Source organism: Streptomyces sp. NPDC002845 (genome assembly GCF_053591955.1).
The window spans coordinates 1-53,111 of sequence record NZ_JBSFUU010000071.1 but is presented as its reverse complement, the minus strand read 5'-3'; the positions used below and the strand labels follow the sequence as shown (position 1 = coordinate 53,111).

Sequence of the window (53,111 nt, the reverse complement as noted above, 5' to 3'; positions counted from 1 at the left end):
GACCGGTGAGCGAGTTGTGCCGGTTCATCCATGCGGAGAAGGCGAACTACCCGATCGTTCTGTTGTGCCGGGTGCTGCACGTTGCCCGCTCCTCCAACGAGTGTCCAAGATCACGGGGAAACTTCAACGTCGAGGTCGGTGGCGCCGAGGGCCCGCAGCCGGGCCACCTCCGCTGCTTTGTCGTCACCGGGGTCCGGCACCAGGTCAAGATGGACGCGGTCCGGCACAGTCTTTACGTCGGGCGAGCGGAGGAACTCAAGGTACGGGCCGACACCCTTGGCCGAGCGCCACACCGCATGGTCGTCGGTCACCTCGTGCAGGGTCCAGTCCATCGCCTCGTCCCAGAACCGGGCCATGGCCCGCGGATCCGCGCAGTCGACCACCACCGCGGCGATCGGCCCGGTGTCCCGGTACATCTCCCGAGGCTCCAGCACGCAGAACTCATTGCCCTCCGGGTCGGCGAGGACCGTCCACGGCACGTCGCCCTGGCCCACGTGGGCGGGCGTCGCACCGAGAGCTTCAAGGCGCGCGACCAACTCCGCCTGATGGGCCGCAGAGGTGGTGGCGAGATCGACGTGCACACGATTCTTTGTTGCCGTCTTGGGTTCCGGGACGGCAATGACGTCGATGCATACGCCGACCGGGTCCAGCCAATCGAAGCCGACGGGTTTGGCGGCGGCCGCGCCCGAACCCTCGCCGGTGACACTCCAGCCGAGCGCCTCCGCCCAGAACCGGCCGACCGCCGAGTCAGCAAGAGCCTTTATGTTCACCAGGACAGGTCGCAGCGTCATGCCGGCGATCCTATGCACCCGCTCTGCAGCGACATCTGCAGATACCGTCGCCAAACAGAGATCAACTCGCTCACCAGCCGTAATGCTCAGCTCGCCAATCAGAGAGCTCAGCCCCGCCAGGCCAACTGCTCACTCGCCAAGTTGGCTTTGTTCACGAGAACCGACAGCACCAGTACACGAGATTGGGAGGCGTCGGCGGCGCGTCGTGTTCGATGTTCATGAGAAACGACAGCGCCCCCAGCGCGCCCCGCCGTCGCAGGGCCTCGCCTCGGGAAGCCGCGATGAGGCCCCAAGTAGCTCTGCGTAGTGTTCCGACTCCTTGGCATCCGGCCACGGAGCCCGCGCAAAAACCGATTGGCGGACCACGGCGGCCGCTGCTACTTTCGCGGAGGCCGTGCGAGAGAACGAGGAGGTGGTACCCGTGAACACAGTATCGACATGGGTGCTCTCCTCCGGGGTCACGGTCGGACGATAGGTCGTCCGGGAGCGCCGTTCAAGCGCACTCCCGAAAGGCACGACCATGGCCCTTCACTTCGCTTCCGAACAGCGCCTCGACGACGGCGTCCTCGAACGCGAATTCACCCTCGGCGAGGTCCCCGGCATCCTGTGGACGCCCGCATCCGCATCCGCACCGGCGCCGCTGATCCTGCTCGGCCACCCCCCGCTCGGACTGCACAAGATGTACCCCCGACTGGTGGCGCGGGCCCGGCACGCCGCGGCGGATGGCTTCGCCGCGGCCACCATCGAGCTTCCCGGGAGCGGTGACCGGCCCCGTTGGGCCGCCGCCGAGCAGGCCCGCGCCGACCTGCGCCGGGCTATGGAAGCCGGCGATCCGGTCAGCGACGAGATCATCGCCGCCCTCATCCTCCCGCTCGTCGACAAGGCGGTCCCGGAATGGCAGGCCGCCCTTGACGCCCTCCTGCCGCTGCCCGAGATCGGCGGCCCGGTCGGGTACTCGGGGGGAGTGATCTCCATCGGCGTTCGCCTTGCGGTGGTCGAGCCGCGCATCGTGGCCGCCGGTTTCTTCGCCGGGAGTTTCGTGCCTCGCGCCATGTTCGAGGAGGCCCGCCAGGTCACCATTCCGCTGCACGTCCTGCTGCAGTGGGACGACGAAGGGAACGACCGGCAGGCGGCCCTGGACCTGTTCGACGCCTTCGGCTCCAAGGAGAAGTCCCTGCACGCCAATATGGGCGGGCACACCGGCGTCCCGCAGTTCGCGGGGGACGCCGCGGCCCAGTTCTTCACCCGGCACCTGAAGTGAGGCCGGTCCGCCAGGCCATCAGCAGACGGTAAGCCATGTTGGCCAGGATGCTGCTCGTCGAGGGCAGGTCCCGGCGCTCCTCTGCTGTTTATGCCGCGGGCCCCTGCCAACTCGGCAGGGGCCCGCGCTGCCCGAAGCCATGGACTGTCTCGTGTCCAGGTGCTGTCGGCTCTCGTGGACAAAGCCACCAAGTGAAGCGCGTAAGTCACAGCAGTGACAACAAGCGCTGAAATGTGACAGCTAACGCTGGAAGTCACATCAACGGCCCACAAGTGGCGTGGCACACTTTTGCAAGCGGCTGCTTGCAATAGTTAGCAGGGGTGCGGCAAGGTGGAGGCATGGCATCGCTCAACGTCGGCAATCTCGGTGAGTACCTGCGCGAACAGCGGCGGAACGCGCAGCTGTCGTTGCGGCAGCTCGCCGATGCCGCCGGGGTGTCCAATCCGTATCTGAGTCAGATCGAGCGCGGGCTGCGCAAGCCGAGCGCGGAGGTGTTGCAGCAGGTCGCGAAGGCGCTGCGGATCTCCGCCGAGACGTTGTACGTCCGCGCCGGGATCCTCGATGCGGAGCGGGATCGTGAGGAGGTGGAGACACGCGCCGTCATCCTCGCCGACCCCACGCTCAACGAGCGGCAGAAACAGGTTCTGCTCCAGATCTACGAGTCCTTCCGCAAGGAGAACGGGACCGAGATCGCCCAGATGGGCGAGGGGCAGGACCCGCAGGACGCTCAGAGCGTGGCGGATACCCAGAACGCCCAGAAAACCGCCGGCCCCGGCCCCCGCACGGCCGACGGCAGCGATGCAGGTTCGCAGCAGACGGCCAGTTGACCGGCAGACGGTAAGCAGGCGGTAGGCGCAGTGGACAGCGCAATAGACATAGCGGACAGGGCTTACGCTCTGTGGGCGGACCACTACAAAACCCTCAGCTGAAAGCAAATCCGGAGGACCATCGCCATGGCCATCACCGAAGACCTGCGTAAGACCCTCAGTGACCCGACCCCCCTCTACTTCGCGGCCGGCACCGCCGACCTCGCCCTCCAGCAGGCCAAGAAGGTGCCCACCCTGGTCGAGCAGCTGCGCGCCGAGGCCCCGGCCCGCATCGACGCCGTACGCCACACCGACCCGAAGGCCGTCCAGGAGAAGGCGACCGCTCGGGTGAAGGAGACCCAGGAGAAGGCCTCCGCCCGCGTCAAGGAGACGCAGGAGACCTTCCAGACCAAGGTCACCGAGTTCATCGGCACCCTCGACACCGACCTGAAGAGGCTCGGCGAGACCGCCCAGGACATCGCCCTGCGCAGTGTCGGCGTCGCCGCCGAGTACGCCGTGAAGGCCCGTGAGACCTACGAGAAGGTCGCCGAGCACGGTGAGCAGACCGTGAAGACCTGGCGCGGCGAGGCCGCCGAGGAGATCGAGGAGCTCGCGGTCGCCGTCGAGCCGAAGTCGGAGCCCGTCGAGGTCAAGGAGGAGAAGGCGGAGGAGAAGCCGGCCCAGGCACAGGCCGAGCCCGCCCCCGCCAAGAAGACCGCGGCGAAGAAGGCCCCGGCCAGGAAGACCACCGCGAAGAAGACGACGCCTCCGGCGAAGTAAGTCCCGGACGGCGAGCAGTACGCCGCAGTACGGCAACGGGTCGGGCACCTTTGGGGTGCCCGACCCGTTCTCCGGGTACGGTGGCCGTAAGACGAATCGACGCGGGTGGTGGGCATTGTGCTGTTGACGGCATTCAGCGGCTTCATGTCGTTGATCTTTCTCGCCATGCTGGTGTTCGCCGTGGTGGCGCTGGTCATGGCCGCGATGGCGCGCGAAGACGCGTATCGCGCCGCCGACAAGCAGAGCAAGATGTTCTGGCTGATCATCCTGGGCGTCACGGTCGCCGTGAACCTGTTCGTGCCGTTCCTCTTCCTGCAGATCGCGGGCCTCATCGCCACGATCGTCTTCTTCGTGGACGTCCGGCCCGCCATCCGGCAGATCTCGGGCGGGGGCGGTGGCGGCCGCCGCGGTTCGAGCAGCGACGGGCCGTACGGGCCGTACAACGGCGGTCGGTGACCGAGGCCCTGACCTTCGAGCCGTGACCTTCGAGTACGAGTACTAGTGCGACGACGGTCGTGCGCGGCTTGTGCGGCTCCTTTCACGGCTATGAGTACGGCGGCCGCGCGTACGCGTGCCGCCGGTGACCGCTAACCCTCGTAACCCTCGCGGTCCGAGCGGTCCAGCAGGAGCACCGCCACGTCGTCCGTCAGTTCGCCGCCGTTGAGGTCGCGGACCTCGTTCACCGCCGCCCGCAGGAGTTCCTCGCCGCTCAGGCCCTGGGCGAGCTGGCGGCGGATCATGTCGACCATGCCGTCCTGGCCGAGGCGTTCGCCGTCCTCGCCGACGCGGCCCTCAATGAGGCCGTCGGTGTAGAGCATCAGGCTCCAGGCGGCACCCAGCTCGATCTGGGTGCGGGGCCAGCGGGCGTGGGGGAGCAGACCGAGGGCGGGGCCGTTGTTGTCGTACGGCAGGAGCTGGGCCGGGCGGCCCGGGCGGGCGATCAGCGGGGACGGATGGCCGGCCAGGCACAGGCCCGCGCTGCGGCCGTCCGGCGCGATGTCGACCGTGCAGAGGGTCGCGAAGATCTCGTCGTTCTCGCGCTCGTGCTCCAGGACGCGCTGGAGGGTGGAGAGCAGTTCGTCGCCGCACAGCCCCGCGAACGTCAGCGCCCTCCAGGCGATCCGGAGCTCCACGCCGAGCGCCGCCTCGTCGGGGCCGTGCCCGCAGACGTCGCCGATCATGGCGTGCACGGTGCCGTCGGGGGTGCGGACGGTGTCGTAGAAGTCGCCGCCGAGCAGGGCGCGGGAACGGCCCGGGCGGTAGCGGGCGGCGAAGCGGAGCGTGGAGCCCTCCAGGAGGGGCGTGGGCAGGAGGCCGCGCTCCAGGCGGGCGTTCTCCTGGGCCCGCAGTTTGGACTCGGTGAGCCGTCGCTCGGCCCTGTCGGAACGCTTCCGCTCCACCGCGTACCGGATCGCCCGGCTCAGCAGCCGCCCGTCCAGCTCGTCCCGGAACAGATAGTCCTGCGCGCCCACGCGCACCGCCTCCGCGCCCCGCTCGGCGTCGCCGGACGCGGTGAGCGCGAGTACGGCGTGCCGGGGCGCGAGCTTCAGTACGTGCTTGAGCACGGCCAGTTCGTCGGCCACCACTCCGTCGGCGCCGTCAGCCCTGTCGGATCTATCGGCTTTGTCGGCCCTGTCGGCTCTGTCTCCCGCGCGGCCCGGGGCCGGCAGTGCGAGGTCGAGCAGGATGCAGTTGACGTCGTCGGTGAGCAGTCGCCCGGCCTCGGTGAGGTTGCGGGCGGTGCGTACGCGGATCGGCTTGCCCGCGGAGTCGAGCAGTTCGGGCACGCTGAGGGAACCCGCCGGGTCGTCCTCGATCAGCAGGACGGTGAGGTTGGTGTTGCTGTCGGCAGGGGTGGCGGTGGGCATGGCGCTCCGGTCCGCCTCCTCCCGGGACGGGCCCTGGGACGGGCCCCGGGGCGGGCCCTGCGGTGGGCCGCTGGGTGCGGACACGGTGTGCGCCCGACCACTCTCCACGGCCGGGATCGCTCTCTGCCGCGGTACGGGTACGGGCATCGGCTTGGGTTCCTTCCCTCCCCCCGAGGGCACGGTGGGACGAGGCCTCGAACCACCGACCGGGACCATAGCGGTCGTCGGCGCCGCAATGGAATGCTCCGCCGCGCGCCGTCCGGCCAAGGGCCCCCGTCATATGCCGCATCCGGTAACGCACTTGGACATGGCGTGGCCCTCCACGGGAATGACGAATCTCACGTGCGCGGGGTTGCTCGGCGCGGCGAACGTGCGGTGGGTCACGTGGGGTGAGTCACGTGACGTGCGGCCGAGGGCACCCTTGGGTGGTTGACGCGGTTTTGCCGCCTTTGGGTCGGCTTGGCGCGTGTGGGGGATGCCCCGTTGGCCGGGGATCACGCGTCCGGTCGTACGACCCCCAGGATCGGCATCGAACCCGCGCCCGCGATCGTCACCGTGCGCCCCGGGCGGGGGGCGTGGACCATCGCGCCGTCCCCTATGTACATCGCGACGTGGCTGGCGTCCGGGTTGTAGATGATGAGGTCGCCGGGGCGCATGTCCTTGATGTCGATGTGCTTGAGCTGCCTCCACTGCTCCTGGGAGGTGCGGGGGATGTTCGTGCCGGCCGCGATCCAGGCCTGAGAGGTGAGACCCGAGCAGTCGTACGTCCCGGGGCCTTCGGCGCCCCACTCGTACGGCTTGCCGATCTGGTCGGTCGCGAACTGCACGGCCGTCTTGCCCGGCGTGGAGGACTTGCCGTCGATGTCGTCGAGGACGCCGGAGCTCAGCCAGGTGGACTGCGCCTCGTAGGCGGCCTCCTCCTCCAGCTCGGCCAGCCGCTCGCGCTCCTCCTGCTCCAGCTCGGACTCCATCTTCTCCGCGGCGGCGATCTGCTTCTCGATCTTCTTCTGGGCCTTGGCCTTCGCCTTCCGGTTCTCCTCCAGCTTCTTCCACTGGTCGGAGGCGTCCCGCGCGTACTGCTCCAAGTCCTCCTGGGTGCGCTTCATTTCGGCGAGCAGGCCCTGGGACGCCTGCTGCCCCTGGTGCACTCGGCCGGCGCTGTCGAGGAACTCCTGCGGGTTGTTGCTCAGCCAGAGCCGGACCTCGGGCGGGAGGCCGCCACCGCGGTACTGGGCGCGGGCCGCGGCGCCCATCAGGTCCTTCAACTTGTCCAGCTTCTCCCGGCCCTTGACGATCTCGCGGGCCAGCTCGACGATCTCGGCGGACTGCTTTTCGGCCTTCTCCTCCGCCGCGTTGTACACGTCCGTGGCGACCGCCGCGTCGTGGTAGAGCTTGTCCAGCTTCTCGCGGACGACTTCAAGCTCCTCGTTGCTCACGGGGGCCGGGCTCGCTGAGGGGGCCGGGCTCGCCGAGGGGGCCGTCGGGCTCGGTGCGGGGTCCGGTTCCGCGGCGCTCGCGTAGGCCATGCCGGGTGCCCCCAGCGCGGTCACCGCGCAGACCAGGGCCACCGCCGCCATGGTCAGGCTCCGCTTGCCGGTCGTCATACCCCTACCCCCAACCTGATTAACCGTCGGTAACTTCTGGACGCCTGGGGGATCGTGCCACGTCATCGCGCAATGCGACAGAGGCGGACGGAAACTCTCTTCCCCATTCCATCCCCCCACATGACGATCTCCTCGCATGTGTGACGAACGATTCATGGTGATCGTTCCCGTTCGTCATGAGGTGATCGCCTGGGAGATCGTTTATGAGGTGATCGTCATGGGGGGGGGATCGTTCCCGTCCGCATGAGAGGACGGCGACGCGTCACCCCCGAGGCGCCAACGCCTCCCAGGCCACCGTGATCTCGCCCTGGCGCCACCGGGACATCCCGTCCCACACCGGCCAGTCGGCGGCCACGTCGCGGACCGTGCGTATCCAGCGTTGGCGGGCGCCGTAGGAGGCGTAGGGGGCCGCGGCGGCCCAGGCCTGGTCGAGGTCGCGGAGGAAGGCGTGGACCGGTTCGCCGGGGACATTGCGGTGGATGAGTGCCTTCGGGAGGCGTTCGGCGAGGTCGGACGGGCGGTCGAGGGAACCGAGGCGGGTGGCGAAGGTGACCGTGCGGGGGCCCTCCGGGCCGAGGGCGACCCAGACGTGGCGGCGGCCGATCTCGTCGCAGGTGCCCTCGACGAGCAGCCCGCCCCGGGAGCCGTCTGTCGCCGGTGCCAGCCGGGCGCACAGCCGGTCCCAGACGGCGGCCACTTCGGCCTCGTCGTACTGGCGCAGCACGTTCGCCGCCCGGATCAGCGCCGGGCGCCCCTCCACCGGAACCTCGAAGCCCCCGTGCCGGAAGGCCAGGCCCTCCCGCTCGTACGGCCGCGCGGCCGCGACCCGGGCCGGGTCGATCTCGACGCCGACCACGCGCGTGCGTGGCGCGACCGTACGCAGCCGCTGGAGCAGTTCGACCGCGGTCCACGGCGCGGCCCCGTACCCGAGGTCGACCGCCACCGAGTCCGTGGCACGGCGGAACTCGGCGCCATGCGTGGCCGCGATCCAGCGGTCCATACGACGCAGACGGTTCGGATTCGTGGTCCCGCGCGTCACCGTACCCACGGGGCGGGACGCTGCGCGGGCTGTCATGCGTACGAGAGTATGCGGGCCGGTTGGAGCCGTGTGCAGCCTGTGGATAACTCCCGCCGGCCTGTGCCGGGCGTTGATGGTGCCCGCGGCGCCAGTACTCGATGACACTCATGTGACCCGGCCACCCGGCCACAGCTCACCGCCCCCTCGCCGTACGCGCCACGCACTCTTCGCTCGAACGGTTGAGCGATCACGCGTAATGATTCGGCAAAGTGGAAATGGAACGACCTCGTCCGGTGTTCTTCCTGACCGGAGGGTGTCACGTGTCGTCCTCCGTCCGGCATGTCCGCAGCAGGGAGGAACGCCTCGTGAGCCAGTACGTGAGCAGGCTCGGGCGTCGCTCCCCAGCCTCGTCCGCACGGCTTCGACTGCACCACCGCAAGCCGCGCCGGGTCGCCATGCTCTCCGTGCACACCTCACCGCTGCACCAGCCCGGCACAGGGGACGCCGGCGGCATGAACGTCTACATCGTGGAGCTCGCCCAGCGCCTCGCCGCGATCAACATCGAGGTTGAGATCTTCACGCGCGCGACCACCGCCGCCCTCCAGCCGAGCGTCGAACTCGCCCCCGGTGTCCTCGTCCGGCACGTCGACGCGGGCCCGTACGAGGGCCTCGCCAAGGAGGACCTCCCGGCCCAGCTCTGTGCCTTCACGCACGGGGTGATGCAGGCCTGGGCGGGCCACCGCCCCGGCTACTACGACCTCGTCCACTCGCACTACTGGCTCTCCGGCCACGTCGGCTGGCTCGCCGCCGAACGCTGGGGCGCCCCCCTGGTGCACGCCATGCACACCATGGCCAAGGTCAAGAACGCGGCGCTCGCCGAGGGCGACACCCCCGAACCCACCGCCCGCGTCATCGGCGAGACCCAGATAGTCCGCGCCGCCGACCGCCTGATCGCCAACACGGCCGAGGAAGCCGACGAACTCGTACGCCACTACGAGGCCGACCCCGGCAAGGTCGCCGTCGTCCACCCGGGCGTCAACCTCGACCGCTTCCGCCCCGCGGACGGCCGCGCCGCCGCCCGCGCCCGCCTCGGCCTCCCGCAGGACGCGCTCATCCCGCTCTTCGCGGGCCGTATACAGCCCCTGAAGGCTCCGGACGTGCTCCTGCGCGCGGTGGCCGTCCTCCTCGACGAGCGCCCGGAACTCCGTTCGAAGATCGTCGTCCCCGTGGTGGGCGGCCCCAGCGGCAGCGGCCTCGCCAAGCCCGAGGGCCTGCAGAAGCTCGCCGCGCGCCTGGGCATCGCCGATGTCGTGTGCTTCCGGCCGCCCGTCGGGCAGGAACAGCTCGCGGACTGGTTCCGGGCCGCGTCCGTGCTGGTCATGCCCTCGTACAGCGAGTCCTTCGGGCTCGTCGCCATCGAGGCGCAGGCGGCCGGTACGCCGGTGCTCGCGGCCGCGGTCGGTGGGCTCCCCGTCGCCGTACGCCACCAGGAGACCGGATTCCTCGTCCAGGGGCACGATCCCGTCGCCTACGCGCGCGTGCTCCACGATTTCGCCGACCGCCCGGAGCTGCCGTCCCGCATGGGCGCGGCCGCCGCCCTCCACGCCGAGTCCTTCGGCTGGGACACGGCGGCCGCGGCGACGGCGGACGTGTACACGGAGGCCGTGCAGGCCCACCGCCGCAGGGGACGCGTCCACTACGCCTGAAGTGCACCGGGCGGGACCACTACAGGTGGTCAACTACAGGTGGTCCACTACGCCTGACGTACACCGACTGACATGCACCACCTGACGTGCACCACCTGACGTGCACCGCTTGGAGAGCCCGCCGTCGCCCGTCGCGTACGCTCGCACCATGGCTGACGCAGCGTCGATCATCGAGCAGGTGTTCACCGAGGCCGAGCTCGAATGGGAGAGCCCCGAGGCGGGCTCGTACGTAGTGAAGCTCCCCGGCACCCGCAAGCTCTCCACGACCGTCTCGCTCATCGTCGGCAAGCACTCGCTCTCCCTGAACGCCTTCGTGATCCGCCACCCCGACGAGAACCAAGAGGGCGTCCACCGCTGGCTCCTGGAACGCAACCTCAAGCTGTACGGAGTGAGTTACGCCGTCGACCCGCTCGGTGACGTGTACCTGGTCGGCAAACTGCCGTTGGCCGCCGTCACCCCGGAGGAGGTGGACCGACTACTTGGCTCGGTCCTGGAAGCCGCCGACGGCGCTTTCAACACCCTCCTGGAACTCGGTTTCGCGTCCGCGATCCGCAGGGAGTACGCCTGGCGGGTGTCACGCGGCGAATCGACCCGCAACCTGGAGGCGTTCAGCCACTTGACGGAGCGGCCCGTCGAGTGAGCGGAGCGGCGCGGGCGTAGCGACCCGGCGGCACACCCACCAACCGCTTGAAGTGGCGGGAGAGATGAGCCTGGTCGTAGAACCCGGTGGCGGTGGCCACCTCGACCGGCCGGCCCCCCTCCAGGAGCATCCTTCGCGCCCGCTCGACCCGTCGCGACATGAGGTACTGGTGGGGCGCGATACCGAAGGCGCCGCTGAACGCCCGTACGAGGTGGGTGGGATGGGCATGCACGAGCGCGGCGGCCTCGTCCAGACTCACGCCCTGCGTGACCCGCTCGTCCAGCAGCTCGCGGAGGCGGCGGGCGAGAAGGCGGTTGCCCGAGCACGGGCCCCGTACGGCATCGCCCCGGGGCCACAGATGCCCCCGCAACCGCTCCCCGATCAGCGCCAGCCTGCTCTCCGCCTCCAACTCGTCCCCCGGACGTGCGAGGACGGTGTGCAACTGCCCGACGCGCCGCCGCAGAACGGGATCGCGCAAGTCGGGCCCGTCGACGGCCGCCCCGATGAGACTCTTGTCCAACGTGCTCAGATCCAGATAGAGCACCCGCTTGCGAAAACCGTCCTCCGTGACCGGCGAACCGTTGTGCGGCACGTACGGCGGCAACAACGACACCGTGTCGTGCGGTGTGCCGTGCTCATGCCGATCGAGGTCGTACCGCACGGCCCCGTCGTCCACGATGAGCAACGTCCACGCCTCGTGTACGTGCATCGGGTACGCGTATTCCGTGTAGTGCGCGTGGAACACCTCCACCACCCCCCGGACGCGGGGGCGCCAGGCGGAAACCTCTCGTTGAGGGCGCATGCAAGGAACGTACAAGACGTCGCTGTTCGGTGGTCGGCAGTGTGGGGGACATGACCACTGACCACGCCACTGAGCACGTTCCGGCGGGCGTTCCGCCCCTCACCCGCTTCGACACCAAGATCGCCGTCCTCCTGAGGGACGACCTGGAGACCTGGCAGCGCCTCAATGTGACCGCCTTCCTGGTCAGTGGCCTGGGCACGCAGATCCCGGAGGTCATCGGCGAACCGTACGAGGACGCGGACGGCGTCCGGTACCTGCCGATGTTCCGCCAGCCCGTCCTGATCTTCGAGGGCTCGAAGGAGACCCTGACCGCGACCCACGCACGCGCCCTGTCCCGCGCCCTCCCCCGCTCCCTGTTCACCTCCGACCTCTTCTCCACGGGCAACGACCACGACAACCGCACCGCCGTACGCGCCGTCCCAACCCGAGAACTCGACCTGGCCGGCCTCGCGGTGTACGGCCCGCGCAACGCCGTGGACAAGACACTGAAGGGGGCACGGATGCACCCGTGAGGTCCGTCAGGGGTTCGAGCCCAGTACCCGCCCGCATCCGATCCGGCGGAGCCCCGAGTGTCGTACCCCCCTGCCAGGATGCACGGATGACCTCACCCCACCACCGGACCAGTGACCTCCACCAGCGTCTTCGCGCCCAGTTGGCAGCGCAGGTCGAAGGCATCGAGCCATGGGACGAGCTGGAGCGAGTTCACCAGAAGACCACCGCCGACTGGCTCGCGAGCGGCGCGCCGGTGTACCGGACGCGCAAACCCGACGTCCCCGCGATGCACCTGGTCAGCTATTTCGTAGTCGTCGACGAGGAGCGCAGGGAACTCCTCCTCGTCGCACACCGCAAGGCCGGGCTGTGGCTTCCCACCGGAGGGCATGTGGAGCCGGGCGAGGAGCCGTGGGCCGCCGTCGTACGCGAGTGCCGGGAGGAGTTGGGCATCCCGGCCGTAGCCTCGACGAGCACTGGAGCACGGCCCTTCTTCCTCACGGTCACCCGGACCCGGGGCCAGGGCGAGCACACCGATGTCTCGCTCTGGCATGTCCTCCACGCGGACGTCGGCAGTATCACCTTCTACGACGACGAGGAGTTCACAGCGATCCGGTGGCTCACTCCTGAGCAGGTACTTGCTGAGCCGCTGACCTCGCTGGACCCACACATGCACCGCTTCACCCGCAAGCTGGCCCATGCCTGGACAGCTGAGCCGTAGCAAGTCAAAACGCCCCCGACCTGCACCATAAGTGCAGGTCGGGGGCTTACTGGCGTCGAGTTACTTCTTCTTCCCCTGGTTCTTGACCGCCTCAATAGCAGCCGCAGCCGCCTCCGGGTCAAGGTAAGTACCGCCGGGGTTGACCGGCTTGAAGTCCGCGTCCAGCTCGTACGAGAGGGGGATGCCCGTCGGGATGTTGAGGCCGGCGATGTCGGCGTCGGAGATGCTGTCGAGGTGCTTGACGAGGGCGCGGAGGCTGTTGCCGTGGGCCGCGATCAGGACCGTGCGGCCGGCCAGGAGGTCGGGGACGATGCCGTCGTACCAGTAGGGGAGCATGCGGAGGACGACGTCCTTGAGGCACTCCGTGCGGGGGCGCAGCTCCGGCGGGATCGTCGCGTAGCGCGGGTCGTTCGACTGGGAGAACTCGGAGCCGTCCTCAAGGGCGGGCGGCGGGGTGTCGTACGAGCGGCGCCAGAGCATGAACTGCTCCTCGCCGAACTCGGCGAGGGTCTGCGCCTTGTCCTTGCCCTGGAGGGCGCCGTAGTGGCGCTCGTTCAGGCGCCAGGAGCGCTTGACCGGGATCCACAGGCGGTCGGCGGACTCCAGCGCGAGCTGCGCGGTGCGGATCGCGCGCTTCTGGAGGGAGGTGTGCAGTACGTCAGGGAGCAGGCCGGCGTCCTTCAGCAGCTCGCCGCCGCGCGTCGCCTCCTTCTCGCCCTTCGCGGTCAGGTTGACGTCCACCCAGCCGGTGAACAGGTTCTTCTCGTTCCACTCGCTCTCGCCGTGGCGGAGGAGGATCAGCTTGTACGGTGCGTCGGCCATGCCCCTGAGCGTAATGGACGGCTCTGTCGGCTTCGATCGGGCCTTCGGAACCCCTTTTCACCCGTTTTTTCCACCCGTTCTTTACGCCCGTTCGACGATGGCCTGCGTCCATTTAAATGGGTGGTCATGTGGAGGCCCGCACTCGTAAGTTGTGCACGCCGTCTGAGCCGCTTACGTCCGTGGGGGACCCGTCCATGCCACTCGCCGCCGCCGGACGCGCCGTCCGCGAGACCGTCTCGGGCCTTCCCCGCGAGTTCTGGTGGCTGTGGACCAGCACGCTCGTCAACCGGCTCGGCGCGTTCGTCGCCACCTTCATGGCGCTGTACCTGACGCTCGACCGCGGCTACTCCGCCATGTACGCCGGACTCGTCGCCGCCCTCCACGGCCTCGGCGGTGTCATCTCCTCCCTCGGCGCGGGCGTGATGACCGACCGGCTCGGGCGGCGGCCCACCCTGCTCGTCGCCCAGTCGTCCACCGCCGTCTCCGTCGCCCTGCTCGGCTTCGTGCACGACCCCGTGGCCATCGCGGCCGTGGCGTTCCTCGTCGGCGCCACCAGCAACGCCTCCCGGCCCGCTGTCCAGGCGATGATGGCCGACATCGTCCGGCCCGAGGACCGCGTCCGTGCCTTCTCCCTCAACTACTGGGCGATCAACCTCGGGTTCGCCGTCTCCTCCATGGCCGCCGGTTTCATCGCGGAGCACAGCTATCTGGCCGGGTTCCTGATCGAGGCCGGGATGACGATGGTCTGCGCCGTTCTCGTCTTCCTGAAGCTGCCGGAGTCCCGGCCCGCCCAGACAGCCAAGGCCTCCGCGGGACGACCCGAGGTCGGGCTCGGCACCGTACTGCGCGACGGGCGCTTCATGAGCGTCGTCGGGCTGTCCTTCCTGGTCGCCGTCGTCTTCCAGCAGGGAGCGGTCGGCCTGCCGGTCGCCATGGGCCGGGCCGGGTTCACGCCCGCGGACTACGGCCTCGCCATCGCCGTCAACGGTGTCCTCATCGTCGTCCTGCAGATCCCGGTCACCCGTTTCATCGAGCACCGGGACCCGCGCCGGCTCCTCGTGATCTCGTCACTGCTCGCCGGGTACGGCTTCGGCCTCACCGCCTTCGCGGGGTCCGTCGCCGTCTTCGCCCTCACCGTGTGCGTGTGGACCCTCGCGGAGATCGTCAACGCGCCCACCCAGACCGGGCTCGTCGTCCGTCTCTCCCCGGTGCACGGGCGCGGGCGCTACCAGGGCATGTACACGATGTCCTGGTCCGTGGCCGCCCTCGTCGCGCCCCTGATGTCCGGCTTCGTCATCGACCGGCTGGGCGCCGAGTGGCTCTGGGGGCTGTGCGCGGTGGTGGGGACCGTGGCGGGGGTGGGGTACGGGGCGCTGATGCGGCGGCTTCCCGAGGGGGAGGGGGCGTCAGAGGGGGCCTCGGCGGAGGATGCCGGTTCCCGCGCCGCCACCGGCTGAGGGGTCCCGTTCCACCAACGGGACCCCTTCTCGCACGTGCGACGCACTTCACAGATGTACGTCGCAGGCGCACTTCACAGATGCGCTTCACATACGTACGGAACGAGATTTACGTACGAACGAGATTTACGTACGTACGAAATCAGCCCACCCGGAAATCAGCACCCGTACGCGATCAGCCGCACTGGCACGGATTGCCGGACTGGCACCCGCAGGCGCAGCCGGAGCCGCAGCCGCAGGCGCCGACGAGCGGGAGGCTCTTGATCTCGGCGGGCTGCTGGGTCTCGCGCTCCTGGGTCGGGTCGGGCGTGCTCGGGGATTCGGCCATGGTCCCTCCTCGAAGGCTGTTGCCTGTGCCCATTGCATGCCCGTTCCGCTGGGCGCATCAAGGGCGCACAGAGGCTCGTGCACGCCCCGGTCAGTCCTTGTCAACCCCCGTCAGCCAGTGCCAGCCACTGCCAGAGCCCCTTCGGCCGCCCCCTGTGGCCCCCCTGTGGCCTCGCTAGGGCCCTCCTACGGCCCCTGCGCGCACCCTGGCCCCGGCCGTCAGGCGCCCTCGACCCCCGTGACCGGCTGGATGTCCGGCTGGATGTCGTCCGCGTGCTCACCCGTCACCAGGTACACCACGCGCTTGGCGACGGAGACCGCGTGGTCGGCGAAGCGCTCGTAGTAGCGGCCGAGGAGGGTGACGTCGACGGCGGTCTCGATGCCGTGCTTCCAGCGGTCGTCCATCAGGTGCTGGAAGAGGGCGCGGTGGAGGAGGTCCATCGCGTCGTCGTCCTGCTCAAGCTGCAGGGCGAGGTCGACGTCCTTGGTGACGATGACCTCGGCGGCCTTCGCCATCAGGCGCTGGGCGAGCTGGCCCATCTCCAGGATGGTGGCGTGCAGGTCCTGGGGGACCGCGCGCTCCGGGAAGCGCAGCCGGGTGAGCTTGGCGACGTGCTGGGCGAGGTCGCCGGAGCGCTCCAGGTCGGCCGACATGCGCAGCGAGGTGACGACTATGCGCAGGTCGGTCGCCACCGGCTGCTGGCGGGCCAGCAGGGCTATCGCGCGCGCCTCCAGGTCGTGCTGGAGGTCGTCGACCTTCTGGTCGCCCTCGATCACGTTCTCGGCCAGCTTCAGGTCGGAGTCGAGGATGGCCGTGGTGGCGCGCCCGATCGCCGATCCGACGAGCCGGGCCATCTCGACCAGTCCCTCGCCGATCGAGTCAAGTTCCTCGTGGTACGCGTCCCGCATCAGGATGTCCCTCTCTAGCGTTCATTCCGGGGGTCAGGGGCCCGGGCCCATGGCTTCCGGCCGCAGATGTGCGATGCGCGTATCGGCACCGATACGCCTATCAACACCGATACGCCCATCGGCATACCTGCCGTCCGGAATACCTATTGTCTGAATGGCGCCCCGTGAACCCCACGCTCCCACGTTCCGCCCTCGACGCGTCCGTTTCCGGCATCCCAAATGAATCGATACTGGCTCCAAGGTGAACTCTGGGCGACGAGTGTTCGAGGTCGCACTCCGATGGCTGTGGGCATCCCGGATCGCGTGCCTAACCTGGACGCATGGACGTGAACGCGGCGGTCGCCGCAGCGGCAGCGATCGCCGGTGTGCTCACCGGTGTCATCGCCATGCTGGCGTTCCGTTGGAGCGAGCGCGAGCAGAAGCGTCCCACCAGGACCTCCCTGCACACGGACCCAGTGCTTCCGCCCGGCGTGGACACCGTGCTGTCCGTGCTCAGGTCCTCGGCCGTCGTCCTCGACGAGGCCGACACCGTGGTCAAGGCCAGCTCCGCCGCGTACGCCCTCGGGCTGGTGCGCGGTGGAAAACTCGCCATCGACCCGATGCTCCAAATGGCCCGCGACACCCGCCGCGACGGAGAGATACGGCAGGTCGAGCTGGACCTGCCCCGGCGCGGCGTCGGACGCGGCGAGGCCCTCGCGGTCTCCGCGCGCGTGGCCCCCCTCGGCTCCCGGCTCGTCCTGCTCCTGGTGGAGGACCTCACCGAGGCCCGCCGGATAGAGGCCGTACGACGGGACTTCGTGGCCAACGTCAGTCACGAGCTGAAGACGCCCGTCGGCGCCCTCTCCCTCCTCTCCGAGGCCGTCATGGGCGCCAGCGACGACCCGGAGGCGGTGGAACGCTTCGCCGGGCGGATGCAGGTCGAGGCGACCCGGCTCACCAGCCTCGTACAGGAACTCATCGACCTCTCCCGGGTGCAGAACGACGACCCGCTGGAGGACGCCGAGCCCGTACGGGTGGACGAACTGGTCGCCGAGGCCATCGACCGGTGCCGCCACCAGGCCGGCACCAAGCAGATCACCATGGCCGCCGCGATCGGAGGGCCCGGAGGCCCTTCGAACGAGGGTGATGGTGGGAGACGGGCGGGCACCGCCGACCTGCACGTCTGGGGCAACCGGGGCCAGCTGGCCGCCGCCCTCGGCAACCTCGTCGAGAACGCCGTCAACTACTCGCCCGCCCGGACCCGCGTCGGCATAGCCGCCCGCCGGGTGAACGCGCCGGGCGGGGACCATATCGAGATCGCCGTGACCGACCAGGGCATCGGCATCTCGGAGAAGGACAAGGAGCGCATCTTCGAGCGCTTCTACCGCGTCGACCCGGCCCGTTCCCGTGCCACCGGTGGCACCGGTCTCGGTCTCGCGATCGTCAAGCACGTGGCCGCCTCGCACGGCGGGGAGGTCACGGTGTGGAGCTCCGAGGGACAGGGCTCCACGTTCACCCTGCGACTGCCGGAGGCGGGCGCGGCCCGCGACCGCGCACAGGCACGGCAATCGTCCGTTCTCGACGAAGGGGCTCTCGACGAAGAGGGTCTTGACGAAGAGGGTCTCGACGGCGAGGCCGGACAACAGCCCACCGACTCATCCCCGTACGATTCGCTTCCCGCCCCGGAGGTCCTTCCGTGACCCGAGTGCTCGTCGTCGAGGACGAGGAGTCCTTCAGCGACGCCCTGTCCTACATGCTCCGCAAGGAGGGCTTCGAGGTCGCCATAGCGGCCACCGGGCCCGACGGTCTCGACGAGTTCGAGCGCAACGGCGCCGATCTCGTCCTGCTCGACCTGATGCTGCCCGGCCTGCCGGGCACCGAGGTCTGCCGTCAGCTGCGCGGCCGTTCCAATGTCCCGGTGATCATGGTCACCGCCAAGGACAGCGAGATCGACAAGGTCGTGGGCCTGGAGATAGGAGCCGATGACTATGTCACCAAGCCCTTCTCCTCCCGCGAGCTCGTCGCCCGTATCCGGGCCGTACTGCGCCGCCGCGGCGAGCCCGAGGAGGTCACCCCGGCCGCGCTGGAGGCCGGTCCGGTCCGCATGGACGTGGACCGTCACGTCGTCACCGTCTCCGGTTCCAAGGTCGACCTGCCTCTCAAGGAGTTCGACCTGCTCGAAATGCTCCTCCGCAACGCCGGACGCGTCCTGACCCGCATGCAGCTCATCGACCGCGTCTGGGGCGCCGACTACGTGGGCGACACCAAGACCCTCGACGTCCACGTCAAGCGTCTCCGCGCGAAGATCGAGCCGGATCCTGGGGCGCCCAGGTATCTGGTGACGGTGCGCGGTCTCGGGTACAAGTTCGAGCCGTAGGCCGGCACGTAGTTGCTTGTCGTTGTACGAGGAAGGGCGGCATCCCCTGGTGGGGTGCCGCCCTTCCTCGTACGGACTGTGTGGCTCAGTGCTCGGCGTCCGCCTGATCCGCCGCGGCGTCCTCGGCGGAACCGCCGGCCGCGCCGGTCTCGGCCGTCTCGGTGTCCCCCGCGGGTGTGCCCGTAGGCGTGCCCGTGGGGGAGACGGACGGGGAGGCGCCGTCGGTGGGCGTGGCGGTGGGGGAGGACGTGGGGGCCTCGGTCGGGCCCCACTGCTCGAAGTAGTGCTCGGCCGGGACGATGAACGCGCGCAGGCTCACGTCGCCGGTCTCGCTGAAGCTGAACGTGACCCGCTGCGCGTTGCCGTCCTGCAGGGCCTCGCGGCTGTTGGACAGCACCGCGGAGGCGTTGCCCTCTCCGCCGATGACGAGCGAGCCGCCGGCCGGGACGGTCAGCCTGCCCTTGCCGTTCGCGGGGGCGAGCCTCGCGGCCTGGCGGATGCCGTCCACCGTGACGGACTCCAGCGTCTGGTCGGTGGGGCCGTCGTTGAACACGGTCGCGGAGACCACGGACGGGCCCGTCGACTCGCCGTCGGGCTGGGTCACCACGATCGCGTTCTGGATCTTGATGTCGCCGACAGCCGTGGCCGCGTTGTCCGGCCTGACTCCCAGTGTCTGTGCGTTGTTGCCGGCGCCGCATGCGGCGAGCGAGGCGATCGAGAACGCGATGGCGGCGGCGGCGAGGGCGCCGCGTCGAAGGCTGCTGCTCACGGCGGCGGCAACTCCTTGAACGTGGGCGGTACGGGTTCGGACCTGATCGGTACGGCTGTAAAGCCGCCCTAAGTGTCTGTCAGCGGGTTCAGGTTACCGAGCCGTCCGTGCGCCGCCGCACCCGACCCTCCCCCAAGCCCTCCCCCAACCCTCCCCCGACCTCGCCGCTTCGTCCGAGCAGGGGGCACCGCGGAGGCGCCCCGGTCCCTTCTGGGCCTTCCGGTCCCTTCCTGTCTCTTTGGCCGCTCACTGGTTCGGCATTCACATAAGTGCCGGAGGGCTCGCGTATTTCCCGCGCGGAATACATGGCAGTACATGAGTACTGGGAGACATGAGTACGGGGAGGTTCCCGAAAATCGATCATCGGTAGTTCACCAGTAGATCGCGGGGAGATCGCAGGGAGATCGGCGCCGGACGGGCGCCCGTACATCGATCGCCACACATCGGCCGCCTTGATCAATTCCGGAATCGTCTCGTACCCGACTCCGCGCACCGAACGGAGTAGCGTAAGTCGCACACACGGAGTCGGACAAAACGGGATGTTAGGACGCTGGTCGGGGCCTCCGGATGTGTGTAACGTGCGCGTTTCGCTCCCCCCGGAGAGCCGCTCCGACCTGCGAATACCCACTGCCACTCGCCCCTCGAAGCACGTTCCTGTTGCGGTTGTCAAGCCCCGAGATATGCCCTGACCTGCGAAAACGCCATTCAGAAGACGCCGTTTCCGTGTTACCCTGGATAGCCACGGAAGGGGTACCTGTCACATGACGTTCAAGGTTGGCGACACCGTGGTCTATCCCCATCACGGGGCCGCGCTGATCGAGGCCATCGAAACTCGTCAGATCAAAGGCGTGGACAAGACCTACTTGGTGCTCAAGGTCGCTCAAGGCGACCTGACGGTGCGTGTGCCAGCGGACAATGCGGAGTTCGTCGGCGTGCGTGATGTGGTCGGTCAGGACGGGCTGGACCGGGTCTTCGAAGTGCTGCGTGCACCGTATGCCGAGGAGCCCACGAACTGGTCGCGTCGTTACAAGGCAAATCTGGAGAAGCTCGCCTCCGGCGATGTCATCAAGGTCGCGGAAGTCGTACGTGACCTGTGGCGTCGTGAGCGCGAGCGTGGACTCTCCGCCGGCGAGAAGCGCATGCTCGCCAAGGCCCGCCAGATCCTGGTGAGCGAACTCGCCCTCGCGGAGAACACGAACGAGGACAAGGCCGAGGCCCTGCTCGACGAGGTCCTCGCGTCCTGACGCCATCCCGGTTTCGCCGCTTTTGACGCCACTGTGCCGCTGCTGTGCGGCAGGGGTAAGCCATCAGAGGTGAGGCGGACGGTCAGACATGTAATGCCGTGGTGCCCGATGACGTAGGGATTGTCGCCGGGCGCTGCGGCATGCTCACTTCGATCATTTTCGACCATTCCCGGTGATTCCCTGAATCCCGGATCCCGGGTGATTCCGCGATCCCGGGTGATTCCGCGATCGGTGATTCCCCGACCCCGGATGTCTGCTGGACGCCCGGATGCCTGCGACATCCGCGTACCCAGCTTTCAGGCGTCAGTGAAGACCCCCGATACTTGGCGTGCCGGGCCCGGGCAGCTGGCTCGACCAGATGTCACGGAAGGGTCCGGTCAAGGCGTCGCGCCCGGCACGCTGTGGCCATACCCACGCAGGCCGAGTGCACAAACCTGACAGGAACCGATGTCTGACGATTCGCGCCCTTCGCCTTCGCCGGCTCGTACCGGGGCTCGTACGGCGGCCGTGATTCCGGCCGCAGGCCGCGGCGTACGCCTCGGTCCGGGCGCCCCCAAAGCGCTCCGCGCGCTGAACGGCACCCCGATGCTCATCCACGCGGTACGGGCCATGGCCGCGTCCCGCACCGTCTCCCTCGTCGTCGTCGTGGCCCCGCCCGACGGTGCCGCCGAGGTCAAGACCCTGCTCGACGCGCACGCGCTGCCCGAGCGCACGGACTTCGTCGTCGTACCGGGCGGCGAGTCGCGGCAGGAATCCGTGAAGCTCGGGCTGGAGACGCTGCCGCCCGACTACGACATCGTCCTCGTGCACGACGCGGCCCGGCCGCTCGTGCCCGTCGACACGGTCGACTCCGTCATCGAGGCCGTACGGGACGGGGCTCCGGCCGTCGTACCCGCGCTGCCCCTCGCGGACACGGTCAAGCAGATCGAGCCCGCGGCCGCCCCGGGCGAGCCCGAGCCCGTCGTCGCCACGCCGGAGCGCGCGCTGCTGCGAGCGGTGCAGACTCCGCAGGGCTTCGACCGCGAGACGCTGGTACGGGCGCACGAGACGGTCACCGAGAACGTCACGGACGACGCGAGCATGGTGGAGCAGCTCGGCCTCCGGGTCGTGGTCGTACCCGGCCACGAGGAGGCGTTCAAAGTGACCCGCCCCCTGGACCTGGTGCTGGCGGAGGCGGTCCTGGCGCGACGGAGGCTGAACGATGGCTTCTGAGGCCTCCGAGCAGCCGCAGGTCGTGCTTCCCCGGGTCGGCATCGGCACCGACATCCATGCCTTCGAGGAGGGGCGCGAGCTGTGGTGCGCCGGGCTCAGGTGGGAGGGCGAGGGGACGGGGCTGGCCGGCCACTCCGACGCCGACGTCGTCGCCCACGCGGCGTGCAACGCGCTGTTCTCGGCGGCGGGGCTGGGTGACCTGGGGCAGCACTTCGGCACCGGGCGGCCGGAGTGGGCCGGTGCGTCGGGGACCGCCCTGCTGACCGAGGCCGCCCGGATCGTCCGCGAGGCCGGCTTCACCATCGGCAACATCGCCGTCCAGGTCGTCGGGGACCGGCCCAAGATCGGCAAGCGGCGGGAGGAAGCGCAGAAGGTCCTCTCGGAGGCGGCCGGGGCTCCGGTGTCGGTCTCGGGGGCCACGACGGATGGGCTGGGGTTTCCGGGGCGGGGGGAAGGGCTGATGGCGGTGGCTACGGCGTTGGTGGTGCGGGTGGGCTGAACGGGGGGTGCTTTCGCCCCCGCCGCCCCTACCCGTCCCATCCCCAGGGGCTGCGCCCCTTCGACCCCGGGGGCAGGGGCTGGTTTCGGTCGTCGTGTTGCTGCGGGGTGTCTGGGGCTGGTCGCGCAGTTCCCCGCGCCCCTTCGGGGCGCTCGTCAGCCCTCCCTCCCCGTATGTCACGAATACGTGCCCCCTGCGCGGAACCGTCGCAGGGCACTGCCCCGCGCCTACTACCCTGGAGGGGTGACTATTCGCCTGTACGACACCAGCGCCCGGCAGATCCGTGACTTCGCCCCGCTCACGCCGGGTTGCGTCTCGATCTACCTGTGTGGCGCCACGGTGCAGGCGGCCCCGCACATCGGGCACATCAGGTCGGGGCTCAACTTCGACATCATGCGCCGCTGGTTCGAGTACCGCGGCTACGAGGTGACGTTCGTACGGAACGTCACCGACATCGACGACAAGATCATCACCAAGGCCGCCGACCAGGGCCGCCCGTGGTGGGCGATCGGGTACGAGAACGAGCGGGCGTTCAACGACGGCTACACCGTGCTCGGTTGCCTGCCGCCGACGTACGAGCCCCGGGCCACCGGACACGTCACCGAGATGGTCGAGATGATGCGCGGCCTCATCGAACGGGGGCACGCGTACGAGTCCGACGGGAACGTGTACTTCGACGTGCGGTCCTTCCCCGAGTACCTCCAGTTGTCCAACCAGGAGCTGGAGAACCTGCTCCAGCCCTCGGGCGAGGGCGAGACCGGCAAGCGGGACCCGCGCGACTTCGCGATGTGGAAGGCCGCCAAGCCGGGCGAGCCGACCTGGGGGACGCCGTGGGGGCGGGGCCGCCCGGGGTGGCACCTGGAGTGCTCCGCCATGGCCCACAAGTACCTGGGCTCCGCCTTCGACATCCACGGCGGCGGGCTCGACCTGGTCTTCCCGCACCACGAGAACGAGATCGCGCAGGCCAAGGCGTACGGCGACGAGTTCGCCCGGTACTGGGTGCACAACGCCTGGGTCACCATGAGCGGCGAGAAGATGTCCAAGTCCCTCGGGAACTCGGTCCTCGTTTCCGAGATGGTCAAGCACTGGCGCCCCATCGTGCTCCGCTACTACCTCGGCACCCCGCACTACCGTTCGATGATCGAGTACAGCGAGGAGGCCTTGCGCGAGGCCGAGTCGGCGTTCGCGCGCATCGAGGGCTTCGTCCAGCGGGTCATCGAGATGGCGGGCCCCGTCGAGCCGTCGGCCGACGTGCCGCCCGCCTTCGCCGAGGCGATGGACGACGACCTGGGCGTCCCGCAGGCCCTCGCCGTCGTGCACACCACCGTCCGGCAGGGCAACAGCGCGCTCGCCGCCGACGACAAGGAAGCCGCCGTCGAACGGCTGGCCGAGGTGCGGGCCATGCTCGGCGTCCTCGGCCTCGACCCCCTCGACGCCCACTGGGCCGGAGAGGGCGCCGACCGGGGCGAGGACCTCCACGGGGTCGTCGACAGCCTCGTACGCCTCGTCCTCGACCAGCGCGAGTCCGCCCGCGCCCGTAAGGACTGGGCCACCGCCGACGCCATCCGCGACCAGCTCAACCAGTCGGGGCTCGTCATCGAGGACAGCCCGCAGGGGCCGCGCTGGTCGCTCGGCCCGCGTTGATCAGTTCATGATCGATTGTGCCGCCCGGCCCTCCGGGCGGCACACTGCACAAAGGCACACTTCACAGACGTACGACGTAGCCCACGGGTTCACGCCCGGTCACACCACACAGAACAGGTAGATCATGGCCGCCAACAACCGCCGCATGTCCGGCAAGAAGGGCGCGCAGGTCGGCAGTGGCGGCCAGCGACGCCGGGGACTGGAAGGCAAGGGGCCCACCCCGCCCGCCGAGATGCGCAAGGGGCACGCCAAGCAGCGCGCCGCGCAGGCCAAGACCCGGCGCGCCCAGGTCCGGACCAAGGGCCCGCGCTCCAAGAGCGCCTCCGAGCTCGTCGTCGGGCGCAACCCGGTCGTCGAGGCACTGCGCGGGGGCGTGCCCGCGACCACGCTGTACGTGCAGCAGTTCATCGACAACGACGAGCGGGTGCGCGAGGCGCTGCAGCTCGCGGCCGAGCGCGGCGGCATCAACCTCATGGAGGCGCCGCGCCCCGAGCTGGACCGCATCACGAACGGCCTCAACCATCAGGGCCTCGTCCTCCAGGTCCCGCCGTACGAGTACGCCCACCCCGAGGACCTCGCGAACGCCGCGTACGACGCCGACGAGGACCCCCTCATCGTCGCCCTCGACGGTGTCACCGACCCGCGCAACCTCGGCGCCGTCGTCCGCTCCGTCTCCGCCTTCGGCGGCCACGGCGTCGTCGTACCCGAACGACGCGCGGCCGGCATGACCGCCGGTGCCTGGAAGACCTCCGCCGGTACGGCCGCCCGTACGCCCGTCGCCCGCGCCACCAACCTCACGCGCGCGCTGGAGGCGTACAAGAAGGCCGGCATCGTCGTGGTCGGCCTCGCCGCCGACGGCGAGGCCGAGATCGGTGAGCTGGAGGCCCTCGGCGGGCCCGTCGTCATCGTCGTCGGCAGCGAGGGCAAGGGGCTGTCCCGACTCGTGGGCGAGACCTGCGACTTCCGGGTGCGGATTCCGATGCCGGGCGGGGCGGAGTCGTTGAACGCGGGTGTGGCGGCGGGAGTTGTGTTGTACGAGGCGGCGCGTCGTCGGGCTTGATGGCAGTCGGCGTGGCGGGCGGAGCCCGCTGGACGGAGTCCGGCGCAGCGCTGCGAAGCCCGCGTAGCGGTGCGAGGGGCGCGGACGGGAGGGGTCCTGCGACTTCCGGGTGCGGATTCCGATGCGGGGCGGGGCGGAGTCGTTGAACGCGGGTGTGGCGGCGGGAGTTGTGTTGTACGAGGCGGCGCGCCGGAGGGCGTGAAACCCCACCTCAGCAGGGTGTTCGGGGAGTTCTGGATCACCTTGACGCGGTCCGGACAGATCGGGCCGGTCAAAGCAGTGTCCTAACGACACGTCACTCGGTTAGATGAGTGTGGACACCAGAACACCCCGCACACCCACGGGGGACCGCTCGTCGGGATTCGACGACGCTCCCGCGCTGAGCATGGTGAAGGTGCCGAGCGATCCGGCGCAGGTCATCGTCAATCACGCGAGCTTCCGCGTGCAGCTGGGCGCCGCCACGCGGCCGCCCCAATCCCCGCGGATCGCACGGCACTTGAGCGCCAGCGAGAACACCGCGCGCATGCCCGTCGTGGGCGCGACGGCCCACCCGGGCGCACCCGCCGCCGGGCGCCGCCGGGCCGTCGTCTGGAGCGGGAAGTCCGCCCCCGACGACACCGGCGCCCACCGGCTGCTGCAGGCCGTGCGGAGCACCAGCGTGCCCCACGGCTCCGCGGACCCCACGGCCGACGCCGGCGCGACCCAGGTCATCCCGCGCATCGACATCACCGGGACCGGCGGCTACGGCCCTCAACCCGGCGACTACGAAGGCGACTTGACCGTCCAGACCGTCGAGACCCCCGTCGTCGGCAGCCAGCGCGCCTACGACGGACATGACGGCCACGGCAGTCGCGATGGCCACGGCAGTCACGGTTCCGACGGCACCCGGCTGCTGCCCGCCATGCGGACCGTCGGCAGCGCGTACGACGAGACGGCGTACGACGGGACCACGTACGACGACTCGTACGGCGAACCGGCTTACGACGACGCCGAGTTCGACGACCGGGGCGAGCCCCGATCCGGGCGGCACGGCAACACGTCGGCCTCGGCCGCCACCGCGGCGGGCGTCCGGCACGCCTACTACCCCGGCCGCCGCATGAACCTGGGGGTAGTCCTCCTGCCCCTGCGCGTGTTCCTCGGCTTCATCTCCATCTACGCCGGCATGGGCAAGCTCTGCGACCCCGTCTATTTCGACGGCGGCAAGCGCGGCTCCATGGTGAAGTGGCTCAACACGCTGCACCCCTGGGAAGTCGCCGAGCCCCTGCGGCAGTTCGCCCTCGAACACCCCGTGGGCGCCGGACTCGTCATCGCCTTCGCCCAGGTCATCGTGGGCGTCCTCACGGTCCTTGGCCTGTGGCAGCGGGTCGCCGCGGTCCTCGGCGCGCTCCTCTCGGCCGCGCTGCTCGTCACCGTCAGCTGGAAGACCGTCCCCGCCTACGACACACCCGACATCATCTACCTCGCCGCCTGGTCCCCGCTGATCATCGCGGGCGCCCCGGTGTACTCCGTCGACGGCCGCCTCGCGGGCAACGCCTGGCGCCGCCTCGGACCGCGCGCGGAACTGTGGGACCTGCGGCGGTACGTGCTGCGCCGCGGCGCCCTCGTCACCACCGTCGTCATCGGGCTCACCCTCCTCATCGGCTCGGTCCTCGGCGGAGCCGTCCGCGACGCCGACCGGGTCGTCGTCCCCGGCCCCGGCGAGGCCCCGCGCAACGAACTCCCCGGCTCCCCGCTCCCCGAGGAACCCGGCAAGCGCCGGGAGAGGTCCCCCGAGGCCTCCAACTCACCTACCCAGGGCGCCACTTCGGCCGGCCCCTCGCAGTCCGCCAGCACCCCGAGCGCGACCCGCGGCACGAGCGCCGGCACGAGCACGGGCACGGGGACCGCCACCGCCACCGGCGGCACCCCCAGCCAGACCCAGGGCACCGCGGGCCAGGCCCCGCCCCAGCAGTCCTCCCCGGTCGACCAGGCCCCGGCCACCAGCGCCGGTCCGACCTCCAGCGGCGGCACCTCGTCGAGCGGCGGCTCCACGGGCGGCCCCGAAACCCCGGGCGACGGCTCCGGCGGCTCGGACGGCTCCGGCGGGGGCGGCAACTCCGGCGGCCAGCCCGGGCTGGTGGGCGGCCTGTTGGGCTGACCAGCGATTCCCTGAGTACGTCGATGGGGTCCCGCACGGTGACTGTGCGGGACCCCATCGACGTATACGGACCTCTCTGCATCGACGTATACGGACCTCTTTACGCGCCCCTCAACGGCCCGGCGCCGCAAGCTCCTTCGCCGCCTCCGTCAGATCCTTGGCCGTGTCGATGGCACGCCAGTAGGCGCCCTGCGGGATCGGGAAGCCGGCCAGGCGGCGTTCGCGGGCCAGGCGCGGGAACGTGGTGCGCTCGTGGTCGCCGCGCTCGGGCAGCAGGGCGGCGAACCCGGGGGAGAAGACGTAGACGCCCGCGTTGATCTCGAACGTGGACGGCGGAGCCTCGATGAAGTCCGTGATGTGCCCGAAGCCGTCCGTCTTGACGGCGCCCCAGGGCAGGCGCGGGCGGGCCAGGGCGAGCGTGGCGACGGCGTCGCGCTCGGCGTGGAAGTCCGCCATGTCGCGCAGCGAGAAACGGGTCCAGATGTCGCCGTTGGTGGCGTACCACGGCCGGTCGGGGTGGGGGAGGTGCGCGGCCGCGTGCTTCAGGCCGCCGCCGCGGCCCAGCGGCTCCGTCTCGACGACCGTGGTGACGCGGACGGGCAGGTCGGCCGAGTTCAGCCACTTCTGCAGGACGTCGGCGAGATGGCCGCAGGACACGACCACGTCCGTCACGCCCTCCTCGGCGAGCCAGGTGAGCTGATGGCCGATGATCGGCGTTCCGGTGCCGGGGATCTCGACCATGGGCTTGGGCCGGTCATCGGTGTACGGACGCAGCCGGGAACCCTGGCCGCCGGCCAGGACGACGGCTTGAACGGGGCGCGACGCGGCGTTCGGATCGGTCATGACCCGAACTGTACGTGGCGCCCCGTTCACGGGAGCACGGCCCTCAGGATCGTCGGTATCGGGGGTGTGACGGGCTGAGTGACGAGATGGCTCAGCTGTGGGCCGCGGCCACGCCCGACGCGAAGGACGTGTCGCAGACGGGACGGGCGTAGGACTGGGCACGGGACGGGCCGTACACGCGGACGGCCGCGCGGCCCAGCGCGCGGGCGATGGACGTGCAGTGCTTCGCCAGCGACGGGCGGCCGTTCACCGCCTGTTGGAGGTGGGTGAGGGCGACGCCCGGGTTCTTCTCCATGACCTCCAGCAGGAGTCTGTCGCGCAGTACGTCCTGCGGGGCACGGGACTTGGCGCGGGTGGAGGCGGCCCCCGAGGTCACGCTCGATGCTTCGGCGGCCGTGAGGACCGAGTGCGAGGGGTCGCTGCCCGACCAGTTGACCCGGGTGACCGCCAAGGTGCCGGAGAGCACCAGGACGACGGGCAGTACGAGGGCGAGGGTGCGGCCGATCCGGCGGGCGGGGCCGGGGCCTCGCCGGTTCCGTTGGGTAGTGGTGTGCTTCACGCGAGTGAGGGTAGCGCGGGGTAGTGATATGGCGACATTTGGTCACCGGTTCGGGGGATGTCGAGTGCCCGTAATTGGGTAGGGGGTTGACGCACAAGGCTCGAAATGACCGGTTATGCCGGGGTATTCACGGGCAGTGAAAAGGGCCCCGCGGCGGTCCGCGGGGCCCTTTTCGTCAACGTGGGTGATTTCTCCGGGATTTTCTCCCGGGTGCCGCTGCCCTGCGGCGTCAGTCGGAGAGGCGCTCGCCCGTGGAGGTCGAGAACACATGGGCCTCGCCCGGCTGCGGCACGACGTGCAGCTGGGAGCCCTTCTCCGGGACCTGGCGGCCGCTGACCCGGACCACGAGGTCCTTGGTCTCGCCGCCGACCTCGGCACTGCCGTAGACGTAGCCGTCGGCGCCGAGCTCCTCCACGACGTTGACGGAGACCGCGAGACCGGCCGGGGCGTCCTCGGAGTCCTTCGACAGGGAGGACGCGGCGCCACCGTTCTGTTCGACGATGTCGAAGTGCTCCGGGCGCACACCGACGGTGACGGTCTTGTCACCCTTGTCGGTGGCGGCCGTCAGCGCCTCACGGCTGACCGGCACCACGCTGTTGCCGAACTTCACACCGCCGTCGGTGATCGGCACCTCGACCAGGTTCATGGCCGGGGAGCCGATGAAGCCGGCGACGAAGAGGTTGGCCGGGCGGTCGTACATGTGCCGCGGGGTGTCGACCTGCTGCAGCAGACCGTCCTTCAGTACGGCCACACGGTCGCCCATCGTCATGGCCTCGACCTGGTCGTGGGTGACGTAGACGCTGGTGATGCCGAGACGGCGCTGCAACGACGCGATCTGCGTACGCGTCGAGACACGGAGCTTGGCGTCGAGGTTGGACAGCGGCTCGTCCATGAGGAACACCTGCGGCTCACGCACGATGGCGCGGCCCATGGCGACACGCTGACGCTGACCACCGGAGAGGGCCTTCGGCTTGCGGTCCAGGTACTCGCTGAGGTCGAGGATCTTCGCGGCCTCCTCGACCTTCTTGCGGATCTCCGCCTTGTTGACACCGGCGATCTTGAGCGCGAAGCCCATGTTGTCGGCGACCGTCATGTGCGGGTACAGCGCGTAGTTCTGGAACACCATGGCGATGTCCCGGTCCTTCGGCGGCAGGTGCGTGACGTCGCGCTCACCGATGCGGATGGCGCCGGCGTTCACGTCCTCCAGCCCCGCCAGCATGCGGAGCGAGGTCGACTTGCCACAGCCCGACGGACCGACAAGGACGAGGAACTCGCCGTCCTCGATCTCGATCTCGAGCTGGTCGACGGCGGGCTTGGTGGAACCCGGGTAGATCCGGGTCGCCTTGTCGAACGAAACAGTGGCCATGGCTGCGAGGCCCCCTTCTACCGGCAGGAACGTGCCGGACGATCCGTTGTGGAAGGTGGTGACCACCGCGGACGGCTCCGTGGTGGTGTAGTCCACAAGAGTGAACTGGGTCAGGACGGTACCTGGCGTTCACCTGGTCTGTCAGTAGTCCGGGGGCTGTGAACTTCGCGGGAATTTTCGAGAGAGTCAGAGCGGGGCCCTTTTGACCTCTGCTTGCAGACAGATCCAGAGCAAATCACTTTTGGCCTGCTTCGCTTCCTGCTTCTCAGCCCGCTGCCCGCCGAGCACAGTCCTTGCGGACCACACCCGACCGGTCTCACACGAGCTCCACAGGCATTCCGGCCGACGGCCCGTCGGTCCGTACCACAACCAGCCACCACTCCTACGCGGCCAGCAGACACTTCTCCAGCTCAGACGCCTTGATCACAGTCGGCGCCTTCTTCCCTGGCGGTAGCCCCGCAGCCACCAGCCAGTACAGCCGCATCCCCTCGTCCCGGAGATTCACGGCCGCGTTCACGTCCCGATCATGGATAACTCCACACTCGGCGCAGGTCCAGCCCCGTACCGAAACGTCCATCTTCGGTCCCTTCGTATAACAGGCTGAGCAGCGCCGAGTAGAGGGGAAGAAGCGGTCGACGATCACCAGCGTCCGGCCGTACCACTCGCACTTGTAACGCAACTGCCGTAGCAGCTCGCCCCACGCCGCGTCGGTGATCGCCTCGTTCAGTTTCGCCTTCCGTCGCCTGCCCTTGCCACGGGCCGACCGCAGCAGGGTCACGATGGACAGATCCTCCACCACGAGCACTTGGTTCTCGCGCACAAGGCGGGTCGTGAACTGGTCCAGCATGTCTCTGCGTACGTCACTGATGAGCGCGTAGAGGCGAGCGATCTTCTGCCTGACCTTGTTCCTGTTCTCGGATCCCTTCACCTTCCTGTGCAGCTCACGCTGAAGCCGCGCCAGCTTCTCCGCGTACCGCTTCAGTAGTCGCGGATGGTCGAGCTTCGTCCCGTCGTCCAGAGTCACGAGTGACGCCAGCCCCAGATCGAGCCCCACCGCCTTCGGTGCCCGCGAGCCAGGTACGAACACGGCAGGCAGCGGCGCTATTTGCTCCTCCACGAGCGTGGACACGAAGTACCGCCCAGCCCGGTCCCGCGTCACCGACAGCCGGACCGGGACCACTCCGGCGGGCAGGGCGCGCGACCAGCGAATGTCCAGCGGCCGCGACTGCTTGGCGAGGGTGATCAGCCCCGTACCCGGCCGCTCCGGATCCTCGACCCACTTGAAGCCCGTCCGCACATACGTCGCCGTATCCCGCGCCCGCCCCTTCTTCTTCCGCTTCGGATACTTCGCCGTGCCCTTGAAGAACCGCGTGTACGCCTGATCGAGATGGCGCAGAGACTGCTGGAGCACAGTCGACGACACCTCCCTGAGCCACGCCCTCCCCTCGTCCCGCTTCCAGCCGGTCAAGGCCCGACACGTCTCCGCGAACCCCACATTCACCCGGTGCTGCTCCCAGGCCCCGGACCGCAGCGCCAGACCCTCGTTGTAGACCCACCGACAGGCCCCGAACGTGTTCTGCAACTGCGCGGCCTGCTCCTCGGTCGGATAGAAGCGGAACCGATAGAGCCGGTGCTGGGTGTCCGGCTCCTTGGCGTGCCCCTTCAGCGGCTTCGCCTTGCGCGTGTGGTGCTTGCGGCGGTCGCCGATACCGAGTGCCTCGCGCTTGATGCGCTTGGCCTCCTCGCCCTTCACCGCCTCCGGCTTCTTCTCCGAGTCCCCCATGACCCCTCCCCGACGATCCGATCTTCGGAACAGCACGTCAGACCGATCAACGAACGGGTGCGCGGTTGGTTACGCACGGTTTTTCGGTCGAGGTGGGTGGGGAACTTCGTGGCTTGGAGAAACGGGCTCTGTGTACAGTGGAGCAGCCTTCACGTACGGCGATGTGGTAGACGTGCCCCCTTAGCTCAGCTGGAAGAGTAGTTGTCTTGTAAACAACAGGTCGTCGGTTCGAACCCGACAGGGGGCTCGATGAATATGGACAACCAGCCCGCAGGACCCGTGACCTCGTAGTTTCGGCTACGGTCGAGGTTCTGTGGGCTGGTTGCCGCAAGGGCGGTAAGCCTCGATGAGGGGCGCCGAAGAGCCGCGCAAGGACGGTTCTCGCGCGGCTGACCTTGAGATGTGGGTGCGGCGTGGCTGTGCCCTGGTCGTGGCGTCAGTGGCCGCGTACGCTTCCTGCATTCACCAGAGGGCGTTTGCCCTTCAGGGCGGTGCGGACGCGGTGAGCGCCGCGCTGTGGTGTGGATGGCGTTTCTGCGCCGCATCAGAGTGTTCCTTGCTGCCGACGTCGCGGCGGTACCGGCTCTCGCCTGGCGGCCAGTGCTCGTCGCGGGATGGCCGCCGGTCGTCCTCCTGTTCTCGGTGGAACTCGGGCCGTCTCGCCCGGACCCGCGGGCACCTGCGCGGCCGCCGCGGTGACATCGGGGGCGATGCCATCGCGTCCCGGTCCTGCCCGCCCGGCAGCCGGCGCTCCGAGGCCGCCCGGATCGAGGTCACCGTGGGCCGGCACTACAGCGGCTGCTGCGACGAGGGCGTCTTCGGCTACAGCGCCACCCTTGTGACCGCCGCCCACACTCGCCGCCCCCGAGACCCCCCAGGGAAGGCCACGGCCTACCCGCAGCTGTGTCTCGGCCTTGTGCTGGACACCCCCATCGTCCGCACCGGCCCCAACGCGATCATCGTGATGGAACAGCTCGCCCACCTCGCGCTGCCGGCCGGAACGTGCGCCGCCGACCGCCTACACCGGATGCGCCCCAGAACACTTCCAGATCCCCGCCTGCCGCCCCGCCCGCCGCCTCGGCTACCGCCTCGCCCTGGACTGCAAGGCCACCGACCGGGGCGTTCAGGCAAGTTGGCACGGAGCGTTGCTGGTGGACGGCTCTCTGGTCTGCCCGTATATCCCCACCGCGCCGGCCGAGGCCCTCCAAGGGGCGGACGACAAAGCCGTATGCCTGCGCAGCGAGGAACTCCAAGCGGCGATCACCGTGCGCCGACCGTACTTCCTGAAGGTCGAGCAAGGACCTGACGCCCACGGCGCCATACGGCTGTGGTGCCCGGCGGCCGGGCCGTCTCCGTCGGTGAACTGCTCACGGCGTGACCGACTGCGCCCGCACCGTCCGTCTGCCACAGGGCCGACACCGGCCGTGGTCGACCTGGGCAATGGCCGGGCCCGCGCCGGCCACCCCGCCACACGTCCCACCGTCCGGCTGCCGGAGCACGAATGGCTCGAAAGCACGAACGGCTCGAACTGCCCACCGCCTGACCTGGCTCCATCAGCGCACCGGCACCCAACTCACCGACACCGACTACGAAGCCATCCCGGCACAGATCACCGGCCAGCCGGTCACCGATCCGCCCGAGAATGCAGGAGGGCCGCCCCCGCTCGCCGACTGACCGGTCCGCACTACGGCCACACACCGCCACCGCCGGCCCGGCGCGCCGGGGCTGGTTGCCATGCCCGCACGACGGCACGGCAGCAGCCCAGTGCGTCTCCAGTCGTGGCTCGCCGCCATCCACCACCCCGGACAGGCATCGAACGGACACCAGAAACGCAAAAATCCCGCCCGATCACCATGATCGAACGGGATCTCGTCAGCCGACCTTGAGCGAACTCAAGAACGGCTGGGAAAGCGGCCGAGCAGAATCAAGCAAGACGCGTTTTCGATGTGGCCGATTTGCTCTTGGCCTCAGGGGGTTCCGGAGATCCAGGAGCGGGGCGCTGCCGGTGGCGGGGCGTCCTCTGGCGCGGTGGCCGGGTCAGTGTGATTTGTCGGACCAGTTGTTGAAAGCAGGCCAGGGCGGCTAAGGCCGACAGGGTGGCGGCGGCGATGTCGGGGAAGGTCCTGTCGGCATCTGCCACGCTCAGCGCTATCGCAACGGAGGAGAACGACAGAACGACGAACCATGAGTGCATGGCCCGGCGTTGGTGCAGGGCGGACCGCAGGATGGAGAGAGAGGCCACCATCCAGGGGCCGTAGACCAGAAGAGGCCATCCGGCGACCATGCTGCTCCGTGTACTGGATGCGATGTGGCGCAGAGGTGCGTAGGCCACCATGCCCCCGAAGACGCTGACCATCGACACGATGACGGCGGCGAGTGCGGCGATCACGAAGCTGACGGTCTGTAGCCACGTGAAGCGGAATTGGCGGGTTCGCGTTTTCCGATGCCCGACAGAAGGGCGCCGAATGGGCGGCAACTCGGCAGTGATCTGTACCAGGTTGTCCATCGGGTCGCCGGTGGAGCCGACGCCGGAGGACGGCTCGCTGTGAGGCGGCGGAACGATGGGATCCTGCTCCGCCGCCGCTGCGTCCTGCAGGAGATGGGTGAGTTCCTCGACCGGGTCCCAGCCCTGTTCCAGGGGGCTCTCCGCGTGCAGGGTCTCGACTGGGCCCCTGTGCCGGCCGGTCCCCGACCCGGTGGAGTATGCATCGGAATACGGTTCATGTCGCGTAAAGGAAAGATCCGGATAGTCGTTGTTCACGGAAATCTGCCCCCGTCACCCGCGGGCGGCGTGGCAGCCGGAGTGTCCCTGGTCGTTCCACCGTCGGCTGAGTTCCTCCTGGGCCGCGTTCAGCAGCGTCAGGAACTCACTGAGCAGCGAATCAGTGACCCGCAGTTCGACCCGTGCATCGTCTCCGTGCAAGGTGCCGGGGGCGTCGGGCGATGAGTACGCCCCGGCAGGAGTGTAGGTGTATCGCCCTACTGTCACAGCACGGGCCACGGGCAGATTCTCCGCCGTCGCTCCGGCGCAGGAAGAGCCAAGGAGCCTTTCTTTCGTCATAATCCGCTAACGCTGCCCGCTCCCCCGGGATGCGTGGCAAACGAGTGAGTCGGCGCAGTTTGGCAAATAGTATTGACTGGAGCGTTTTTCATCAGAGTCCACCGCGTCGTGTTCAGCGCGCGACGAGTCATGCGGATTGTCTCTTGAATTCCCCTCGGACAGGAAGATGAATCCACCGTTGGCGGACAGGGTGCGGTGGTCTACGACGCCGCCACCGGCCACGGCGTGGCGTGGTTGTCCTCACGGGGGTCCGTGTGGAGGGCCACTGCTGTACGGCGGTGGTGGTGTCCTTGTTGGCCAGGGGGGACCACCGCCGAGGCCAGGCACTTCAGAGGCCAGGCCCCTCTCTGTGTGACGTTCGAAACTCCTGATCCGTGTCTCGTAGCCCCTTACCCACTGCATTGCGGAAGCTGCGTACGCATCGGAAACAGGCGAGTGCCGGATTCACCACCTCAGCCGGAGCGAAGGGTTCAAGTTGATATTGATCCAAACTCAAAGGGTTCACTTCGAGGATGTAGCGGACGTGTGGGCCGCCGAAGTGGCCGCGGACGATGTGTGGTTGACGTTGGCGCCGCTGGAGCCGTCCTGGAAGGCTTCGTCAGCCTCGCGAAAGCGCGAGGTCAGGCGCGCAGCTGTCGGCCGATCTCCAGGTCGTCCGGCGTCAGTTCGCGCCCTTCCTCGATCTCCCACAGCGCGTTCTGCAGGATGCGCCCCAGCGTCCAGGCCCGGGCCCGTTCCCGGTCGAGGCCCAGTACGTCCGTCATCGCGTCGAAGCGCCAGTGCACCTCGTCCGGCTCGAAGCGGTTGTTCAGGGCCGGCCACAGGTCGAAGCCCGGGTCGCCGGCCAGTGGTTTCGGGTCGATGGCCAGCCAGGGGGCGCGGTCGGAGGCGAGTGCGTTGTCGAAGTGCAGGTCCCAGTGGAGGAGCCGGTCGCCGGGCTGGTCCGCGACCTCTCGTACGGCCGCCGCGCAGTCCGCGATCAGGCGCCGGTCCGCCGGGTCCGCGATCCGTGCCAGCACCGCGGGCGTCCGCTCCAGCATGTTCGCCGTGATGTCGCCGAGCCGTCGCAGCCCTTCGGGCGCCGGTACGGAGGTCAGCCGGGCCAGCAGTCGTGCGATGACGAGCACGCCGTCGCGTGAGTCCGGCACGTACGTCAACATGCGTGCCGCGTCGAGCCGTTCGAGCAGCATGGTGCCCGTGGTGGTGTCGTACTCCAGGAGCCGTACGGCCCCGTCGCCGTCCCAGGCGCGCAGGGCGACCGGTTCTCCCACGCTCTCCTCGTCGAGGAGTTGGAGCTTGAGGACGGCCGGTGTGCCGTCGGGCCGGACGACCGGGAGGACCAGTGCGCACATGCCGTACATCGACGGCCCGTCGAGGCGCAGTTCCCAGCGCTCCATGAACGCGGCGGCCTGCTCGGGCAGTGCGGCGATGAAGGCGCGGCCCGCCTCTCCGTTGACCATGTGCTGGGTGGCGGCGAGTTCTTCGGGGACGTCGATCACAAAAACAGGACACTACGCGCGCGTGTGCGTCGCGTCAGCGCGATATCCGGGGGTGCGGGAGCCCGCGGAACCACGGAATCCGAAGGAGACATCAACGAGACACCAAGGAGACACCAAGGAGACACCAAGGAGGCATCGAAGCCCGCAAGGGCTAACGTCCCGCCATGAGCAGCACGGATGCCACCGTCACTACTGTCAACGGAGAGATCTCCTTCTGGTACGCCCAGGAAGGTGCCCCCGCCCCCAGGAGCCCCCTCTCCCGGCAACGCGTCCACCGACGTCGTGATCGTCGGCGGCGGCGACGGTTATACGGGACTGTGGACGGCCGGGTGGCGGGTCACGGTTCCAGCACCACCTTGCCGATCGTGCCCCGGTTCTCCAGGGCGCGGTGGGCGGTGGCCGCCTCGGCGAGGGGGAAGCGGTGGACGGCCGGGGTGAGGCGGCCGGTGGCGGCTTCGGTGAGGGCGCGGAGTTCGAGGGTGCGGATGGGGTTGGGGCCGCCTGTCTTCTTCAGCATCTCCGGGCCGAGGACCTGCTCGGAGACGCCGTCGACGAGGTAGGGGCCGCCCTGGTGGATGCCCTCGCCGGACCAGCCGAAGACGATGTGCTTGCCGATGTGCCTGCCGGTGTGGTTGGCCGTGTGGTTGCCGGTCGGTGCGAGGAGGGCGACGGCCGCGCGGGCGACATCGCCGCCCACGCCGTCGTAGACGATCGTCACCTTGCCCCGGTACGCGGCGACGTGCCGCGTCCAGGACGGGTCCGTGTAGTCGACGGCGAGGTCGGCGCCGTTCGCGCGTACACGGGCGACCTTCTCGGGGCCGCCGGCGAGGCCGATGACGGTGGCGCCGGTGCTCTTGGCGTACTGCACGAGGAGGGTGCCGATGCCGCCCGCGGCCGCCGGGATGACGACCACGTCGTCGGGGCCGGGCTCGGCGAACCGCAGGATGCCCATCGTCGTACGGCCCGTTCCGATCAGGGCGACGGCCTGGGCGAAGTCGAGGTTGTCCGGGATCTCGTGGAGGCGGTCGACGTCGGTGACGGCGAGTTCGGCGTAGCCGCCGGGGGCGAAGCCGAGGTGGGCGACGACGCGCTTGCCGAGCCAGAGGGCCGGGGTGCCCTCGCCGAGGGACTCGACGACTCCGGCGACCTCGCGGCCGGGGATCGTGGGCAGCGGGGTCGGTTCGGGGGCGGGGCCCTGCTGCCCCTCTCTGAGGGCCGTGTCCAGCAGGTGCACTCCGGCCGCGGCGACGGCGATACGGACCTGGCCCGGGCCGGGCTCGGGGTCCTCGGCCTTCTCGTAGGTGAGGTTCTCGGCCGGGCCGAAGGCGTGCAGGCGGATGGCGTGCATCGTGGGCTCCTCTTGATGGTGAGGTGAGTGCTTGAGGGTGAGCGCTGCGGTGAGCACCTCGGTGAGCACTGCGTGGTGAGCCCAGCCTTCAACCTCAAGCATGCTTGAGGTCAAGTGGCCGGCGGTGGCCGCCCAGGTCCAGGGCCATGGACACGGCCGCGAGGGCGCTGTTGAACGACACCTCCGACAGCACACCGGGCGCCGCGACCTGGTCGCCCGCGAGGTAGACGCCGTCGCCGCGGTCCACGGCGGGACGGTCGCGCCAACTGGTGCCGGGCAGGTCCACGGCGCCCGTACGGCCGCCTGCGACGGCCTCGCGCCGCCAGGTGACGCGCTCGCGCCAGCCGTCGAAGGCGAGGTCGAGGAGGCGCTCGGCGCGGGCGATGCCGTCGGCCCGGGACTCGTGCGGCGCGATCGGGAACTGGCCCTGGAGGAGCTGCTCCCCGGCCGGGGCGAGGGTGCGGTCCTGGGCGGTGAAGCGCTCGATCCAGCCCGGCGCGTCCAGGTCGGAGACGGCGAAGGCGTCGCCCCGGCGGGTGCGTACGGCGATGTCGATGAGGGCCGTACGGCCGCTCGCCCAGGTCAGCGAGTCGTCGTCGAGGAGGCGGCGGGCGGCGTGGAGGGAGGTGGCGACGATGACGGGACCCGTGGTCGTGCCGGGGACCGTGTCTACGCGGTCTACGCGCTCTACGCGGGAGAGGGTCTCCATGCGGACGCCGAGGTTCCAGGCACGGGCGGCCATCCGGTCGATGACGTTCGCCCAGCCGCCGCGCGGATAGTGCGCCTCCGGGGGCAACTTGGTGGCCCTGCGCAGCCGTTCCTGCACGAACGCGGCCGACAGCGCGCCCGGGTCGTGGTGGAAGAGGGCGACGGCGGAGTAGTTCGCGGCGGCCCGTGCCGCCTCCTCCCCGGCCTGCTCGGTCGCCCAGGTCATGAAGTCGACGTCGATGGGCGCCTGTTGGGCCGTACGGCGAAGCAGCTTGAGCATCGCGAAGGGCGGGGTGCGGCGGAGGGCGCCCTTGTGGTGGAGGCGCAGGCGGGCGGCCTCCAGGGGCGGAATGGGGGCGAGCGGGCCGATGAGGTCGCGCTGCTTGAGCCAGGTCCAGTGCGGGCCGCCGTTGTAGAGGGCGTGCGGGCCGTCGTTGGTCTTGTACGGTCCCTCGGCGGTCCGGGCCCGTCCGCCGAGAGTGTGGTGCGCCTCGTACACGGTGACCTTCGCGCCGGCCTCCGCCGCGGTGATGGCGGCGGTCAGTCCGGCGAAGCCGCCGCCGATGACGGTGATGCGGTGCATGGGTGGGGTCTCCCTCTGGTCGGTCGGGGTTGTGTGTCTCTGAGTACGACTGATCGAGGGGGCCGGAATGTGACATGGAGGGGAGTTTTCGCAGGTCATAGGCGCTGGAGGCGTCATTGTCGGGGGCGTTGTCAGTGGTGGGGTGCAACATGGGGGCATGACGGGACGAGTGACCGGCGGGGCCGGTGTGAGGGGTGCCGGGTCCGGTGTGAAGGGGGCGCGGCGGCCGGAGGTGCGGCTGCCGCCGCTGGAGCGGTACGACGGGGCGGGGCTGGAACCTGACGGGGACTACGACGGGCTGGACTTCCGGGAGGAGGACTTCGCCGGGCAGGATGGCGGAGGCGCCCGCTTCATGGACTGCGCGCTCACGGGCTGCGCGCTGGACGAGGTCCGGCTGCACCACGCCCGCGTCCTGGACTCGGTCCTCACCGGCATACGGGGCGTGGGCACCGACCTCGCCGAGGCGACCCTGCGCGACGTGGACCTGACCGACGCGCGGCTGGGCGGAGTCCAGCTGCACGGCTCCGTCCTGGAACGGGTCGTCGTACGCGGCGGCAAGATCGACTACCTGAACCTCCGCCGCGCCCGGCTCAAGGACGTCGTCTTCGAGGGCTGCGTCCTCGTCGAGCCCGACTTCGGGGGTGCCCGGCTGGAGCGGGTGGAGTTCGTCGACTGCGCGCTGAAGGGGGCGGACTTCAGCGCGGCGACCTTCGCCGACGTCGACTTCCGGGGCGCGGCTCAGCTGGAGATCGCGCGGGGGGGGCGACCGGTTGTCGGGGACGGTGATCAGTACGGCTCAGCTGCTGGACCTGGCACCGGTGTTGGCGGCGGAGATGGGGGTTCGGGTGGAGGGCTGACGGAGTCTCCGGGGCGGATGGGCTCGGGCGAAGCCGCCGGTGCCGATGGGCTCGGAGGAAGTCGCCGGTGGGCTCGGGTGAACTCCCCGACGCCGAATGTATTAGGCGACCTCTCCGACGGTCTCAGGACACTCTCGGGAAGCGGGCCTGGAGTGTCCAGATCGCCGGGTTCTCCGCCAGGTCCTCATGGAGGTCGGTGAGGTCGGCGAGCAGGTCGTGGAGGAAGTCGCGGGCCTCACGGCGGAGTTCGGCGTGGGAGAAGGAGAGCGGGGGTTCCTCGGGAGGCATCCAGTCGGCCTCGATGTCGACCCAGCCGAAGCGGCGCTCGAAGAGCATGCGGTCGGTGGACTCGGTGAAGTCGAGCTCGGCGCGCTGGGGCCGGGCGGCACGCGAGCCCGCCGGATCCCGATCGAGCTGCTCGACGATGTCGCACAGCGCCCACGCGAAGTCGAGCACCGGCACCCATCCCCAGGCTGTGGACAGCTCCCGGTCCGCCTTGGTGTCGGCGAGGTAGACGTCACCGCAGAACAGGTCGTGCCGCAGTGCGTGCACATCCGCGCGGCGGTAGTCGGTCTGCGGGGGGTCCGGGAAGCGGAGGGAGAGGGCGTAGCCGATGTCGAGCACGTAGGTGATGGTGTCACGCCCTCGTAGGATCTCCGGCGTGTCCCGATCCGTACCGGTTGTCCCCCGACAGGCGAGCCGTCGCCGACGCCGACAGGCTGCCCTGCTCGTCCTGGCCCTGGCCCTCGCCCTCTCCGCCTCCGCGTGCACGGGGGACGGCGGAGTGCGGGGCACCCCCGGCGCCTCCGGCCTGCGCGACCCGTACTTCCCCAAGCTGGGCAACGGCGGCTACGACGTCACGCACTACGACCTGACCCTCGACTACGACCCCGGGGCGAGGCACCTGGACGGCACCGCGGTCATCACGGCACGGGCCACGCAGGACCTCAGCGCCTTCAACCTCGACCTGAGGGGGCTGGAGGTCACCGGCGTCACCGTCGACGACTCGGCGGCCCGCTGGAACCGCGCCGGCCAGGAGCTGACCGTGCGCCCGAAGGACGACCTTGACAAGGGACAGAGGTTCCGTACGACGGTCCGCTACACGGGCCGCCCGGAGACGATCATCGACCCCGACGGCTCGGAGGAGGGCTGGCTGCACACGGCCGACGGCGCCCTCGCGCTCGGCGAACCCACGGGCTCCATGTCCTGGTTCCCCGGCAACCACCACCCCTCCGACAAGGCCGCATACGACCTCGCGGTCACCGTCCCCGAGGGCCTGCACGCGGTCTCCAATGGGGAGTTGACGAACGAGTCGACCAAGAACGGCCGTACGACGTTCGTATGGCACACCGCCGACCCGATGGCGAGCTACGTGGCCACGATCGCGATCGGCCGCTACGACGTCACCCGCTCCACGACGAAGGAGGGCGGCCTGCCGGTGTACGTAGCCGTCGACCCGACCCAGTCCTCCGAGTCCTCCGAGGAGGGCGGCGAGGTCCTGGCCCGCATCCCCGAGGTCATGACCTGGGCGGAGGACACGTTCGGCCCCTACCCGTTCACCTCCACCGGCGCGATCGTCGACCGCCCGGAGGACACCGGCTACGCCCTGGAGACCCAGAACCGCCCCGTCTTCCCCGGCGCCCCCGACACCGAACTCCTTGTCCACGAACTGGCCCACCAGTGGTACGGCAACTCCGTCACCCCTCGCACCTGGCGCGACATGTGGCTCAACGAGGGCTTCGCGACGTACGCGGAGTGGCTGTGGCGGGAGGAGCAGGGCGTGGAGACGGCCCAGGAGATCTTCGACGCCCTGTACGAGGGCGACTACTACGCGGACCGCACCGACGACGAGGACATCTGGTCCTTCCCGCCCGCCGACCCACCTGACGCCGCCCACATCTCCGGCAGCCCGGTGTACGAGCGGGGCGCGATGGTCCTCCACAAGATCCGCGAGACGGTCGGCGACGCCACCTTCCGAGCCCTCCTCCGGGGCTGGGCCGCCGAACACCGCCACGGCAACGCGGACACGGCGGACTTCACGGCGTACGTCGAGAGGATGGCGCCGGACGAGGACTTCGGCGGAGTCTGGGAGGAGTGGCTGTACGGGGACGGAAAACCGGGCCGCAAGTAGTGCCCGAGCGTGCGGGAACGGTCGGACGATGATGCCATCCGCTCAGAGGTCACCCCTCAACCCGGTCATCAGATCAGCCAGTTCAGGCGGCCACAGTCCCTCGGGCGAGACGCGCAGATCCTGCGGACTCCACCAGCGCCAGCCGAGGATTCCGTCGGCGTCGTGTGCGGCGGCGAGCTGGTCACCGACAGGCTCACGGCGCGGCCCGCGTGCCATGTAGACGTGCTCGTGCCGGCGGACGGGAACGCCGGAGCGGGTGAAGTCGAGCTCCCACGTGCACAGGAGCGGGCCGAGGGTGAGATCGGTCCAGCCGGTCTCCTCCCGCAATTCCCGCAGCGCACCCTCGGGCGGAGTCTCACCGGGTTGGAGACCGCCTCCGGGCAAGGCCCAGTGGACACCGATCTCTTCGTCGTCGTACCGAAGGAGAAAGACCGAACCACCGGGATCGAGTACGGCGACACGCGCAGCCGGGCGCGGAGCGCGCAGTGCCTTGCGCAACACCGCGCAGGGCCGCCCCAGTCGCAGGTCCTGGCGCCGCTCGGCGACCTCGTACCCGAGCGCGTCCCAGAAAGCGAGGGCCTTGGGATGGTTGTCGAGGACGGCGAGTCGTACGGCGGTTCGACCGCATCCCCGGAACCGTTCCTCGACGAGCCTCGCCAACTCCTGCCCGTACCCCTTGCGCTGCTCGCCCCCGGTGATGAGCAGCAGTCCGATCCAGGGGTCCGGGTCGGTCGGGTCGGGGTGCCGGGCGAGGGTGATCGCGACCCCGACGAGCCGCCCCGCGCTCCGGGTGAGCAGCACCTCCACGTCCGGGTTCGCCAACTCCTCCGCCAGGGCGGCCGCCACCTGTTCCGGGCGGATGTCGTCCGGGTCCGGGAAGTCACCGCTGAGGGTGAAGAAGCCGTGGTTGGAGGCGTAGAGGGCGGTGAGTTCGGTGAGCAGAGGGTCCGGCAGCGTCCCGTCCTCGGGCACCCGGAGGGCTTCCAGCAGCACGCCCCGCAGGTTATCGGCCGAGTCACAGGACGGGATTGGCGGATTTGGCTCACTCGTCGCCCTCGTAAGGCCTGGTGACAGCCGTCAGAACCGAGCCAAATCTGCCAATCGCCGGCCTGCCGAGAGGAGGACCCCCAAGGGTTGACTTGGGGGTCCTCCGCGTGTGCCGTACGGCTCAGACGTTCACGCCGAAGTCCTGGGCGATGCCCACCAGGCCCGAGGCGTAGCCCTGGCCGACGGCGCGGAACTTCCACTCGGCGCCGTTGCGGTAGAGCTCGCCGAAGACCATGGCGGTCTCGGTGGCCGCGTCCTCCGACAGGTCGTAGCGGGCGATTTCGGTGCCGCCGGCCTGGTTGATGATGCGGATGTAGGCGTTGCGGACCTGGCCGAAGTTCTGGGAGCGGTTCTCGGCGTCGTAGATGGAGACCGGGAAGACAATCTTGTCGACGTCGGCCGGGAGGCCCGCCAGGTTGACGTTGATGGCCTCGTCGTCGCCCTCGCCCTCACCCGTGCGGTTGTCACCCGTGTGGACGATGGTCTGGTCCGGCGTCTGCTTGTTGTTGAAGAAGATGAAGTGGGCGTCCGAGTAGACCTTGCCCTCGGGGTTGACCGCGATCGCGGAGGCGTCGAGGTCGAAGTCCGTGCCGGTGGTGGTGCGGACGTCCCAGCCGAGGCCCACGGTGACGGCGGTCAGGCCCGGAGCCTCCTTGGTGAGCGAGACGTTGCCACCCTTGGACAGGCTTACAGCCATTGTTGGGAGTCCTTCCCTCGTTTTTGACGTTCGTGCGGTGCGTCGTGCTTGGCACTGGCTTCGTGCCGGGCTTCGTACGGGGACGAAGCTACCGTCATCCTTACGAACGCCGAGAGGGGTCCCTCAGGTTCCGTCTCGCTTTACTTTCTTTACCTGACGCCGATCATGACGCCGATCATGACGCCGATCGAAAACCCCATGACGCGGACCGGACACACGCGGGAACATGGACCCCATGTCCGGTCCCTATGTCATCCGCGGCTCCGTCTCCCTTCCCGAGGCCGAGCTCATGTGGCGTTTCTCGCGGTCCAGCGGGCCGGGCGGACAGCACGTCAACACCAGCGACTCGCAGGTGGAGTTGCGGTTCGACCTGGCGGCGACCGAAGCGCTGCCCGAGGTGTGGAAGGCGCGTGCCCTGGAGCGGCTCGGCCCGCGCCTCGTCGACGGGGTCATCAGCGTCCGCGCCTCCGAGCACCGTTCCCAGTGGCGCAACCGCGAGACCGCCGCCGTACGCCTCGCCGCCCTCCTCGCGGAGGCCACCGCACCCCCGCCCAAGCCCCGCAGGGCGACCCGCATCCCGCGCGGGATCAACGAACGGCGGCTGCGGGAGAAGAAGCAGCGGTCCGAGACCAAGCGGGGGCGGTCCGGGCGCGACTGGGGGGGTGAGTCCGGGGGTGAGTGAAGAAAGCGAGTTCGGCCTTCGCCTCGCCTTCACCTTCTTCGCCTTCCTTACCTTCCTCACCTTCTTCGCCTTCGCGATCGCGCACGGTCGGTTCACCGGGATCCAGGTCACCCCAACCGCCGATACCGCCCCCGGAAATACGCCAACGGCCCCCCATCCGCACTCGGCACCCCCGCCGCCAGCACCCGCCCGATCACCAGCGTGTGGTCCCCGGCCGGCACCCGTTGCTCGGTGCGGCACTCCAGGGTTGCCAGCGCGCCGCCCACCAAGAGGGCCCCGGAGGCCTCGCCCCGGGTGTACGGGATGTCCTCGAACAGCAGGCGGTCGCTCACGCGGCCCTTCATGGCGAAGCGGCCCGCGATGTGGCGCTGGCTCTCGGAGAGGACGGAGACGGCCCACAGGGGCTGTTCGGCGAGCAGGTCGTCCATGCGGGAGCCCTCGCGGAGGCTGACCATGACGAGGGGCGGGTCGAGGGAGACGGACATGAAGGAGGTGGCCGTCATGCCGACGTCCTCGCCGCGCGGGCCGTCGGGGTCCAGCGCGGCCTCGTGCGCGGTCACCAGGACCACACCCGCGGCCAGCCGGGACATGGCGGCGCGGAACTCGTCTTCGCTCACCCCCTCAGCATGCCCGGAGGGGGCGTTGACGGACGGGGCAGGGGGAGTGTTCAGCACGCCCGAACGCTAGTCTCGGGCCATCGGCGACCGCATCGGACCACAGCCCGATGCGGGACCTAGGCCCTCCGGCCGACACCGGGCCTCCAGGTCTCTGCCATGCCGCCGCGGAGGCCGGCATGAGACCCGATATGAGACCCGATATGAGACCCGATATGAGACCCGATGCGACACCCCGATACGAGACCCCGATCACATTCGTTCGGCATCGCTCAAGGGGTCTGCACAGAGCCCTGAATTGTGTTCAGCAAACGTGCAGCGAAAACGCGGAAGCCCCACTCAATTGTTCATCTTTGTCTGTGACTTGAGTCACAGGAGGGCTTTTTTGTTGACCCTGTGTACCGAGTGGGCTTCGCGCTGTGATTCAGTGGCGGGGATGCTGCACCAGGTACAGCGAGCACCAGGTACAGCAACAGGACAGCAACCCACTAAGCCGATGAGTACGCCGAAGGCAACCCTGGAGTTGGTGCGAGTTCTCGGGGGGAGGGCGAATGGAGACCGAGTCGGAGCCGTATGTCCGGCTTGCGACCCTGCGACAGCTGCACCAGGTCATGGCGGACATGAACACCGCCCGGAGTCTGGCGGACACACTGCAGACCGTCGCCGACGGCGTGGTCAACGGACTCGGTTACGAGCTGGCGGCCGTCAACCTCGTACGCCCGGACGGGGACCTCGTGGTCGCGGCCCTCGCGGGCAACTCGGCCGCCGAGGCGCTCATCACCGGCCGGGTCGGCTCGCGCGCCTCCTGGGACCGCCGGCTGAACATGGGCGAGGCCTGGGGCGACCTGCGGTTCATACCGCATACCGAGGGCTGGGTCCTCGACGAGGACGACGTGCCGCAGTGGTACACCGACGGACCCCCGCCCCGCTTCGAGAACGAGTGGCACCCTTCCGACCGCCTCTTCGCGCCGATGTACACCCCGGGCGCCACCGCCGGCGCCGCCTGCGGTGAGCTGCTCGGCGTGATCTCCGTGGACCGCCCGCGCAATGGGCGGCTGCCCGGCGCATGGGGGCGCGAGGCGCTTCAGATGTACGCCTTCCAGGCCGCCATCGCGATCAGCAACGCGCGTCTACGCGCGAATATGCAACGCGCACTTGTTCGGCTTGAGCGGGAACAGCAGGCCCTGCGGGCGAGCGAGGAGAGCTTCCGGCAGGCCTTCGAGTACGCCCCCTCCGGCATGGCCATCGCCGAGATGGGCGGCGACCAGCACGGGCGGATACTCCGGACGAACGACGCGCTGTGCCGTCTCCTCGGGCGCCCGGCCTCCGCCATGCGCCGGTACTCGTTCTCCGACCTCGTCCACCCCGAGGACATAGGCACGCTCCTGCGCACCTCCGCCGAGGGCGGGCGTGCCGAGCTGCGGCTCGGGCGCCGGGACGGGACGTACGTCTGGGTGTCCCTGCGCAACTCCGTCGTCGCCGACGCCGCCGACGGGCCCCGCTTCCTGCTCACCCACGTCGAGGACATCGAGGACCGCAAGCGCCGCGAGCTCCAGCTCGCCCACCGCGCCTCCCACGACTCCCTCACCGGCCTGCCGAACTCCGCCGAGCTGCGCTCCCGGCTCTCCGCCCGCCTCTGCCAGCGCCCGCAGTCCGTGGCGCCCGGCGCGGTCGACACCGTCGACGCGGCGTACGGGCACGGGCCGTACGCCGTGGCACAGCACCCGGCGGCGTACGACGGCACGATGTACGCCGCCGACGGGCACGGCTTCGACTTCGGCTCGGGCCACGGCCACGGCCCCGGCTCCGGATCGGGGCCGTACGACGCCTTCGACCACCATGTGCACACCGTCGCCCCCGAGAGCGAGCGGGACGACGGCACCAAGGGGCTCGCGGTGCTCTTCTGCGACCTCGACGGCTTCAAGTCGATCAACGACCGGTTCGGGCACAACGCGGGCGACGCGGTGCTCATCGAGGTCGCCCGGCGGCTCAGCCGGGCCGTGCGGGACGGCGACACGGTCGCCCGCCTCGGCGGCGACGAGTTCGTGGTCCTCGCCGACGGGCTCGGCCGCGCCGACGCCCAGGACCTCGCCGTACGACTGCGCAACGAGATCATCCAGCCGATACGGGTCGACGGGCGCGCCATGCGGGTCGGCGCGAGCTTCGGCATCGGGTGGGCGCACTGCGGCATGACGGCGGACGAAGTCCTGAAATCCGCTGACGAGCGGATGTACATCGAGAAACGATCTCGTCCCAAACAGCACCGACGTGCCGGATGACCTGTCGCGACTCCCAGGTCAGCGAGATGATGCGGTCGGAGTCACCCGTTTGGGTCAGCCGAAGCGGGTAGGCTCGCACTCCTGACACCACGCGCAACACCCGCACAGGCCCACGTACCGCATCTGTACCGCACCGCTGAGGAGACCTAGGGATGACGCCCGGCAACAACGGCGCGAGCACGCCCGAGGACGACGACCCGTTCGGCTACCTGTACGCCGACGGGCAGGCCCGGGGAGCCCAGCCGCCCACGGGGGGCTACGGCTACCCGAACGCGGTCAACAGGGTGCGGACGGTCGGCGAGCGCCAGTACGGCGGCCAGCAGGCCCAGCAGCCTCAGCCTCCGCAGGCGCCGACGGCCCAGTACGGCCAGGCCGCCCCGCAGCAGCAGGGCTACGGCCAGCAGCAGGGTTACGGGCAGCCGAACGCGCACTACCAGGCTCCCGAGGCCTACCCCGGCGGCCAGTCCACCACCCGTCAGCAGTCGTACGACGGCGGTGGCCGGGGCGGCGGCCCCAACACCAAGGGGCTTCTCATCGGCGCGATCGCCGTGGTCGCCGCCGTCGTCATAGGCATCGGTATCGCGATGCTCGGCGGCGACGACGACCCGGGCGCCCAGGACAACCCCGGAACCTCCGCCGCTCCCTCGGCTGAGGAGAGCACCGAGCCCAGCCCCTCGGCGTCCGACGACGCCGAGGAAAAGGTCGAGCTGCCGACCACCGACGCCCAGGTACTGTCCCTCGACGGCGGGGCCACCCTGTCGTCAGACATCAGCGGCGCCAAGGCGGACGGCGGGGTGTACGTGACCGGCTTCAACGCGGTCGGCGCGTCGGTGACGTGGAACGTGGAAGACGTTCCCGAGGAGGGCAGCTACCGCCTGTACGTCAACTACGGCGTGCCCGGCAAGGACGCCGATGCCACCCTCACGGTCAACGGCGAGGCCCAGAGCCGCCCGCTCAACCTGGCGAACTTCTCGAAGGCCGCCGAGGGCGACTACGAGAAGGGCTGGACGGAGACCTGGGCGGTCGTCCAGCTGACCAAGGGCACCAACATCATCAAGATCTCCTGCGAGCAGGGGAACAAGTGCGACGCCAACATCGACCAGCTGTATCTGGCCGAGGACCTGTAATAGAGGACCTGTAGTACGGGCGTCATACCGGTAATACCGGCGTCATACCGGCGACTAATGCCGCGACGCGGTGAGCCCGTCCTCTCACCCGGCTCAGGCCTGACTCAGGCCGCCGTCGCCTCGCCCGTCACCCGTACCTTCCCCACCAGCTCCTCGTAGACCCCCCGGTCGAACTCGCCCGCCACCGGCGCCGCCACGGTCGCCGCCGACAGGGCGACGGCTCGGGCCAGGCGCTGTGGCCATGGCAGGTGTTCGATCAGGCCGGACAAGAGGCCCGCGACCGCGGAGTCGCCCGCCCCTGTCGGATTGCCGCGTAGCGCACCCGGTGGGGCGGCGCGCCAGTGGCCCTCGGTGGTGTGGGCGAGCAGGCCCTCGGGGCCCAGGGAGGCGACGACGGTGTGGGCGCCGCGCCGGCGGGCGTCCCGGGTGGCCCGGGAGGGGTCGTGGGAGCCGGTGAGTTCGGCGAGTTCCTCGGCGTTCGGCTTCACGAAGTCCGGGCGGGCCGCGACCCCCCGGCGCAACGGCTCCCCGCTGGTGTCCAGCAGCACCGGGACGCCCGCCGCCCGCGCCGTACGGACGAGCCCGGCGTACGCCCCCACGGGCACCCCCGGTGGCAGGCTGCCGCACAGGGCCACGGCCGAGGCGGAGCGCAGCAGGTCCTCGTACGCCTCCTGGAAGGCGGACCACTCGGCGGGGGCTGTCGGCGGGCCGGGTTCGTTGAGCTGAGTCGTGTGACCGGTCGCGTCCACGACGGCTATGGTGCGCCGCGTCGCCCCCTCGACCGGGACCAGCGCGTCCACGACCCCGGGGGTGTCCTTGAGGTGGTCCCGCAGAGTGCGCCCGGTCGCGCCGCCCGCGAAGCCCGTGACCGTGACCGCGTGGCCGAGGGCGGCCAGGACGCGGGCCACGTTCAGCCCTTTGCCGCCGGGCCGTTCGGTCACCTCGGTCACCCGGTGCGAGGCGTGGGGCATGAGGTCCCGTACGCGATAGGTGATGTCGAGAGCGGTGTTCGGCGTGACCGTGAGGATCACCTGGGCGACCTCCCCCGAAGAAATCCTGAATGCGCTTGCCGTCTGCCCGTTCGGAGGCCTGATCATGTTCAATTGGAGGCCCGAACATGTCAAACGGACGGCGGTCGTCCCACCGGCACCAGTCTCGCAGGACAACCGCCTCCCTCAACAGCTGGACACATCACCCCAGTTGGGGTTCAACCACCCATTCGCCCCGGCGCATCACGCCCTTGAGCCCGAACTCCGCGTCGAGGACCACCAGATCGGCGTCCTTGCCCGGCTCCAGAGAGCCCACCCTGTCGTCCATTCCCAGCAGACGTGCCGGGTTGGCGGACAATGCGGCGACGACGTCCTCGACGGGGAGCCGGTCGACGGTGACGGCCCGCTGGAAGGCGCGGTCCAGGGTGAGCGTCGAGCCCGCGATCGAGCCGCCCTCCACCAGGCGGGCGACGCCGTCCGCCACCTCGACCTCCAGCGGGCCGAGCATGTAGCGGCCGTCGCCGAAGCCGGCCGCGTCCATGGCGTCCGTGATGAACGCGACCCGCTCGCGGCCCGCGTGATGGAACGCCAGCTGGAGGGAGGCCGGGTGGAGATGGGTGCCGTCGTTGATCAGCTCGACGGTCACCCGCTCGTCCTCCAGGAGGGCCGCGATCGGGCCGGGGGCCCGGTGCCCGAGCGTCGGCATCGCGTTGAACAGGTGCGTCGCCACGGTCGCCCCCGCCTCGATCGCCGCCACCGTCTCCTCGTACGTCGCGTCCGTGTGCCCGACGGCCGCGATCACCCCGTGCTCGGCCAGCAGCCGTACGGAGTCGATGCCTCCCGGCAGCTCGGTGGCGAGCGTGACCATGCTGGCCCGGCCGCGCGCCGCGTCGATCAGCTTGCGGACCGCGGCCGGGTCCGGGTCGCGCAGCAGTTCCTCGGAGTGCGCGCCCTTGCGGCACGGCGAGATGAACGGTCCCTCGAAGTGGATGCCCGCGATGTCGCCCTGCTCGGCCAGCTCGGACAGGAGCCCGGCCCGCTGGGCGAGGGCGTCCATGTCACCGGTGACGGTCGAGGCGACGAGGGTGGTGGTGCCGTGCAGCCGGTGGGTGTGAACGCCCTTGAGGACCTCCTCCACCGTGCCCGAGGTGAAGGACGCGCCGCCGCCGCCGTGGTTGTGGATGTCGACGAAGCCGGGGACCACCCAGTGGCCGCGGAGGTCGATGGTCTCGGCGGCTTCGGGAGCGTGCCCGGTGATTTGCGCGCCCTCGACGATCACTTGGCCGTCGTTCACGATTCCTGTGGGGAGCACGACTTTGGCTCCGCTGAGGACTTTGCACAGCGCCGCGCGGGCAGGGCTGTGCGGGGCGGTGGGGGCTTGTCGCGCCCCTGCGACGGAGTCGCATGATGTCACGCCCCGCGCCCCAGAAGGGGCGCGGCTGACGTGCGGGCTCGTGGCCATCTGGGGGGGTACCTCCGAAGGGTCGGTGGAGTCGAGGAGGAGGTCCCAGGCCAGTAGCCCGGCGCCGAGGCATCCCGCGGTGTCGCCGAGGGCCGCCGGGACGATGGACGGCAGCTTCTGGAAGGTGACGCGCTGTGCGACGGCGGTCCGGAGCGGTGTGAACAAGGTTTCCCCCGCCTCGGCCAGCCCGCCACCGATGATCAGCGTGCGCGGGTCCAGCAGGGTGAGCGCGGTGACGAGCCCGTCGGCCAGGGCGTCCACGGCGTTCTGCCAGACGGTCAGGGCGCGGGTGTCCCCGGACCGGACGGCCTTCGCGCAGTCCGCCGCGTCCGCTTCCCGGTCCCCCGTCGCCTCGGCCCAGGCCTGGCTGACCGCCGCAGCCGACGCGAACCGTTCCAGACAGCCGCGCTGACCGCACGGACAGGGGGTCCCCCCGGGGCGTACGACGATGTGGCCGATCTCGCCCGCGAAACCGTGCGCCCCCGCCTCCACCCGGCCACCGATGCCGATCGCGCCCGCGATACCGGTCCCGAGCGGCACGAACAGGAACCGGTCGGCACCCCGGCCCGCCCCGATCCGCCCCTCGGCGAGCCCGCCGGTGCGTACGTCGTGGCCGAGGGCGACCGGGACGCCGTCCAGCCGCTCGGCGAGCAGCGCGCGCAGCGGGACGTCGCGCCAGCCGAGGTTGGCGGCGTACACCGCGATGCCGTTCTCGGCGTCCACGATGCCGGGCACGGCGACCCCGGCGGCCGCCGCGGGCTCGCCGAAGCGCCGCTCGCCGTGCGCGCGCAGCTCGGCGGCGAAGGCGAGGATCGTCTCCACGACGGCGTCCGGCCCGCGCTCGCGCTCGGTGGCCCGGCGGGCCTGGTGCAGCAGCTCGCCGTCGGCCCCGACCAGGGCGGCCTTCATCCCGGTGCCGCCCACGTCCAGGGCGATGACATGTCTCACGGGGACAGTGTGGCGCCTTGACCCTCAAGAGGTCTAGTCCACTTACGGGGTGTAGGCCTGATGTTCGACGGTGATGGCGGAGAACGCGGGGTAGGTGTGTCCTGTCCGTCCTGCCTGCTCTGTCCGTTGTCAGTGCCGCCGGTTACGGTTTTCGGCATGGGTGAGATGGACGAGGGGGGTGCGATGGGCGAGCTCGACGTGCGGGAGAAGGCCATCCTCGCCATGGAGCGCCGTGGCATCGACGGGCCCGGGGCCAAGGAGCGGGCGATACGGGAGGAGCTGGGGCTGGCGCCGGTGCGGTACTACCAGGTGCTCAACGCCCTGCTCGACGACCAGCGGGCCCTGGCCCACGACCCGGTGACCGTGAACCGGTTGCGGAGGGTGCGGGAAGCTCGGCGGGCGGAGCGGTGAGGAGGGATGAGGAGGGGGAGTGGCCGTGAGAATGAGGAGGGTTGTGCCAGGGGTGCGGTCCGTCGTGCGTGGATAGGGTCGGGGTATGGGCAGCCATCAGGACTTCAAGGGTTCCGGGGACTCCGAGGGCTCTACGGCCCCCACTGATCTCATCGCCTCCTTGCCGACGCCCGGGACCTCCGCCGGGCGGAACGGGCTCGACGCGATTCTCGCCCGGCCCGACCGTGCGGTGATCGCGCTCGACTTCGACGGCACGCTCGCGCCCATCGTCGCCGACCCCGAACAGGCCCGCGCGCATCCGGACGCGCTTCCCGCGCTCGCGGCCCTCGCCCCGAAGGTCGCCTCCGTCGCCGTGATCACGGGGCGTCCGGCCGAGGTCGCGGTCCGATACGGCGGTTTCGCGGGCGTTTCCGGCCTGGATCACCTCGTCGTACTCGGCCACTACGGTGCCGAGCGCTGGGACGCGGTGACCGGAACCGTCACGGCTCCGCCTGCGCACCCCGGTGTGGCAGCCGCACGCGCCGAGTTGCCCGGGCTGCTCGACGGGGCCGGGGCCTGGCAGGGCGCCTGGGTCGAGGAGAAAGGCCACGCGGTCGCCGTCCACACGCGGCGGGCCACCGACCCCCAGGCCGCCTTCGAGGCCCTGCGGGCCCCCCTCACCGACCTCGCCGTCCGCCACGGCCTCATCGTCGAACCCGGCCGCCTGGTCCTCGAACTCCGTCCGCCGGGGATGGACAAGGGGGTCGCGTTGAGGGAGTACGTCCGCGATGTGGGCGCCGAGGCCGTCCTCTACGCCGGTGACGACCTGGGCGACCTGCCCGCCTTCGCCGCCGTCGAGGAACTCCGGAGGGCCGGTATCCCGGGGGTGCTGGTGTGCAGCGGGAGTTCCGAGGTGACGGAGTTGGAGAAGCGGGCGGATGTGGTGGTCGGGGGTCCGGAGGGGGTTGTGGGCGTGCTGACGGGGCTGGCGGCGGCCATCAGGGGGACAGCGGCAGGGGGGTGAGCGTGGGGATTTTTCGCCCCCGCCGCCCCTACCCGTCCCATCCCTGGGGCGCTGCCCCGGACCCCCGCTGGGGGCTGCGCCCCCAGGCCCCCGGGTGGGTGGGACGGTGCGGGTGAGTGGGTGGTTCATCGGCCTTGCGGCCTCGTCCTCAAGCGCCGGACGGGCTGGAGGGGGCTGGGGTGGCTGGGGTGG

Annotated in this window: 47 protein-coding genes, 1 tRNA gene and 3 pseudogenes; 26 read left to right on the top strand and 25 right to left on the bottom strand. The window is 69.9% G+C overall.

The features are described 5' to 3' along the window. Positions 1 to 110: 110 nt before the first annotated feature. On the bottom strand, positions 111 to 791 hold the full coding sequence (locus ACWD3C_RS36545; protein WP_451150885.1) for a VOC family protein: 681 nt from the start codon (positions 789 to 791) through the stop codon (positions 111 to 113). Positions 792 to 1,311: 520 nt separating this feature from the next. On the opposite strand from ACWD3C_RS36545, the gene ACWD3C_RS36540 reads away from it, so the two are divergent. The 4 genes from ACWD3C_RS36540 to ACWD3C_RS36525 all read left to right on the top strand — a co-directional run bounded on the left by ACWD3C_RS36540 (position 1,312) and on the right by ACWD3C_RS36525 (position 4,094). Continuing rightward, entirely contained in the window at positions 1,312 to 2,052 is a 741-nt protein-coding gene (locus tag ACWD3C_RS36540; RefSeq protein ID WP_451150883.1) for an alpha/beta hydrolase, read from the top strand. 338 nt (positions 2,053 to 2,390) lie between these two features. Further along, positions 2,391 to 2,879 (top strand): helix-turn-helix domain-containing protein, encoded by a 489-nt coding sequence (locus tag ACWD3C_RS36535; protein WP_451150881.1) that lies wholly within the window; start codon positions 2,391 to 2,393, stop codon positions 2,877 to 2,879. Between the two features lie 126 nt (positions 2,880 to 3,005). Further along, positions 3,006 to 3,638 (top strand): hypothetical protein, encoded by a 633-nt coding sequence (locus ACWD3C_RS36530; RefSeq protein WP_451150879.1) that lies wholly within the window; start codon positions 3,006 to 3,008, stop codon positions 3,636 to 3,638. Between the two features lie 144 nt (positions 3,639 to 3,782). Then, the gene (locus ACWD3C_RS36525; RefSeq protein ID WP_451150877.1) at positions 3,783 to 4,094 is read left to right on the top strand and encodes a DUF2516 family protein; all 312 of its coding nucleotides are present in this window, start codon (positions 3,783 to 3,785) and stop codon (positions 4,092 to 4,094) included. Positions 4,095 to 4,225: 131 nt separating this feature from the next. On the opposite strand, the gene ACWD3C_RS36520 is transcribed toward ACWD3C_RS36525, so the two are convergent. The 3 genes from ACWD3C_RS36520 to ACWD3C_RS36510 form a co-directional block, all read right to left on the bottom strand. Next, positions 4,226 to 5,653, bottom strand: coding sequence for a PP2C family protein-serine/threonine phosphatase (locus tag ACWD3C_RS36520; protein ID WP_451150875.1), 1,428 nt, complete (start codon positions 5,651 to 5,653; stop codon positions 4,226 to 4,228). A gap of 347 nt (positions 5,654 to 6,000) precedes the next feature. After that, positions 6,001 to 7,110, bottom strand: coding sequence for an NlpC/P60 family protein (locus tag ACWD3C_RS36515; protein WP_451150873.1), 1,110 nt, complete (start codon positions 7,108 to 7,110; stop codon positions 6,001 to 6,003). A 262-nt stretch (positions 7,111 to 7,372) separates the two neighbouring features. Continuing rightward, positions 7,373 to 8,185, bottom strand: a complete 813-nt coding sequence (locus ACWD3C_RS36510; protein WP_451150871.1) for a class I SAM-dependent methyltransferase — start codon at positions 8,183 to 8,185, stop codon at positions 7,373 to 7,375. 308 nt (positions 8,186 to 8,493) lie between these two features. Between ACWD3C_RS36510 and mshA the strand changes: the two genes are divergently transcribed. Beyond that, the gene (gene mshA / locus ACWD3C_RS36505; RefSeq protein WP_451150869.1) at positions 8,494 to 9,834 is read left to right on the top strand and encodes a D-inositol-3-phosphate glycosyltransferase; all 1,341 of its coding nucleotides are present in this window, start codon (positions 8,494 to 8,496) and stop codon (positions 9,832 to 9,834) included. Positions 9,835 to 9,982: 148 nt separating this feature from the next. Continuing rightward, the gene (locus ACWD3C_RS36500; RefSeq protein WP_451150867.1) at positions 9,983 to 10,474 is read left to right on the top strand and encodes a YbjN domain-containing protein; all 492 of its coding nucleotides are present in this window, start codon (positions 9,983 to 9,985) and stop codon (positions 10,472 to 10,474) included. Here the strand turns inward: ACWD3C_RS36500 and ACWD3C_RS36495 are convergent. Further along, entirely contained in the window at positions 10,443 to 11,276 is an 834-nt protein-coding gene (locus ACWD3C_RS36495; protein WP_451150865.1) for an AraC family transcriptional regulator, read from the bottom strand. The two genes, ACWD3C_RS36500 and ACWD3C_RS36495, sit on opposite strands and share 32 nt — an antisense overlap. Positions 11,277 to 11,326: 50 nt before the next feature. Between ACWD3C_RS36495 and ACWD3C_RS36490 the strand changes: the two genes are divergently transcribed. Both ACWD3C_RS36490 and ACWD3C_RS36485 read left to right on the top strand, forming a co-directional pair. Continuing rightward, the gene (locus ACWD3C_RS36490; RefSeq protein ID WP_451150863.1) at positions 11,327 to 11,788 is read left to right on the top strand and encodes a DUF2000 family protein; all 462 of its coding nucleotides are present in this window, start codon (positions 11,327 to 11,329) and stop codon (positions 11,786 to 11,788) included. 86 nt (positions 11,789 to 11,874) lie between these two features. Continuing rightward, complete coding sequence (locus tag ACWD3C_RS36485) at positions 11,875 to 12,486, top strand: NUDIX hydrolase (protein ID WP_451150861.1); 612 nt, start codon at positions 11,875 to 11,877, stop codon at positions 12,484 to 12,486. A 60-nt stretch (positions 12,487 to 12,546) separates the two neighbouring features. Here the strand turns inward: ACWD3C_RS36485 and ACWD3C_RS36480 are convergent, their stop codons facing one another. Continuing rightward, positions 12,547 to 13,308 (bottom strand): phosphoglyceromutase, encoded by a 762-nt coding sequence (locus ACWD3C_RS36480; protein ID WP_451150859.1) that lies wholly within the window; start codon positions 13,306 to 13,308, stop codon positions 12,547 to 12,549. 194 nt (positions 13,309 to 13,502) lie between these two features. Between ACWD3C_RS36480 and ACWD3C_RS36475 the strand changes: the two genes are divergently transcribed. Then, the gene (locus ACWD3C_RS36475; protein ID WP_451150857.1) at positions 13,503 to 14,765 is read left to right on the top strand and encodes an MDR family MFS transporter; all 1,263 of its coding nucleotides are present in this window, start codon (positions 13,503 to 13,505) and stop codon (positions 14,763 to 14,765) included. 175 nt (positions 14,766 to 14,940) lie between these two features. Here the strand turns inward: ACWD3C_RS36475 and ACWD3C_RS36470 are convergent, their stop codons facing one another. Continuing rightward, the gene (locus ACWD3C_RS36470; protein WP_451150855.1) at positions 14,941 to 15,093 is read right to left on the bottom strand and encodes a hypothetical protein; all 153 of its coding nucleotides are present in this window, start codon (positions 15,091 to 15,093) and stop codon (positions 14,941 to 14,943) included. Positions 15,094 to 15,311: 218 nt separating this feature from the next. Then, the gene (gene phoU / locus ACWD3C_RS36465) at positions 15,312 to 16,001 is read right to left on the bottom strand and encodes a phosphate signaling complex protein PhoU (protein WP_451150853.1); all 690 of its coding nucleotides are present in this window, start codon (positions 15,999 to 16,001) and stop codon (positions 15,312 to 15,314) included. A gap of 320 nt (positions 16,002 to 16,321) precedes the next feature. Here phoU and ACWD3C_RS36460 point away from each other — a divergent pair, with 320 nt between their 5' ends. Beyond that, positions 16,322 to 17,680, top strand: a complete 1,359-nt coding sequence (locus ACWD3C_RS36460) for a sensor histidine kinase (protein WP_451150851.1) — start codon at positions 16,322 to 16,324, stop codon at positions 17,678 to 17,680. Next, the gene (locus ACWD3C_RS36455) at positions 17,677 to 18,357 is read left to right on the top strand and encodes a response regulator transcription factor (protein ID WP_007382946.1); all 681 of its coding nucleotides are present in this window, start codon (positions 17,677 to 17,679) and stop codon (positions 18,355 to 18,357) included. Before ACWD3C_RS36460 ends, ACWD3C_RS36455 begins: the two co-directional genes overlap by 4 nt. Positions 18,358 to 18,442: 85 nt before the next feature. Here ACWD3C_RS36455 and ACWD3C_RS36450 read toward each other — a convergent pair whose 3' ends face one another. Next, positions 18,443 to 19,126, bottom strand: a complete 684-nt coding sequence (locus ACWD3C_RS36450) for a DUF461 domain-containing protein (protein WP_451150849.1) — start codon at positions 19,124 to 19,126, stop codon at positions 18,443 to 18,445. 761 nt (positions 19,127 to 19,887) lie between these two features. Between ACWD3C_RS36450 and ACWD3C_RS36445 the strand changes: the two genes are divergently transcribed. The 7 genes and pseudogenes from ACWD3C_RS36445 (at position 19,888) to ACWD3C_RS36415 (ending at position 26,922) form a co-directional block, all read left to right on the top strand. Next, positions 19,888 to 20,370 (top strand): CarD family transcriptional regulator, encoded by a 483-nt coding sequence (locus ACWD3C_RS36445; RefSeq protein ID WP_003953493.1) that lies wholly within the window; start codon positions 19,888 to 19,890, stop codon positions 20,368 to 20,370. A gap of 447 nt (positions 20,371 to 20,817) precedes the next feature. Continuing rightward, the gene (gene ispD / locus ACWD3C_RS36440; RefSeq protein WP_451150847.1) at positions 20,818 to 21,582 is read left to right on the top strand and encodes a 2-C-methyl-D-erythritol 4-phosphate cytidylyltransferase; all 765 of its coding nucleotides are present in this window, start codon (positions 20,818 to 20,820) and stop codon (positions 21,580 to 21,582) included. Continuing rightward, the gene (ispF, locus tag ACWD3C_RS36435) at positions 21,572 to 22,081 is read left to right on the top strand and encodes a 2-C-methyl-D-erythritol 2,4-cyclodiphosphate synthase (RefSeq protein WP_451150845.1); all 510 of its coding nucleotides are present in this window, start codon (positions 21,572 to 21,574) and stop codon (positions 22,079 to 22,081) included. Before ispD ends, ispF begins: the two co-directional genes overlap by 11 nt. Positions 22,082 to 22,324: 243 nt before the next feature. Then, entirely contained in the window at positions 22,325 to 23,725 is a 1,401-nt protein-coding gene (gene cysS / locus ACWD3C_RS36430) for a cysteine--tRNA ligase (RefSeq protein WP_451150843.1), read from the top strand. A gap of 124 nt (positions 23,726 to 23,849) precedes the next feature. Further along, positions 23,850 to 24,785 carry a 23S rRNA (guanosine(2251)-2'-O)-methyltransferase RlmB gene (rlmB, locus tag ACWD3C_RS36425; RefSeq protein ID WP_451150841.1) on the top strand — a complete coding sequence of 312 codons (936 nt, stop codon included), beginning with the start codon at positions 23,850 to 23,852 and terminating at the stop codon, positions 24,783 to 24,785. 94 nt (positions 24,786 to 24,879) lie between these two features. Beyond that, positions 24,880 to 24,987: pseudogene (locus ACWD3C_RS36420) on the top strand (TrmH family RNA methyltransferase); the annotation flags it as partial. A gap of 105 nt (positions 24,988 to 25,092) precedes the next feature. After that, positions 25,093 to 26,922: a DoxX family protein gene (locus tag ACWD3C_RS36415; RefSeq protein WP_451150839.1), complete on the top strand. Its 1,830-nt coding sequence runs from the start codon at positions 25,093 to 25,095 to the stop codon at positions 26,920 to 26,922. Positions 26,923 to 27,033: 111 nt separating this feature from the next. Here the strand turns inward: ACWD3C_RS36415 and ACWD3C_RS36410 are convergent, their stop codons facing one another. From ACWD3C_RS36410 to ACWD3C_RS36395, 4 genes are all read right to left on the bottom strand, one after another. Beyond that, positions 27,034 to 27,765: a nucleotidyltransferase family protein gene (locus ACWD3C_RS36410; protein ID WP_451150837.1), complete on the bottom strand. Its 732-nt coding sequence runs from the start codon at positions 27,763 to 27,765 to the stop codon at positions 27,034 to 27,036. Between the two features lie 91 nt (positions 27,766 to 27,856). Further along, complete coding sequence (locus ACWD3C_RS36405) at positions 27,857 to 28,324, bottom strand: hypothetical protein (protein WP_451150835.1); 468 nt, start codon at positions 28,322 to 28,324, stop codon at positions 27,857 to 27,859. Between the two features lie 229 nt (positions 28,325 to 28,553). Beyond that, on the bottom strand, positions 28,554 to 29,690 hold the full coding sequence (locus ACWD3C_RS36400) for an ABC transporter ATP-binding protein (RefSeq protein ID WP_451150895.1): 1,137 nt from the start codon (positions 29,688 to 29,690) through the stop codon (positions 28,554 to 28,556). 382 nt (positions 29,691 to 30,072) lie between these two features. Continuing rightward, positions 30,073 to 31,473, bottom strand: a complete 1,401-nt coding sequence (locus tag ACWD3C_RS36395; protein WP_451150833.1) for an RNA-guided endonuclease InsQ/TnpB family protein — start codon at positions 31,471 to 31,473, stop codon at positions 30,073 to 30,075. 174 nt (positions 31,474 to 31,647) lie between these two features. On the opposite strand from ACWD3C_RS36395, the gene ACWD3C_RS36390 reads away from it, so the two are divergent. After that, a tRNA-Thr gene (locus ACWD3C_RS36390) sits at positions 31,648 to 31,720 on the top strand. A 1,677-nt stretch (positions 31,721 to 33,397) separates the two neighbouring features. On the opposite strand, the gene ACWD3C_RS36385 is transcribed toward ACWD3C_RS36390, so the two are convergent. The 5 genes from ACWD3C_RS36385 to ACWD3C_RS36365 form a co-directional block, all read right to left on the bottom strand. Further along, a complete protein-coding gene (locus ACWD3C_RS36385) occupies positions 33,398 to 34,234 on the bottom strand; it encodes a DUF2637 domain-containing protein (RefSeq protein WP_451150831.1) in 837 nt (278 codons plus the stop codon). A gap of 15 nt (positions 34,235 to 34,249) precedes the next feature. Continuing rightward, positions 34,250 to 34,396 carry a hypothetical protein gene (locus tag ACWD3C_RS36380; RefSeq protein ID WP_451150829.1) on the bottom strand — a complete coding sequence of 49 codons (147 nt, stop codon included), beginning with the start codon at positions 34,394 to 34,396 and terminating at the stop codon, positions 34,250 to 34,252. Between the two features lie 758 nt (positions 34,397 to 35,154). After that, entirely contained in the window at positions 35,155 to 35,994 is an 840-nt protein-coding gene (locus ACWD3C_RS36375; RefSeq protein ID WP_451150893.1) for an aminoglycoside phosphotransferase family protein, read from the bottom strand. Between the two features lie 376 nt (positions 35,995 to 36,370). Beyond that, positions 36,371 to 37,381: a zinc-binding dehydrogenase gene (locus ACWD3C_RS36370; protein ID WP_451150891.1), complete on the bottom strand. Its 1,011-nt coding sequence runs from the start codon at positions 37,379 to 37,381 to the stop codon at positions 36,371 to 36,373. A gap of 94 nt (positions 37,382 to 37,475) precedes the next feature. Beyond that, entirely contained in the window at positions 37,476 to 38,672 is a 1,197-nt protein-coding gene (locus ACWD3C_RS36365) for an FAD-dependent oxidoreductase (protein ID WP_451150827.1), read from the bottom strand. A 157-nt stretch (positions 38,673 to 38,829) separates the two neighbouring features. Between ACWD3C_RS36365 and ACWD3C_RS36360 the strand changes: the two are divergent. Next, positions 38,830 to 39,529, top strand: a pseudogene (locus ACWD3C_RS36360) (pentapeptide repeat-containing protein). Positions 39,530 to 39,652: 123 nt separating this feature from the next. On the opposite strand, the gene ACWD3C_RS36355 reads toward ACWD3C_RS36360, so the two are convergent. After that, positions 39,653 to 40,153: a hypothetical protein gene (locus ACWD3C_RS36355; protein ID WP_451150825.1), complete on the bottom strand. Its 501-nt coding sequence runs from the start codon at positions 40,151 to 40,153 to the stop codon at positions 39,653 to 39,655. 37 nt (positions 40,154 to 40,190) lie between these two features. Here ACWD3C_RS36355 and ACWD3C_RS36350 point away from each other — a divergent pair, with 37 nt between their 5' ends. Beyond that, a complete protein-coding gene (locus ACWD3C_RS36350) occupies positions 40,191 to 41,660 on the top strand; it encodes a M1 family metallopeptidase (RefSeq protein ID WP_451150823.1) in 1,470 nt (489 codons plus the stop codon). A gap of 42 nt (positions 41,661 to 41,702) precedes the next feature. Here the strand turns inward: ACWD3C_RS36350 and ACWD3C_RS36345 are convergent, their stop codons facing one another. After that, a complete protein-coding gene (locus ACWD3C_RS36345) occupies positions 41,703 to 42,653 on the bottom strand; it encodes a GNAT family N-acetyltransferase (protein WP_451150821.1) in 951 nt (316 codons plus the stop codon). Positions 42,654 to 42,828: 175 nt separating this feature from the next. Further along, the gene (locus tag ACWD3C_RS36340; protein WP_451150819.1) at positions 42,829 to 43,404 is read right to left on the bottom strand and encodes a TerD family protein; all 576 of its coding nucleotides are present in this window, start codon (positions 43,402 to 43,404) and stop codon (positions 42,829 to 42,831) included. Between the two features lie 226 nt (positions 43,405 to 43,630). Here ACWD3C_RS36340 and arfB point away from each other — a divergent pair, with 226 nt between their 5' ends. Next, positions 43,631 to 44,086: an alternative ribosome rescue aminoacyl-tRNA hydrolase ArfB gene (gene arfB / locus ACWD3C_RS36335; RefSeq protein WP_451150817.1), complete on the top strand. Its 456-nt coding sequence runs from the start codon at positions 43,631 to 43,633 to the stop codon at positions 44,084 to 44,086. A 107-nt stretch (positions 44,087 to 44,193) separates the two neighbouring features. Here arfB and ACWD3C_RS36330 read toward each other — a convergent pair whose 3' ends face one another. Further along, the gene (locus ACWD3C_RS36330; protein WP_451150815.1) at positions 44,194 to 44,760 is read right to left on the bottom strand and encodes a flavin reductase family protein; all 567 of its coding nucleotides are present in this window, start codon (positions 44,758 to 44,760) and stop codon (positions 44,194 to 44,196) included. 491 nt (positions 44,761 to 45,251) lie between these two features. Here ACWD3C_RS36330 and cdgB point away from each other — a divergent pair, with 491 nt between their 5' ends. Further along, positions 45,252 to 46,979: a diguanylate cyclase CdgB gene (gene cdgB, locus ACWD3C_RS36325; protein WP_451150813.1), complete on the top strand. Its 1,728-nt coding sequence runs from the start codon at positions 45,252 to 45,254 to the stop codon at positions 46,977 to 46,979. Between the two features lie 152 nt (positions 46,980 to 47,131). After that, a complete protein-coding gene (locus ACWD3C_RS36320) occupies positions 47,132 to 48,106 on the top strand; it encodes a CBM35 domain-containing protein (RefSeq protein ID WP_451150811.1) in 975 nt (324 codons plus the stop codon). Between the two features lie 104 nt (positions 48,107 to 48,210). Here the strand turns inward: ACWD3C_RS36320 and ACWD3C_RS36315 are convergent, their stop codons facing one another. The 3 genes and pseudogenes from ACWD3C_RS36315 to ACWD3C_RS36305 form a co-directional block, all read right to left on the bottom strand. Further along, positions 48,211 to 49,137 (bottom strand): 1-phosphofructokinase, encoded by a 927-nt coding sequence (locus ACWD3C_RS36315; RefSeq protein ID WP_451150809.1) that lies wholly within the window; start codon positions 49,135 to 49,137, stop codon positions 48,211 to 48,213. 160 nt (positions 49,138 to 49,297) lie between these two features. Continuing rightward, on the bottom strand, positions 49,298 to 50,557 hold the full coding sequence (gene nagA, locus ACWD3C_RS36310) for an N-acetylglucosamine-6-phosphate deacetylase (protein WP_451150889.1): 1,260 nt from the start codon (positions 50,555 to 50,557) through the stop codon (positions 49,298 to 49,300). Between the two features lie 60 nt (positions 50,558 to 50,617). Further along, positions 50,618 to 51,481: pseudogene (locus tag ACWD3C_RS36305) on the bottom strand (ROK family protein); the annotation flags it as partial. 207 nt (positions 51,482 to 51,688) lie between these two features. Here ACWD3C_RS36305 and ACWD3C_RS36300 point away from each other — a divergent pair. Together ACWD3C_RS36300 and otsB are read left to right on the top strand one after the other, a co-directional pair. After that, positions 51,689 to 51,916 carry a DUF3263 domain-containing protein gene (locus tag ACWD3C_RS36300; protein WP_451150887.1) on the top strand — a complete coding sequence of 76 codons (228 nt, stop codon included), beginning with the start codon at positions 51,689 to 51,691 and terminating at the stop codon, positions 51,914 to 51,916. An 85-nt stretch (positions 51,917 to 52,001) separates the two neighbouring features. Beyond that, positions 52,002 to 52,919, top strand: coding sequence for a trehalose-phosphatase (gene otsB, locus ACWD3C_RS36295; RefSeq protein ID WP_451150807.1), 918 nt, complete (start codon positions 52,002 to 52,004; stop codon positions 52,917 to 52,919). Positions 52,920 to 53,111: the final 192 nt, after the last annotated feature.

Bases quoted from the DNA above. Each gene is read 5' to 3' on its own strand.
- ACWD3C_RS36545 (WP_451150885.1), bottom strand. From the start codon at position 791: ATGACGCTGCGACCTGTCCTGGTGAACATAAAGGCTCTTGCTGACTCG.
- ACWD3C_RS36540 (WP_451150883.1), top strand. From the start codon at position 1,312: ATGGCCCTTCACTTCGCTTCCGAACAGCGCCTCGACGACGGCGTCCTC.
- ACWD3C_RS36535 (WP_451150881.1), top strand. From the start codon at position 2,391: ATGGCATCGCTCAACGTCGGCAATCTCGGTGAGTACCTGCGCGAACAG.
- ACWD3C_RS36530 (WP_451150879.1), top strand. From the start codon at position 3,006: ATGGCCATCACCGAAGACCTGCGTAAGACCCTCAGTGACCCGACCCCC.
- ACWD3C_RS36525 (WP_451150877.1), top strand. From the start codon at position 3,783: ATGTCGTTGATCTTTCTCGCCATGCTGGTGTTCGCCGTGGTGGCGCTG.
- ACWD3C_RS36520 (WP_451150875.1), bottom strand. From the start codon at position 5,653: ATGCCCGTACCCGTACCGCGGCAGAGAGCGATCCCGGCCGTGGAGAGT.
- ACWD3C_RS36515 (WP_451150873.1), bottom strand. From the start codon at position 7,110: ATGACGACCGGCAAGCGGAGCCTGACCATGGCGGCGGTGGCCCTGGTC.
- ACWD3C_RS36510 (WP_451150871.1), bottom strand. From the start codon at position 8,185: ATGACAGCCCGCGCAGCGTCCCGCCCCGTGGGTACGGTGACGCGCGGG.
- ACWD3C_RS36500 (WP_451150867.1), top strand. From the start codon at position 9,983: ATGGCTGACGCAGCGTCGATCATCGAGCAGGTGTTCACCGAGGCCGAG.
- ACWD3C_RS36495 (WP_451150865.1), bottom strand. From the start codon at position 11,276: ATGCGCCCTCAACGAGAGGTTTCCGCCTGGCGCCCCCGCGTCCGGGGG.
- ACWD3C_RS36490 (WP_451150863.1), top strand. From the start codon at position 11,327: ATGACCACTGACCACGCCACTGAGCACGTTCCGGCGGGCGTTCCGCCC.
- ACWD3C_RS36485 (WP_451150861.1), top strand. From the start codon at position 11,875: ATGACCTCACCCCACCACCGGACCAGTGACCTCCACCAGCGTCTTCGC.
- ACWD3C_RS36480 (WP_451150859.1), bottom strand. From the start codon at position 13,308: ATGGCCGACGCACCGTACAAGCTGATCCTCCTCCGCCACGGCGAGAGC.
- ACWD3C_RS36475 (WP_451150857.1), top strand. From the start codon at position 13,503: ATGCCACTCGCCGCCGCCGGACGCGCCGTCCGCGAGACCGTCTCGGGC.
- ACWD3C_RS36470 (WP_451150855.1), bottom strand. From the start codon at position 15,093: ATGGCCGAATCCCCGAGCACGCCCGACCCGACCCAGGAGCGCGAGACC.
- phoU (WP_451150853.1), bottom strand. From the start codon at position 16,001: ATGCGGGACGCGTACCACGAGGAACTTGACTCGATCGGCGAGGGACTG.
- ACWD3C_RS36460 (WP_451150851.1), top strand. From the start codon at position 16,322: ATGGACGTGAACGCGGCGGTCGCCGCAGCGGCAGCGATCGCCGGTGTG.
- ACWD3C_RS36445 (WP_003953493.1), top strand. From the start codon at position 19,888: ATGACGTTCAAGGTTGGCGACACCGTGGTCTATCCCCATCACGGGGCC.
- ispD (WP_451150847.1), top strand. From the start codon at position 20,818: ATGTCTGACGATTCGCGCCCTTCGCCTTCGCCGGCTCGTACCGGGGCT.
- ispF (WP_451150845.1), top strand. From the start codon at position 21,572: ATGGCTTCTGAGGCCTCCGAGCAGCCGCAGGTCGTGCTTCCCCGGGTC.
- rlmB (WP_451150841.1), top strand. From the start codon at position 23,850: ATGGCCGCCAACAACCGCCGCATGTCCGGCAAGAAGGGCGCGCAGGTC.
- ACWD3C_RS36415 (WP_451150839.1), top strand. From the start codon at position 25,093: ATGAGTGTGGACACCAGAACACCCCGCACACCCACGGGGGACCGCTCG.
- ACWD3C_RS36410 (WP_451150837.1), bottom strand. From the start codon at position 27,765: ATGACCGATCCGAACGCCGCGTCGCGCCCCGTTCAAGCCGTCGTCCTG.
- ACWD3C_RS36400 (WP_451150895.1), bottom strand. From the start codon at position 29,690: ATGGCCACTGTTTCGTTCGACAAGGCGACCCGGATCTACCCGGGTTCC.
- ACWD3C_RS36395 (WP_451150833.1), bottom strand. From the start codon at position 31,473: ATGGGGGACTCGGAGAAGAAGCCGGAGGCGGTGAAGGGCGAGGAGGCC.
- ACWD3C_RS36375 (WP_451150893.1), bottom strand. From the start codon at position 35,994: ATGGTCAACGGAGAGGCGGGCCGCGCCTTCATCGCCGCACTGCCCGAG.
- ACWD3C_RS36370 (WP_451150891.1), bottom strand. From the start codon at position 37,381: ATGCACGCCATCCGCCTGCACGCCTTCGGCCCGGCCGAGAACCTCACC.
- ACWD3C_RS36365 (WP_451150827.1), bottom strand. From the start codon at position 38,672: ATGCACCGCATCACCGTCATCGGCGGCGGCTTCGCCGGACTGACCGCC.
- ACWD3C_RS36340 (WP_451150819.1), bottom strand. From the start codon at position 43,404: ATGGCTGTAAGCCTGTCCAAGGGTGGCAACGTCTCGCTCACCAAGGAG.
- arfB (WP_451150817.1), top strand. From the start codon at position 43,631: ATGGACCCCATGTCCGGTCCCTATGTCATCCGCGGCTCCGTCTCCCTT.
- cdgB (WP_451150813.1), top strand. From the start codon at position 45,252: ATGGAGACCGAGTCGGAGCCGTATGTCCGGCTTGCGACCCTGCGACAG.
- ACWD3C_RS36320 (WP_451150811.1), top strand. From the start codon at position 47,132: ATGACGCCCGGCAACAACGGCGCGAGCACGCCCGAGGACGACGACCCG.
- nagA (WP_451150889.1), bottom strand. From the start codon at position 50,557: ATGGCCACGAGCCCGCACGTCAGCCGCGCCCCTTCTGGGGCGCGGGGC.
- ACWD3C_RS36300 (WP_451150887.1), top strand. From the start codon at position 51,689: ATGGGCGAGCTCGACGTGCGGGAGAAGGCCATCCTCGCCATGGAGCGC.
- otsB (WP_451150807.1), top strand. From the start codon at position 52,002: ATGGGCAGCCATCAGGACTTCAAGGGTTCCGGGGACTCCGAGGGCTCT.